This is a genomic window from Paraburkholderia sp. RL18-085-BIA-A (assembly GCF_046027075.1).
Taxonomy (GTDB): Bacteria; Pseudomonadota; Gammaproteobacteria; order Burkholderiales; family Burkholderiaceae; genus Paraburkholderia.
Genome location: NZ_JARESU010000072.1, coordinates 1 through 44,085 on the forward strand (window position 1 = coordinate 1; position 44,085 = coordinate 44,085).

The following is a 44,085-nucleotide window of genomic DNA, read 5'->3' on the forward strand; positions in this document are numbered from 1 at the left end:
ATCTATTCGCGGCTCGACGGGCGCGTCCGCGGAAACGCATGAACAGCCCAGGCATACGGAGGCCCCAGGCGAACCCGGCCCGCGGACTTGAACGATTCTTCCTGCGGGACACGAAATCGTTCATTCGGCCGACTGCATGACCGTTGCCTGAGCTGACGAATAGCTCGACGAAGCGGTGCGTGTGGACTTGCGGCGCGACCCGGGGGTCTTGCTATCTCGTCGCGGAATAAAGGCTCCTCGGATGATGTACGAAAACGCACTGGCCGAGGATCAATGGAACAATGTTCAGGCCGGGCAGGCACTCGTCGCAGGCAAGCACATATTTCAGGCGTTCAGTCCGGAACTTGAAGCAACGGCAAGAGGCGCCGGACTGTAAGCCAGAAATTCGACGAGATACCCGACTACCACTGGCACCAGGATCTGCTTCATCCCAGTCGTACGTCTGAAGCACGGCCTCTGAGGCCGTTCGTTGTTGCGATGCTGTTCACCGACATCGGCATAGCGGCGGCGATATGCTGATGCATCAGGTTTAGCTCCCGTGTTCAGAGTGGGCGTTCGCGGCGCCTGCGGTTCGTGACAGTGTCCTATGCCCGCGCCGCGTCCGCCGACTCGTCATTGAGCGACGTCGAGCCGACCATAGACGCCAGTCGTCGGTGTCGGACCGGCGGCGAAGAACAGGGTATTGAGCGGTTGATTGGCAGCGTTGTTGCCGAACGAGATGCCCCAGATACCAGGCTGCCTGAAAGTCGATCCATCGGCTTGTGTCATTGCACCAATGAACGACCCGGTATTGGGATCGAACGCGTCGATCGTGCCGTCGCCGAAATTTCCGACCAGAAGATCATTGCTAAGCGCACCGAAATTCGCCGGCGCCACCGCAAGACCCCAAGGCGAATTCAACGATCCACCCTGGGCTATGCGCTTCGTGAGGTGCCCGGCTGTATCGAACGCGTCGACGGCGCCGTTGCCTGGGCCGTTCACCTGGGTGTGTCCATCCGGACCGAGCTTCGCAAACGTCACATATACGGTCGCCCCGACCACACGTATCCCGAAAGGGGAAAAGCCGGCAGGCAAGCTGGGATCCTTGAATTGCCCGTCGAGTTGAATCTTGTTGAACGACTTGTCGAACACATCGACCTTGCCGTTATGGAAATCCGCCGCGTAGAGCAGGTTCTGACCGGCATTCGTGCCGATGGCAAGGCCTTTGTACACGGCGCCGCCGGTACCGTCGTCGTGCGCGGTGACCGCTTGGGTCGGCAACACCTTCGGTGACCAGCCGGCGATTGTGCCGGCGTCGGTGGCCCAGAGAAAGAGCGCGTTGCTCGTGAGGCCGTTTGCGCTAATCGCGAAGTCGGTGCTGGTATTGAACACGATGCCCGTCGGACCGGCAGCCTGTCCACTCGCCGCGGGCGGGATCGTCACGACGAGCGACTGCACGACGCCATTCCCGTCATAGAGCGTCGATTTTTTCGTATTGTTGTCGGACACCCACATGACGCCGGTTGGGTTGAAGGCGACTCCCCAGCCGTTCTTGAGATTGGCGTCCGTGTTCGGCGCGCTCACGCTGCCGTCGGAAACCAGGATGGTGGACTTGAAAGGGCCGGTGGCCGCGGCCGGCGGCGTGGCATTGTTGCTGCTGCCGCCACACGCGGTGAACGTTGCCGTGCAAGCGGCGAATGACCAGGCAATGACTGCCTTTTGACGCAGTTTCATTTTCGCTGATTCCTTTTGTGTTCGGAGTAGCGCCCGCCGCAATCGGCTCTCTGTTTGCGATGCACGCGAACGAACGATTCCGGAGTTCGCGCAAAGGAATGGGCTGGCAACCAGGCAACATTCATTGCGCGGATTGAATTGCCCGATCCCTTTGGCTATGAATCGTCCTTCTCCGAACGCCCCTGGTCGCGTTTTTATTCCGCGACGGCAAACAGCCTCGGGCGAAGAAGCGTTGCGCTGCTCTGGAATACCTCGCCGACGTGGGTGTTATGCAAATGACAGAACCGCCGCAAACCCCTTTGTCGCCCACTTCGAGGAAGCCATGCCTAACCACTTCAATCTGCTCGTCTATTACGATGGATCGCCCGAATCCAGATCGGCATTGCTGCGTGTGACCCGTTTGGGGTTTGCGCTGGCCGCTACAGTTCATGTGCTGTCGGTAGTGGATATTGGCTCGGCCGTGGGCAGCAGTTGCGGATACATATCTGACGTGACGTGTTTGCAGATGGAGGGCGCGGCCAAGGAGACCTTAAAGGAAGCCCTGGATCATTTGAGAGCGAGCGGAACGGTTGCACGCGGGCATGTCGCGCTAGGTAACGTGGTCGATAGCATGGCCAGGTACGCAGGCTTGCTCAACGCGGACCTGCTAGTGCTGGGTCATCGCAATCCGCGTGGACTGGCGAGATGGTTAGGCCAGCCATCCAACCACGCGGAGCTTGTGAAACGCGCCGCGGGGCGTGCTGTCGTTACCGTTCCGTTGGACTAGATGATGGCGCCATGGATGGACACGTCGTTGTCATTGGCGCGGGAAAGGGGATGGGCCGCAGCACGAGCGCCGGAATAATCCGGGGGCGTTGCCTGTTGTCAGGGTAGACCTGTCATCGACAGTCAACCGACCTTTGGAGCAAGCGCCATGTCTCGTCCCGGAACACGTCCGCAACCCATACAGACGTCGCAACTCATTACGTTGCACGAACGCCTGTTCGACTCCGCGGCAGCCCGCCCTCACGCCGTTGCGCTGATCGCAGGAGACGACACGTGGACCTACGATCGTCTGACACGGTATATCAGAAGGCTTTCACAAGGCCTGCTCGCTCACGGTCTGAGACCAGGCGATCGCGTGGCGCTGCACATGACAAACAAACCAGAAGCCGTCGCCGCCTTTTACGCGTGCATGTTGACAGGCATGGCTGCGGTGCCGCTGAACACCCGGCTCACGCGCGCGGAACTCGAGCCGCAACTGCGGCGGCTGCGGGTTTCGTTGTATCTGGGCCAGATCGATTTATACGGTGCGATCGCCGGCATGGATGCTTCGATTCTCGCGGCGGACAAGCGCTTTCTTGTCGACGGCTCGCCGCAGGACACGGGCGCCAGAGCCTGGCGCGAATTGATCGATCACCAGGTAGACGAGCCGTGGTTCGAGTCGGTGCGCGTCGATGAACCTGCGATTCTGCTGTCGACGTCCGGCACCACGGCAGAACCGAAGTTCGTCACACACACGCCGCGCACCCTGTGCGCGATGACGCAGGCTTGCCAGGCCATAGCGTCGAGGCCATACGACGTCGCGCTGATCGCCACACCCATGATGCACGCTGCAGGGCTGTTCACTGCGCTGGCGACGCTAGCTACCGACGGCACTTGTGTCCTGATGGACCGCTTCGAGCCTGGGGCCGCGCTCGACCTGATCGAACTGCACCGTTGCACGATGATGATGTGGTTGCCGTTCATGTATGCGGGGGCGATCGCCCAGCAGATTGCGCGGCCACGCAACGTCACGTCACTGGGCACTTGCCTAGTCGGAGGCGACACGACGCCGCCGAATCTGCAGGAGGAGTTTTTGCGGGTGTTCGGCGTCAGGATGCGCAACATGCTCGCGATGAGCGAAAGCGCGGGCACGTTCACCTACGGATTCGATATCGGGCCCGTGTGCCGCGCGGTCGAGATGGACCGGGTCCGTCTCGCCGACGCAGACGGCAACACCGTCAGGCGCGGCGAAGCGGGCGAACTGTTGCTGCGCGGACCGAACCTGTTCGTCGGTTATTGGCTCGGCCCCGGACGCATCGACGACGCTCGCAAGGATGGCTGGTGGGCCACCGGCGACGTGCTGCGCCAGGACGAGGCCGGCGATTTCTGGTACGTCGCCAGAAAGAAAAACCTGATCATTCGTGGCGGTTCGAACATCTCGCCGACCGAAGTTGAGCATGCGCTCACTGTCCATCGCGGCGTGCGCGAGGCAGCGATCGTCGGCGTGCCTGACTCCGTCCTCGGTCAGCGGGTGATTGGTTTCGTTGAACTGAACGAATCCGCGACGCAGGTCGAGGACGTGTTGCGCGATCTGTCCACCAGAGTGGCGAGCTACAAGATGCCCGAGCGGCTCATCGTAGTTGACCAGTTGCCGCGCAATTCGTTAGGCAAAGTGGACCGGGCCAAGCTGAAAACAATCGGTGCGGGTCTGGACGGTTGGCGCGCGGCGTGAGCGCGCAACCTATGTCCGCTACCGAAAGTCCTGATCAACGATCACGGCCGCCAATGACATGTTGAAAAGCCTCGGTTGAAAGCAATCGTCGTTCTCCAAACCTGCGAGTTTGGGAAAGCCTTTGGTCGTCGGCATCAATGAAGTTCAAGCGTGCTGGCGCATCTCGTGTCGCCGCCAGGGTCTCTGGCAATTTCGGCCGGTCTGCATGAAATAGGCGAGATGGGTCGAGTGTTCTTTCATATGCAGCGCCGCATAGCAGGCGGTCTCTTACGCAGACGTGGCCTGCTGACCCTGCCGCCTCTCTGACTGATGCAGGGGATGGCAGCAACCGATCACCAAACGGAAGGACCGTATGAATTCGTTGACGAACCCCGTCGTATCCGGAATCGAGCGTCCGCTAGGCTCGATGGAAAAATTCTTCTACCTGTTGAACCAGGACAACTCGAATCATTTCGCTATCACGGGCGAGGTGACTGGCCCAACGCGTATCGACCAATGGCAGGACGGACTGGATCTGGTGGCGCACCATTCGTCTGTGGTGTGGTCGCGCATCGAGCGCGATAGCGACGGCGTTCCCATGTTCCGTTCGTCACCACGTGGGTCGGTTCCGCTGAAGGTGGTTTCGTATGACGGGTCTCGATGGACCGATGAGGTTGCCGCGCAACTCGCGCAACCGATCGACGAAACGAAGCCGCCCCTCTTGCGCGCCACCTTGCTGCACAGTGCGGAACGATCGATTATCGTGCTGGCGGCGCACCATTCGATTAGCGACGGGATGTCATTGACGTTTCTGTTGGGCGACCTCTTGCGCGCAGTGTCCGGACAGAACCTGTTGCGTAGACAGGAAAGCGAGGCCGTTGAACGACTCGTGGAGCGCAGGTATCGCGCAACGCAGTTGGGTGCATCTGCGCACGCACCCGAGCAGGCAACCGAGCAGGCAACCGAGCAGGCAGCGCCGATCACGCGGCAGCCGAAAGCATTCCGACACCAGGATGGATCTGCGCCGTGCGTCGAGGCGCTGCGCCTGAGTTCGAACATGACGCGCACGCTACGGGAGCGGGCGCGCAGTGAGCGAACCTCGGTGCAGTCGGCACTGGTGGCGGCGCTGGTGGCAGCGAGTCATCGTTTGGCTCCCGAGGCGTGCGCGGAGCCGATGCGCGTCATATCGCCCGTTGATCTGCGACGTCGACTACTTGATCACAGCGACCATCTCGGTATGTGCGCAAGCGCGGTCGTTCTCGCCGATGACGGTATCGGCAGAACTGCTTTGTGGAGCCGGGCGCGTCATCTCGGACAGGGTTTCGCCGGCCTTGAATCATCGCCGACGCTGGCAGAAGCAGTGCTTGCAAAACATGGCGCGCTGGCCGGCGTCCAAGAGACTGCCGACGCGAAAACAATCTTTGCGAACGTGTTCGCTGGTGACGCTGCCGTAACCAATCTGGGTGTCGTCACTCTGCCGCAAGCATTCGGCTCGCTGGTCCTCGACGCAGTCTGGGGACCGGCGATCGCCGTCGGTCTGATAGGCGAGCAGGTGATTGGCGCGGCGACATTCAATGACCGGCTGCACCTCGTGCATACCAGCTATGCGCCGATCAAGGGGCTGCTAGATCAGATGAGCGCGGAATTGTTGGATGCCTTGGCCGACTTCGACTGACGGGTTCGTCCGGTCAGAACGGTGCGGGCGGTGCGGTTGGCCGGTTCGTTTCATGCCGGCCATTGTCGCCGCACTCCCGTTGCCCGCTATCTGTGACAGGCACATCGACTTCGGCAAGCCATGCTTGTGCGATGTGTGGCTGGTGGCGCAGTCCATGGCTTGCAGCGCGAAGACGCCATCATTATTCGCTGACAGCGCATTATGAGTTTCCATCTGGACGCATTGTGTCGATGATCGGCAAGAGTAATCTCGCATCAATGCGCGATGCCGTTCCAACTCCGGCCCGGCCAATACCAGACAAATCATGAGACAACTCCAGCTTGCCATTGTCGATCCGGGTCCCGGTGCCGCCGAAGCTGCCGTAACCGCTAACGTTCCCCTCTATCGCTCGCTCGGCGAACTCTTCGAAAATCCCAGCTATGACGACGAAGACCGCCACGTGATCGCCGGCGACATGGGCTCGCTGTCCGTGCCGACGATGCGCGTGAAGCGATACGCAAGCATGCAGGAGCGCTCATGGTGGAAGCCCTTTGAACCTGGCGTGGCTGGGATCGATCGCGCGGACCCGCTGAAGCGGCAACTCGAACATTTTTGCGACGTGGTCGCCGGAACCGCACAGCCGCTCGTCACCGTCTACGACGGTTTGCAGAATCTGCGCATCTCGAGGCGATTGCCGAAGCGGCCCGCACCGGCGCCGTCGTCGATACCGGGCGCCTGAGCGCCATAGTCTGAGTGAGCGCGCCAACACACGGAGACGGCATGCAGCGTATTCACGGACATCGCAGCCGTCGCTACCATCGCTACCATCGGGTAGAGTGGATTCGTTACTGACGCCGGGAAAAAATCATGCGCCGCACTATTGCAACCGTGTCGCTGAGCGGCACGCTCCCTGAGAAGCTCGAGGCCATAGCCGCCGCGCGTTTCGACGGCATCGAACTGTTCGAAAACGACTTCGTCAACTACAAGGGGTCGGCCTCGCAAGTGCGAGCGATGGCGAGCGATCTCGGCCTGAGCATCGACCTGTACCAGCCGTTCCGCGATTTCGAGGGGATGCCCGACGCGCAGTTCCGGCGCAGCCTCGAACGAGCCGAGCGCAAGTTCGATCTGATGCAGGAACTGGATGTCTCGATGGTGCTGTGTTGCTCGAACACGTCGCCGCTCACCATCGACGACCCGGAACTCGCGGCGGCGCAACTGCACGAGCTTGCCGGACGCGCGGCGGCGCGCAACCTGCGGGTCGGCTTCGAGGCGCTCGCCTGGGGGCGTGCGACGAACCTCTACGGGCAGGCCTGGGAGATCGTGCGGCGCGCCGATCATCCGCACCTCGGGCTGATCCTCGACAGCTTTCATACGCTGTCGCTGAAGGACGACCCGGCCGGCATCGCCGAAATTCCCGGGCACAAGATCTTCTTTCTGCAGATGGCGGACGCACCGCTGCTGTCGATGGACGTGCTTCAATGGGCGCGGCATTACCGCTCGTTCCCCGGCCAGGGACAGTTCGACATGGCGAACTTCCTTGAACAGGTGTTGCTGGCCGGCTATACCGGGCCGTTGTCGCTGGAGATCTTCAACGACATCTTCCGCGAAACGCCTAACCGCCGCATCGCCGTCGACGCGATGCGCTCGCTACTCTATCTGGAGAGCCAGGTGCGCGACCGGCTCGAGCATCCCGCGCCGCCCGACGGCAACCCGGACCATGCGAACTACGCGGAACAGCGCGCAATGGTGTTGCAGCGCATCGAACTGTATAGCCCGCCGCCGCTGCCGGACATCGCCGGGCTGTCGTACATCGAATTCGCCGCCGACGAGGCGTCGGCCGAACAGTTCGACACGCTCTTGCAGCAACTCGGCTTTCGCCGCGCCGGTCGACATCGGTCCAAGGCGGTGGTGCTGTACCGGCAGGGGGAGATCAATCTGATCGTCAACGCCCAGCCGAACTCGTTCGCGCGATCGCGCTTCGAAACGCATGGCCTGTCGGTATGCGCGCTTGCCGTGCGCACCGCGGACCCGGAAGGCGCGGTCGGCCGCGCGACGGCGATGCAGTCCAAGCGCTACGACGGTCCCATCGGCCCCTACGAGCAGCGCGTGCCCGCGGTCATTTCGCCGGGAGGAAGCCTCGTGAGCTTCGTATCGTCGGCGCTCGGTCCGAATGGCCTTTACGAAGCCGATTTCGTGCTCGACGACGAAGCCGATGCGGCCGCTCAAGGCGTCGGGCTGCAACAGATCGACCATGTCGCGCTCGGCCTCGCGGTCGATCAGCAGGACACGTGGATTCTGTTCTCGCGCGCGGTGCTCGGCCTGGAGCCGGGCGAGAGCCTCGAACTGGCCGATCCGTTCGGGCTCGTGCGCAGCCGCGGCGTCGCTAACGCCCAGCGCAGCATGCGCCTCGTGCTCAATGTGTCTCCGGGACCGGGAACGCGCACCGCACGAACGGTGGCGGCCGGTGGCGGCGTCACGGTTCACCACATCGCGCTGAACTGCCACGACATCTTCGCCACCGTCGCGCGAATGAGGGCTAACGGCGCGCGCTTCGTGCCCATCTCCGCGAACTACTACGACGATCTGATCACGCGTATCGACCTCGATGAAAGTCTGATGGCGCGCATGCGCGATGCCGGGATCTTGTTCGACCGGTCCCAGGCCGGCGACTATTTCCACATCTATACCGAGAGCTTTAACGACGGTCTCTTCTTCGAAGTCGTGCAACGCGTGAATGCGTATGACGGCTACGGCGCGACGAATGCGCCGGCGCGGATGGCGTCACAGGCTCAACGCGGCGCTTGAACGTTTTGCGCTGATTTTGAGGTACTCGCACCGGGGGCGCCAACCGGCGTCCCCGGTGCGTCGCGCTTGCCACGCAAGCCGCGCAAACCGCCGCGCCGAAAAGTGCGAATGCGCAACGCAAGCCCCCATCCCGTCACGCTTTGGTTATGATCCCGGCAGACCTCCGCTTTTACCACCGCGACTTTGTTCCGGTTCCAGTTCCGATCTGCCGCGATCCGCTGCGAATGCAATGAGTGACCCATGAGTGACATCACACAGCCGCCGTTTTCCATACTTTTCGTCGATGACGAGGAGATGTCGCGCAACCACTTCGCACGCGCGATCCGTGCGGACTACTTCGTGCATGTCGCGCAGAGCGCGGACGAGGCGATTGACGTGCTGCGCGAGCACGGCGCGGAGCTCGCCGTACTGGTGACGGACTACCGGATGCCGGGGCGCGATGGCGACGATCTGCTGCGCCAGGTGGCGCACGAGTATCCGCAGATCGTGCGGATACTCGTGACCGCGTATGCGGACAAGGACATGCTGTTGCAGACGGTCAATACCGGCGACGTGTTCCGTATCCTCGAAAAGCCGCTGCGCACGGAGAAGGTCCGCGAGGTCCTGCAATTGGCGATCGCGCGCTACTCGGAGCGGGAAACGCGGCAACAACGGCTATTGGCGATGGACGAGACGCTCGCTTTCCTCGCCCACGAACTCAATACGCCGTTGGCGACGATCTCGCTCTTTGCGCAATCCGTCGAGAACGACGTGATCGAGCAATACGATCCGGCGCGCCAGAAGGAGATCGGTCACGCGGCCCGATCAATGCTGAACAATGCGCAGTATTGCCTGACGCTGATCTCGTCGTTCTGGGAGACGGTGCACAAAAGCGGCGGCCAGCAGTCAGCCTCGGAGGCGGGCAGCCGCGAAGTCAAGGCGACGCGTTTGATCGCCACGCTGCTCGACACCTATCCGTTCGTCGGCTCGCAGCGCGACTGGATACAGGTCGACGTGCAGGGGGATTTCGTCGTGCGTGCAATGCCCAATTGCGTGGCGCTTGTGCTTTCCTCGCTGCTGTCCAATGCGCTGCGCGCACTCGAAGGCACGTCCGAACCTGCGCTCCACCTTGAAATAGTGGACGGCCCCGAGCCCGAGATCCGCATGCGCGACCATGGTCCCGGCATCACACCCGAGGTCAAGGCGCGCTTGCTGCTGGACCCCGTTACCACTTACGCCGGTGCGGGCGGCCACGGCATGGGCATGATTTTTTGCAACCGCATCATGCAATCGTTCGGTGGGTGCCTGCGAATCGAGTCCGAGCTGGGCGCCGGGACCACGGTCACGATGGGCTTTCCGGGTGCGAAAGGGCGAATGCTAGCCACGGGCCAATGAGCGCGCGGGTGCAATCGTCGTTCGAGCCGAGTGCGCGGCCGACATTCATGTTCACACGGCGAGCGGGCTGCTACTCGCTCAACGCGTCGCGATGAGCGCGCCGCGCCTTGGTCGATGCGTAATACGTCTGCAACGCGTCGGCTGAACGTTCGCCCAACGTGCAGATTCGTGCGAGCCAGTCGGGCTCCGTGGGCCATTCGCCGTCGATCACGCGCGGATATATTTGCCTCGCGAATTGATGCAACGCCCTTGCTCCAATGTTGCCGCTGACGCCGAGCAGAACGTGCAACGCGCTGTGCGCCGACTTGACGTCGAGAGCCGCCGTGCTGGCCGCGAGCCGCTCGACCAGCGAGCGGATCTGTTCGATGCCGTTGAGAAACGAGTCGTCGAGCAGATCGAGCGCGACCAGTTCTTCGAGGTGATCTTCATCGAGCAGACCGTCTTGTGCGATTGCCACCGGCTTCTCGATCGACGCAGCGGGCGCCGGCGACAGATCCGTTTGCGCCGAGGTGTTCAATGCGGGTTGCGGTGCAAACTGTCTCGCAAGACACGCATAAAGAGAGCCGGCCTGCACCGGTTTGATCATCACCTCGTTCATGCCGGCGGCGAGGCAAGCGTGTACGGATTCGATATCCGACTGGCTCGTCAGTGCGATGATCGGCACATTCGCATGCAGGCCGGTGCGGGCGCGAATCTGCGCCGTGGTCTCCACGCCGCTTATCCCCGGCATGTTCATATCCATCAGGATCGCGTCGATCGCGCCGTCTTCCTGCAACCGGGCCAGCACGGCCTGCCCATGCTCGGCCTCGATCACGCTCGCGCCACAACGCTCCAGATAGGTTTTGGCCACCAGTCGGCTGTAGGTGTCGTCGTCGGCCACGAGGATCGATTTGCCGGCGAAGCCGTCCGAACGCTGACCCGCATGATGCCGGCTGCCGTTTTCGAGGAGCGTCTGCAAAGCGCTGATCAAATCCTGCACGCTCGACGACTTGCTGATGATTTCATCCATCCCGGCTCTGCGGGCGTGCACGCGGACCGCGTTGCCGGGCTCCGCCGTATACGCGGCAATCAGCACGCTGCGGTTCGGACATTCGTGGTCGGCGCGAATCTTCTCGGTGGCGGCATAGCCATCCAGAACCGGCATGCTGATGTCCATCAGCACGAGGTCGTAGGGCGAGGACTGCCGCAGCGTCGTCAACGCGATCGCGCCGTTTTCCGCTTCGCTCACATGGGCGCCCGCCTGCGTCAGCGCGCGACGGGTTCGGGTCCGCTGACCGGCGTCGTCGTCGACGATCAGGATGCGCTTGCCTTCGAAAACCGGTGCGGCCCGCTCGAAAATCCGCTGCTCGTGTTCCGCGACTTCGTCGTTCGATACGGTGGGAAACCGCAGCGTGAATTCCGTGAACTTGCCGACTTCCGACTGGCATCCGATGCTTCCGCCGAACGCGTGCATCGCGCGCTGGCAGTACGCAAGCCCGAGGCCCGTGCCTGCCGAATTGCCCGCCGTGCGAAACGGCTCGAACAGATGCGGCAGGATCTCGGGCGCGATGCCGCTGCCGGTATCGCGAACGATCACTGATTGTCTGTCGACCGTGAGCGTCAGCGTCGCCGCGGGATGCGTGGCGATGTGATAGAGCGCGTTCTTGATCAGGTTGAACAGCGTGAACAGATAGACGGTCTCGTCGACTTTGAAGACGAAATCGTCTCGCACCACGAGGCTGACCTTGCCGCGCTCCTTGTCATCGTCGAAGCCGTATTCTTCCAGCGCCTTGCGTGTGGTCGCCGCCGCGTTCAGATAGGTCAGGCGATCCGAGCGGACGGATTTCGCGCTGACTTCGTCGAGGGTCATCGCGATGATGCGCAGGCCGCGCTCGATCGACAACTGTCCTTGAGCGAGATGCTCATACAGCGATGCCGCGCTGGCGGACGGCAATGCGGGCGCCCGGTTGGGTTCGGTCGTCGCCGGCAAGGCTTCTTCCACGCGGTCCAGAACGTGCCGCAACTGGCTGAGCGGGTTGCGCATTTCGTGCGCGATCGAGCCCGCGAGCGCCTGCAGCGCGCGGTTCTTTTCGACAAAGATGCGCCCCTTGCTGATTGCATGGCTGAACGCCATGCTGCACAGGACGACGACCGGTAGCAACGCGAGATTGGACTTATCGGCCTCGGCAAGGACGATCGGCGCCGGGGCGGAGATCACCGCGGCCGTCGCGCCGGAAAATACGCCAATGCCGATACAGGTGAGCAGCAAAAGCGGATTGTCGATACATAGCGCCATAATGAAAATCATCATGACCTCGGTCATCATCCACATAGTGGAGAATGAATTTCTGACCGTAAGAAATGTGCAAACGAACGGCAATACGTAGATCAGCGCGCAATGCCAGTAAATCAGCAGGAAATGGTTAAAGCGCTTTGGCCAATGCGCCTGAAAAAGCAATGGAATGCAGATGAGCGCCGCGCTCAGGCGGAGCCAAAGATTGTCGTATGGCTGCGGCAGGATATACGTCCACACGACGTAATAGATGGGGTGGCACAGGAGGCCAAGTGCGCCGCCCCATCGAATTGCAAACCTGCTTCGTTCCAGCATATCCCGCATGCTTTCGCGCGATATCGCCATCAGGCCTCCATTGTCGTTACGATCCTATCAACTCGTGCTTGCTGTGATGCTGCGTTTCCAGGGTGATCGGCGAGCCGTTTTTCCCATGGAAAGGACCGACCGAGAACCCGTACTTCTTCAGGAGACTATGAGTATACGAGACCGACCATACGGGCGGGCTGCCGATGATGAAGTCCGAAGCAATGCCTTCCTGCCAGGCCGAGTAGCCCTCCGCGAAACAGGTGTAGCAGTCGCGCGTGGACGGCAGCCTGAACGGAAAGGTCGTGTCGAGTCCGGCGGGGCCACGGGCGAAGCACTCAATATATAGCGTATGGCCGCGCGAAGCGAGTTCGGCTTCGACGCTCGCCGCGCGGGGATGGGAGTCGTCGATCCAGAACTGCGCCCGCTTGAGATCGGCGGCGGTGAGGTAGGGCACGCTGGTGCTGCTCGCGAGGATCGCGCCGTCGAATTGCGGCAGCGGCGTGTCAGGGCTGAAGGTGTGAACCGACACCCGCGATTTGCCCAGCAGGTCCGACGCCAGCAGCTCTTTCGCCTGTTCGGTAAGCAGATTCACCTTGTCCGGCAGGTCGATCAGAACCAGCTCCTTCGGCACATCCTTGTAGAGCAGATACTTGGCGACCGTCGTGCCGAGCCGCCCGGCCGCGCCGAATAGCGCGAGTTTGGTGTTGCCGAATTCGAGGTCGAGTTCGTTGCAGCAATGGACCGCCCAGTCCTTCAGCATCGCCGCGGTGGCCGCGTGGCCGGTGGTGATATGAGGCGGCTTCGTATGCCGCGGCAGCGCGCCATAATTGCACGCATACGGCGTGGAAGCGCCCATCGCCACCATGTTCAGGCCCGCTTGTCGTGCCAGTTCGAGGGCCGGAAAAAATTGCGTCTCCCTGAACCGCTTGATCCCGCGCGGGCTGCCGAGCCACATCTCGAGCGGCACCGGGCAGGCGATATTGGCGCCGATGACCTGAGAGCCCGAGTAGATCGGCGAAGCAATAAAAGGCTTGGTGTTCCACAGCTCCTCTTCAAACGCGGAGTTTCTGTGCTTGACGTTATGAAATGAAAATGAAAGCGTATCCCAGTCCGTAGCGTGAAATAGAAAACCGACGCCGCCATGGCCCGCGGGCAGGTTATCCCGGATCTCTTCCGGATGAATTGTGTGTTTGAGCGTGAGTGGTGCACTATTCAGATGCAAATGGAGACCCGCTTGCTCAACGGAGTTGGTCAACACTTCTTTGTGAAGAGAAGTTTTCATTGGTTTTCCCTTAGGTTGGAATTACGCTGGAAAATCAGCGCGATGTAGCCAGTCAGAAGCGACAGACAACCCTGCAACTCTAGAGAAATCCGTTGTGATGTGCCCGTCTGTTCATTAACACTGCATTGATCCCGCGTTGGCGTAAACCCGTTGGCGGGACTTGAAATCTATGCAATCCGCATTTCAGACGAAGCGGAATAAATGACCGGCGGGCAGGCGGACGTGCCGGCGCGGGCGCATCGGCGGGAGCCAGGTGGTGTCGGCGGCGTGAGTGCCGTTCTGCGAGCGGCGGTGGATGCGGTGCGCGGCTGAGGTCGGGCAGGGTGGTTTTCGTTGGACGGGCAACGTTGCTGGCCCATGCGGGCTGTGGCCGCGGGCCGGCGTCGCGGTGGCCGCGAGGCGCTATCAGTCCAGATTCAGACGGCGGGCGGCCGCGATGAGCGAGTGCGGATGGAGACGCCCCAGCCATTCCGCCCGGCCTATCGCGTAATGGCGTACCCGATCCGCGCAATCCACCGATGCTGGTTGTAGTCGAGAATATCTTCGCCGTAGCCGGTAAAGAAACCGACCCAGAGATAGCCGCCCCAGGAGCTGTTGATCAGCTTCGCCAACGGATAGGTGAACTGCGTGTCGATACTTCCGTAAGTGGATTTCGTCCCCTTTCTCAAGGTCGTGGCCAGTTGCCAGCCATCTGTACTGCCGTACTTGAGCAGCAGATCCACATAACCTCGATAGTCGGCGATATTCGAGTTCTCGCCTGCAATGTGAACGTAGTAATAGATCTTCGGCTCCACGGTCAGGTGATTGGCATTCAGGTCGCCGAATTCCCACTTCGGGCGCACGAAGAGAATGTCGATGCCGCGTGATTCCGGGCCGTCGCGTCCGTTCGATTCGTGACTGTAGCCCGCTGCTATGCCCATCTTGCTGAACCACGAACTCTTCCAGCCGGTGTCGTCGAGCGAATAGAACAATTGAGGCATGTAGCTCGTATCGCGGAAAGGAGCGGAGTACTCGCCGAGATCCCACAATGAGGTTTGCGTATAGCCAAAATACAGGTTGTCGACGAAGCCGCGCGAGCGCGGATCGTCCGGCACGACCAGGCGGAATTTGAAGCTCAACTGGAATTTCGCGAGGTTCTCCCCGTTCGAGCCATCGGCAAAGTACATCGGTTCATAGACGGAGAAGCGGCTCAGGAAGCTATTGAGTTCCGGTATGGGCGCATTCGCGTGAGCGGGCGTCGGGGAAACGGGGAAAGTACTCGCGGGCTGTTGCGCGACGCTAGCAGACTCGTCGTGAGTGCCTTCAGCCGAAGCCAGCGCGCTCGACTTGCCGGGTTCGGGCGGCCGCGTAAGCAGCACGAAAGAGGGCGATACATCGAGCTCCGGCACGTCGATCTTCATCGCGCCGCGCGCCCACTTGGGCCACGTGCCACTGTAGCGGACCGCTTTGAGATCGCCCGGCGCCAGCTTCAGATGGGCAGGCGCGCCGCTCTCACGCGTGAGCGTCAGCGGCTTGGGAATGACATCGGGGTTGCTGATGGAAATGTTCAACTGCGCAGGAACGTCCATCTCCGTGCCGCCCGGTTGATCGCCGGAATACACGACCGTCACTTCGAGCGGCGCGGTGGAGAGCGCCTCGCGCGGCGGACGCAGCACGGCCACGCCTGCGAAACTGGAAGCCGGATAGCTGGCGCAGAGCGCCAGTACACTTACCCCCAGAGATAACCCGCGAAAGTGTGAGTCATTGCCGCGATTGGCGGAAATGCGGTCTTTCTTTACTCGATACATCAATCGATTCCACACAGGGACTCCTATTGATCTACGAATTCAGGTCGCAGCGAAACGATAAACTCAAAGCGGAGAATTGGGGTAAAAAAAGTTCTGGCTGGCGCGAGTCATGATGCAAGCGTGACTGAGTGTCGGTGATAAGTTTTATCTGGTCGCCAGCTCTTGGGCGGTCGCCGATCTTGACCAATTTCTCCCCGCCATATTCATCAATCGCGTGCCCAGATACGTTCCTCGCAACGTGTGTTTCGTGAGCGTGCAGGAAAGAAGCCGTATTCGACCGATGGCCGTTGCAATTCTGCAACGCATGAATCGAGAGTTGCCCATTAAATATCGTCATGACAGGGCGCGTCTGCATGCGGCGTGTGAAATGTAAAGAGCGCTTCTCGCAGATTTGACGTTCGCGTCGATAAGTCCATAGGCATGCTTAGTTTGTGCGGCCGTGCAGATCACGATATGACCTGGCTGCCAGAGAAAAAGCATTCGCGCCCCCAGGCTTATCCACAGAAAACGTTCATAACGTTGTGGACAAGTCCTGGCTAACCGTGCTAACTGTTTGATCGCACGGGAAATTGTTTGCGGGTGCAACGAACGCGCGCGCCGTGCGCGACAGCGGCAAACGGCCAGCGCCAAACAGCTCGACCCCGCCGCTCACTCCACCGGCGACGCCAGCAACGACACCGGCACGCCATGACAATCCACCTTGGCCAGAATCGCCGCGCCGAGCCCGGCACTTGCTTTCGTGTGGGTGTCGAACGAACTGGGGTCTCTGTCGACCCGCAGGATGTTGAGCGGCCACGACGGCCGGAACAGTCGCTCGTGCGCGAAAGCGCCGACCCACAGCGGCGTGGCGGAGCTGCCGTTTTCCACTGCATAACCGCTCGGCCAGAAGCGCAGCACGTCGCGCTCGCCGCGCGTGTCGCCGGGACGCATGAGGACCAGCGACGAAGGCACGCCGTTGTTCAGCTTCGGCAGCACCGGCAGCGACACCGCCGCGACATCGGGCGATGCGAGCGAGAGCAGGCTGTGCGCGGACACGTCGGTGCCCTCGATCCATCCCTGGGCGCGCAGCTGTCCGCGGATCGAATCGAGGTTCGACACCCATTGCAGCGTGAGCGGCTCCTTGCGGTCGCCGCCCATGTCCGAGCGGTAGCACGGCAGCTGTTTCCACACGGAGAGAGTCCATTCCGATTGCGTGACCAGCACCGGCGGCGGGTGTTGCACGCTGCCCGACGGCGGCCCCGGCATATTGACGGCGAGCTGCGCGCCCACGCTGACCAACACGACCACCAGCACGACCAGGGGCATGAACTCGCGTTGCGGCGGCGCTTGCGGATGCCGCCACATCGCCGTCAGCGCGACGATCGCGACCCACACATACGCGAGCGCGGCGCCGCCGATCGCGTCGGACAGCCAATAGAGACCGAAGTACAGACCCGCGAGCGCGACGACGATCACCACGATCGTGCTCGCGGCCGCCACGAGCACGCCTTCCACCATGCCGACCCGCCGCGCGAGCAGGAACGCGAGGAAGCCGTACACGATGACCGTCGCGGCCACGTGATTGCTCGGAAACACGTAGTGGTCAGTCATCAGTTCATTGGGCGGCGCGCGCTGCATCGCGAACTGCAGCGCGAAGATCAGCAATTGGGAAAACACCACCGCGGCGAGCCAGTAGCCGATGGTGCGCCAGCGCCGCTCCCACAGCATCCACAGCGCGACCATCACGATCAGCGCCGTCAGCGTGATGCCGCTGCCGAGCGTTGCGAGCGCCGCGAGGACGGTGTCGCCCCACGGCGTGCGCACCGATTGCAGGAAGTGATAGACGGACATATCGACGGTCGTCAGCGGATCGCCGCTGAGTACGTCGTCGAGCACGCCGAAAAAAAGCGCGCCGGACACGAGCACGATCAGCGACGTCACGAGCAGATGGGTGGCATCCGGCGTTGCGGGGTCGAGCAGCTTGCGCGCGATCCGGCCGAGCGGACCGGGGTGCCGGTATGCCCAATCGCCGAGATGGCGGCCCGCCGCGCTCGACCACGCATTGGCGTGCGAGAGCAGGAAGCGCGCGCCGCGAAAGCTCAGCCAGACGATGCACACCAGCAGCGCGAGAATCACGACGAGCCGGAACGACACCGCGCCGGCCAGCAGCACCGACGCGCCGAACACCACGCCCGGCAGGATATGGGAGGGCGCCCACAGCAGCGCGGACAGCACGTTCATCGCGTAAAAGCGCAGCGGCGGCATGCCGAGCATGCCCGCGACGACCGGCACGATGGCCCGCAAGGGACCGATGAAGCGCGCAAGCACGACGCTCTTCGAGCCATGCTTGAGGAAGAAACGGTGACCCGCGTCGAGCAGCTCGGGATGTTTGCGGAACGGCCATAGCTGGACGATCCGTTCCTTGTAGCGGCCGCCGAGCCAGAAGCTCATGCCGTCGCCAGCGATCGCGCCGACGATCGCCCACACGAAAACCCAGCCGAGGCTTAGCGAACCGGTGCCGGTCAGCGCGCCGGCGAGGAACATCGCGGTGCTGCCGGGGATGAAGGTGCCGATCACCGCGATCGCCTCGAGGAAGGCCGCGAGGAAGACGACCGTGAGCATCCACGCCGAATGGCCGGCTAGCTGATGCAGAAGGTGGCTGTAGGCATGCTCCATCGTGCGCGATCGGCCGTTCTGGCGTGTCAGCCGATCATAACCCGCAAGGGGGCGGTGTTATTCCCTTTTGGAAATTGGCGGGCGGTGAAATGTCGGCGGGACGTATTGGAGGTGCCTGATTGATGAGTCGCTTCGCGGCCGTGGGTTTGAGCGTTGTGGTTCTTGGTCGTCCGGGTGGATGTCGTGCGCGGTATGGATGGTGGCGACGGCGCGCACAGCCGCGTGGCTGCGCGCGCGTCGGCCTTGCTGGGGCCATTTGTCGCGCTGCATGCCGGTTCGGCTCGGCTTGGCGTGGGCGTGCGCAGCGTGTGCCGCGACGTTCAGATTTCGTCGGCGAATTCGTCGACGAAACGCTGCAAACGGGCATGGCGAAGCGCGGCGAGCCGCGCCCCGGTCGCGGTCTGGAAACCGGACGCCAGCTTCAGCAGCTTCGTATGGAAATGGTCGAGCGTGTAGCGCGTGTCGTCCAGCGGACGGTGCGCGGCGTGCGGATCGGCCGGGTCGTATAGCGCGCGGCCCAAACGTCCGGCCACGTAGAAACAACGTGCCACGCCCAGCATGCCGATCGCGTCGAGCCGGTCGGCATCCTGTAGCGCTTTCGCTTCGAGCGTGGCGGGCGCGACGCCGGCTGAAAAGCTGTGCGCCTCGATCGCATGCGCGGCGGCCTGGATTTGCGCGCGCGGCCAGCCGAGCGACGCCAGCACGCGCACCGCCTTTTCGGCCGACAGCCGCGACGCCTGCGCACGAAGCGGCGAGTCCTTCTCCACGGCCACGCAGTCGTGCAGCAGCGTCGCTGCGAACAGCACCTGCGCGTCGCCGCCTTCTTCGGCGTGGATGGCCGCCGCGTTTTTCCACACGCGTTGCAGATGTGAGGTGTCGTGCGAGCCGTCGCCGTTGCCGTTGCCGTCGAAGGCGTGCTCCAGCAGGGTTCGGGCCAGTTCCTGGAAGGGGGCGAAAGCGGCTGTTGTCATCGGCGCGATCCGTGTCGAAAGCGGGCGATTATCGCGCATCATGCGACTCGCGCCGCGCTCCGGATCATTCGCAATTGACTCGCACCTGATTCGCACTTGAACGAAGCTCGCGGCGCGACGTCATACGTTTTGCGCGGTCCGCGTTGCGGGCGTCGCGCCCAAGGTAATTCAACGATGTGGTGGAGTGCATGATGAAGATTGTAAGGGGCAGTATCGTAATGTCGATGTCGGCGCTCGTGGCGGCGCTGATGCTCGGCGCGGCGGGGGCGGCTGATGCGCAGCAGCTCAACGATGCAGGCGGCGGCATGAGCGGCGCACAGCCGGGCGGCTCGACCAGCGCGGGCGCTATGGCGGGAGCGGGTGCGGGTGCGGGGCTGGGTATGGGCGCGGGGTCAGGCGCGGGTACAACGCCGGGCATGGGAACGTCGGCGGGCGCCATGGGCGGTACCAGCGCGGGCCAGCCGCTCAACAATATGCGGGCGAACGGCACGGCCCTGTATATGAATCCCGATCCCCGCGCGCCGAACGTGTCCGGCAGGGCGGCGCCGCTTCGATAGCGGATTCGCCACGCTCGCATCGAGCACGCCGATCGCGGCGTATAAAATGCATGCCCCGGCAACCGGGTCGGGTTCGACAACAAGGAGAGGGGCATGGCATACGGCGAGCACAAATACAAAGTATCGGTGCAGTGGACGGGCAATCGCGGCAGCGGCACCTCGGGATACCGTGACTACGGCCGCGATCATGTGATCACGGCGGGCAGCAAGCCGGCCATTCCGGGTTCGTCGGACGCGGCTTTTCTCGGTGACGCCAGCCGCTGGAATCCGGAAGACCTGCTGGTCGCTTCCGCTTGCGCGTGTCACAAGCTCTGGTATCTGCATCTTTGCGCGGACGCCGGCATCGTGGTGCTCGACTATCGCGATAACGCCGAAGGCACCATGCTCGATACGCCGCAGCAAGGCCGCTTTTCACAGATCGTTCTGCGCCCGCACGTCGTCATTCGGGCGGGGGGCGATGTCGAACAGGCCGCGCATCTGCATCACGTGGCGCATGAGAAGTGCTATATCGCGAGTTCGGTCAACTTTCCGATTCTCTGCGAACCGGTGATCGAAACGGATGCTGGTTGACGAGCGCGTGGCGCTTACTGTTTGCCGCCAAGCAAAACAGCGCCACAGTGGTTAGAAGCCACGATGTTTCGTTAACCGAACTATTCTTGCGAGCGGTGACCCGGCGCGCCGTGGCGGCAAAAATCGCGAACAGCGTCGCCTGCTCTGCCGCACCCACTTCGGTTGCAACAGGCGGCCATGCAAGAAGCGGCCAGCCCCGTCTCAACGATTGCCGTCGAGCAGATCGCCGAGCAATTCATCGAATGCCGCTTGTGCGTCTTCCAGTTCCTGCAATGCGGCGTCGAACGTCTGCAACGCGAACTGCGAAGGCTTGCCTTCGCCGGCGGGCGGGAATTGCGATTGCAGCGACGCAAAGGCCGACTGCACCCGCTTGGTCGCGGTCAATACGCGCTCCATCGCGGCGGTTTCTTCGGCTCGCGCCTTTTCGTGGTCCATGAAAACTCCGTGTTCGTCAGGTGGGCTCGCGCCGTGTCAAAGGGGTGACTATGCCACGTTCGCGCTCACGACAGCGGCAAGCCGCCGTTGGCCTTCACTTCGCGCAGCGACAACGCCGACTCCACCGACGTCACGCCCGGCAGACTGCGCATTTCGTCACGCATGAACGTGCCGTAGTCGTCGAGATCGCGGGCCACCACCTGCAGGATGTAATCGGCGCTGCCCGACACGTTGTGGCACGCGAGAATGCGCGGAATCGCGTGCACTTCGCGCTCGAAGCGGGTGGCCACCGCGCGGTCGTGCACCGCAAAGCGCACATAGACGAACGCGACCACGCCGAAGCCGAGCGCGGAGCGCGAGAGCACCGCGCGGTACTGGTCGATGTAGCCGTCGCTTTCGAGGCGCTTGAGGCGGCGCGCGCAAGGCGTCTCGCTGAGGCCGACCGTTTCGGCCAGCCGCGCATTCGACATGCGGCCATCGTTCTGCAGCGCGGCGAGGATCGCGCGGTCGGTTCTATCGAGGTCGGGTGTCATGGCTTCGGAGTGGTCGCCGCGGCTTGGCGGAAGTCATCGTGATAATGCGAGATTTTAGCGCATTCCTCCAAATTAGAGAGGGAAGGAACTGATATTCGCCAGAAAACCCTCCGTTACCGAGGGCAAGATAGAGCCTCGAAAACAGGAGGCTTCGATGATTTCCGCACACCTGCTGGCCGTTTATATCGCTGCATTGCTGGTGATTTATGCGGTGCCGGGCCCGGACATGGCGCTGGTGCTGCAAACGAGTATCGGACGCGGCGTACGCAGCGGCTTTGCGGCCGCCGGCGGCCTGGGTTTGGCGCGCGCCACGCATGTGACGCTCTCCGCATGCGGCGTGGCGGCGCTGTTGCGCAATGCGCCCTGGCTGTACGACGTCGTGCGCTATGGCGGCGCGGTGTATCTCGCGTGGGTGGGGATTCAGATTTTCCGCTCGCCGGTGTTTACGCTGCCCGAGGGCGGCGCCGTGGCGCTCACTTCGAATGCTGGTTCGCGTCCGCTGCGGACCGCTTTTGTCAAAGGCTTGCTGACGAATCTGCTGAACCCGAAGGCGCTGCTGTTCTGCTCGGTGCTGTTGCCGCAATTCGTGCGGCCGGAAGCCGGGCCGGTTGCGTTGCAGATGGTCGAGCTCGGTCTGGTGCTGCTTGCGATCGGCGCATGCTTCGATGCGATGTATGCGATCGGCGCCGCGCGGATTGCCGGTTGGATGCGCGCCCATCCACTTGCGCAGACTTTGCAGCGCTGGACGTTCTCGGCCGCGCTGATCGGCTTCGCGCTGCGGCTCTCGCTCGACTGACGCCGGGCCGCACGCTCACTTTTTCAGCTTGTGCTCGCGGCGCGGACGGTCTTCGACGATCTTCCGGCGATGCTTGTCCTTCATCTTCTTCCAGTTTTTGCATTCGTCGCGCGTGCGCATGCAGCCGATGCAGAAACCGGTTTCGCTATCGAACTTGCAGATGTCGATGCAGGGTGACGCGATGCTCATGACCGTTAGCCATCGGGGAACGAGTTCCGCCAACTATCGCATGCGAGATGCCCGCTGGGCCAAGTGGTTGTGTTAATAAAGCCGATAGAGAGAGCCGCGCGCAGTTCGCGGCAACACAACCACCTGCTGCCATCCGCGATGAAAACTTTCCTGCTGTATGTCGTGACCGCCGTTGCTGAAATTGTCGGCTGCTATTTGCCCTGGCGCTGGCTGAAGGAGGGCGGTTCCGTGTGGCTGCTGCTACCTGGCGCGCTGAGCCTCGCGTTGTTCGCGTGGCTGCTGACGCTACACGGCACCGCCGCAGGCCGAGTGTATGCGGCTTACGGAGGCGTGTACGTGGCGGTGGCGATTGCCTGGCTATGGGCCGTCGACGAGGTGCGGCCCACCTCGTGGGACGCGGCCGGCGTGGCCTTGACGCTGGCCGGCATGGCGGTGATCGCGTTCCAGCCGCGCGTCTAGGCCCGCGCAGACGTCTTCACTTGATGCCGCCCAGATAGTCGAGCTTGCCGAGTTCGACGCCGTTGTGACGCAAAATGTCGTAGGCAGTCGTGACGTGAAAATAAAAATTCGGCAGCACGAAACCCAGCAGATACGACAGCCCCGTGAACTCGATCGGGCCGGTGCGCATTTTCAGCGTGATCGCGCGCTCTTCCGAGCCGTCGATCTGCGCCGCATTGAATTCCTTCAGATAATCAATCGTCTTTTGAAGGCGGGCCTGCAGTTCGTCGAAGGTCTGTTCGACATCTTCGTATTTCGGCGCTTCGACGCCGGCCAGACGTGCGGCGCAACCCTTCGCGGTGTCGCTCGCGATATAGACCTGGCGCACCAGCGGCAGCATGTCCGGCGCGAGCCGGGCGTTCGTGAGCACCGAGGGTTCGATCTGCTTCGCGGCGGCATGCGCTTCGGCTTTGCCCAGGATGGCTTGCAGGTTCGTCAACCCGCGAATCAGCACGGGCAGTGAGGCTTGATACATCGAAATTGACATGGGGTTCCTCTGATTCTGAATCGTGCGCGCGGGGGCGCGCGAGGCGATGTAACGGCTGGATTGCCGCTGCAGCATCATAGCGGAGCGACGCACGGCGCGCATCGATGCGGCGCGGCGTTAGCCATTCGGATATCTGCCGCGCGCGCCGGAACTGTGGTCGAATGCCCTGGTCGGACGGTTTGACGAAGTTCTTGGAACAGCACCCTGCCGCCGTCGTTCGGGCAAACGTTCGTGCAGACGGTTGTGCAGGCGCGTGGTGTGCTCGGGCTGCAACTTGCGGCCTGGACCGTCACGCTAACAGGAGAGTCGAAACCATGGTCAACAAGCACCCGTTGCCGGGAAGCGAGCGAACCGTAGAACAAGGTTCAAAGGTGGTTGGGCAGTGCGATCCGGCGCAGCGCATCGAGGTGTTCGTGATGCTGCGCCGTCAGCAGCAGGCGCAATTCGATGCGCTGATTAGCCGGATCGAAGCCGGCGACCCGAGCGTGAAGCCGCTGTCGCGCGAGGCGCTCGCGAAAGATTACGGCGCCGCGCCGGACGACGTCACGAAGGTCAAGGCGTTCGCCGCCGCGCACGGACTGACGGTGGTCCATGAGGACCTGGCGGCGCGCTCGGTCCTGCTCAGCGGCACGATCGCGCAATTCCAGAGCGCGTTCGAGGTCAAGCTGGAGCAATTCCAGCATCACACGGCGGGGCAGTTTCGCGGGCGCACGGGCACGATCAGCGTGCCGGACGACCTGCACGGCGTGGTGGAAGCGGTGCTCGGGCTCGACAACCGGCCCCAGGCGCGGCCGCACTTCCGTATCCGGCCGCCGTTCGTGCCGGCCAGAGCGCAGCAGGCGTCGTTCACGCCGCCGCAACTCGCGGCGCTCTACAAGTTTCCGCAGGGCGACGGCGGCGGCCAGTGCGTCGGCATCATCGAACTCGGCGGCGGCTATAACACGGCCGATCTGAAGTCCTATTTCGCGAGCCTCGGCGTCCCTTCGCCCACGGTGAAGTCGATCGGCGTCGATCAAGGCGGCAATCATCCGAGCGGCGATCCGAACGGGCCGGACGGCGAGGTCACGCTCGACATCGAAATCGTCGGCGCGATCGTGCCTGGCTCGACCATCGCCGTGTACTTCACGCAGAACAGCGACGCCGGTTTCATCGACGCGGTGAGCCGCGCGGTGCACGACACGATCAACAAGCCTTCGGTGATTTCGATCAGTTGGGGCGCGCCGGAGTCGAGTTGGACCAGCCAGTCGCAGAAGGCGTTCAACAGTGTGTTGCAGAGCGCGGCGGCGCTCGGCGTAACGGTCTGCGCGGCGTCGGGCGACAGCGGTTCGAGCGACGGCGCAAGCGGCGGCGATCAGGTCGATTTCCCGGCGTCGAGTCCCTATGTGCTGGCGTGCGGCGGCACGAGCCTGACCGCGTCGGGCACGTCGATTTCGCACGAGGTGGTATGGAACGACGGCGAGCAGGGTGGCGCGAGCGGCGGCGGCGTGAGCCAGGCGTTCGCGGTGCCGGCATGGCAAAAGGGCTTGTCGGCGACCTCGTCGGGCGGCGGCAAGAAGGCGCTCGGCGGGCGCGGCGTGCCGGACGTGGCGGGCGACGCGTCGCCTGTCACCGGCTACAGCGTGCTGATCGACGGCACGCAGACGGTGGTCGGCGGCACCAGCGCGGTCGCGCCGCTGTGGGCGGCGCTGATCGCGCGGATCAACGCGGCGAAGGGGCAGCCCGCCGGCTTCGTCAACCCGAAGCTGTACAACACGCCTGGCGCGTGCAACGACATCACGCAAGGCAACAACGGCAGTTTCGCGGCCGCCGCGGGCTGGGATGCCTGCACGGGGCTCGGCAGTCCCAATGGTCAGAAGGTGGCGGCCGCACTATAGTCTGCAACACGCCCCTTCGGGCGTTCCCAGGAGGGCGCCCCGAAAGGCGTCCCTCAGGGGACGCATCGAAGGAAATCCCCTCGGGGGGCGGCCCACAAGACGTGAACGAACCCATGGAGCGATCATGACAAACACACAGTCAGCTTCCGTTAGTCCGCAGTCGCCGCACAATTCTCATACTTCGGCCGGCTCGGCTACTTCGGCTACTTCCAGGGCCGCGCACAAAGCCGGCGATCAACCGTTCTTCGATCCGGTCGCATACGGCAACGGACCGGACGACTCCGTCACCGAAGTCGACGAGACTGCCGCGGTCACGCATCATGCGGTCACCATCGGCGGGCGCAAGATCAACTACACGGCGACGGCGGGTCATCTGGTCATCGTCGACCCGAGCAGTTCGCAGCCCGAAGCCCGGATGTTCTACGTCGCGTTCACGCAGGACAGCCAGAAGGAGGAAACCCGCCCGGTGACGTTCTTCTATAACGGCGGACCGGGGTCGTCGTCCGTGTTCGTGCTGCTGGGCTCGTTCGCGCCGCGCCGCATCAAGACGTCGATGCCGGGCTTCACGCCGCCCGCGCCGTATTCGATGGAAGACAACCCGGACAGCCTGCTGGATCGCAGCGACCTGGTGTTCATCAATCCGGTCGGCACTGGCTACTCCGCGGCGGTCGCGCCGAAGAAGAACCGCGACTTCTGGGGCGTCGACCAGGATGCCGACTCGATCAAGCAATTCATCAAGCGGTTCCTGACCAAGAACAATCGCTGGAATTCACCGAAGTATCTGTTCGGCGAATCGTACGGCACGGCGCGCAGTTGCGTGCTGGCGTATCGCTTGCACGAAGATGGTGTCGATCTGAACGGCATCACGCTGCAATCGTCTATTCTCGATTACACGCAATCCGGCAACCCGGTCGGCACGCTGCCCACGGCGGCCGCGGACGCCTGGTACCACAAGAAACTCGGCATCGCGCCGCGGCCGACCGATCTCGGCGCGTTCGCCGAGGAAGTCGCACAATTCGCGCGCACCGACTATCTGGCGGCGCTGCGCAAGTTTCCGACCACCGATTCGGCGACCGTCGAAAAACTGAGCGAGTACACCGGCATCGACAAAACGAGCCTGCTCGCGTGGAGCCTGGATATCGCGGCCTACGACAGCCGCGGCAATTCGCTGTTTTTGACCACGCTGCTGAAGTCGCAGGGCCTTGCGCTCGGCGAGTATGACGGCCGGGTGACGGCGATCGACACGGGCATTGCCGGCAAGATCGACCCGAACTCCGGCGGCAACGACCCGACCATGACGGCGGTGACGGGCGTCTACACGACGATGTGGAACGTGTACCTGAACGAGCAGTTGAAATACACATCGAATTCGTCATTCACCGATCTGAACGATCAGGCGTTCAAGTACTGGGATTTCGGTCACATCGACCCGACCGGCGCGCAGAAAGGGCTCGACTCGAAGGGCAACATCATTTTGTACACCGCCGGCGATCTTGCCGCCGTGATGGCGCTCAATCCCGATCTGAAGGTGTTGTCGGCGAACGGGTTCTTCGACTACGTGACGCCGTTCTATCAGACCGTGCTCGATCTGCAGCAGATGCCGCTGCTCAGTCAGCAGGTCCGGCAGAATCTGTCCGCGCGTTTTTATCCGTCGGGGCACATGATCTATCTCGACGGCGGCTCACGCACGGCGCTGAAGGCGGACCTCGCGCAGATGTACGACTCGACGGTGTCCAACGCGCAGGCTCTCGGCCGGATTCGCGCTTTGCAGGCGCGGGTGGTGAAGTAGCGGCGGGGCGCTTGCGGTGCGACGCGGCGGGCGGCGCGTGAGCCATCGCGTCGCCCGCGCGGCGATGTCGAACGTTCGCCGTCCTATTGCCCATTCGATATCGCCCTGCGCAAACGGCCGGGCAACCGCCCGCGTCATACGCGCGAGTGCCGCTTTTGTACGTCAGGATATTGGATGTGTTTTAATTGCCTTGCGAATTGAACTATTGCGTGCCACAAGCGGCGCGCCGACGAATGAACGCAGGCATTGCAGACACGAGTCGTACCGACCTTTCCGGCGACCTAACCCGACGTATCCATGCGGTGATTCCACCCACGCTCGCGCGTGCCGGGTGCGGCGCGCCGCGTGCGGTGCTGATGGGCCTCACTGCGATCCTTGCGTTGCGCATCGGCGTCGTGCACGCGCAGGTCAGCGGCATGCTCGACGATCGCGTCACGCAGCAATCGGTGGGTGAAACGATTTGCCGTCCCGGCTATGCGGACGCGGTCGCGCCGCCTTTCGACGAACTGATGGCGCACAAGGATCACATGCTGGCCGCGCGCGGCATCGATGCCGAGGACGGCTTCGCCTTCGCGCTCGACCGGCGCGTGCCGATCGTGCTCGGCGGTTCGCCGGACGCGCCCGCCAACCTCGACCTCCTGCCATGGGCGGGTCAGCAGGGCGAGCGCCGCAAGGCGCGTGCGGCGGTCATGCTCAAGCACTGCGTCTGCGAGGGCAAACTGAGTCTCGCGCAGGCGCAAGCGGCGATCGTCGGCAACTGGTCGATGGTTTATTCGGGCTTCGGCCAGACGTCCTGCGATGTGAGCCGCCTCGACGTCGCCACTGGCGGCGACAACCAGATCGAAAGCGACGGCGATAAAGGCGACGGCGGCGATAGCGGCGCAGGCAGCGTCCACGGCACCGAGCGCGCCGGTGCGCCCTCAGGTCGCACTTCGCGTCACACATCTGCGCCGTCCTGATCGTTCATTCGCGCATATTCAGGCGGGCGGCCTAGTTGTCCGCGGCCTGCCGCCCTTCATTTTTTCGGAGAATCACCATGACCCATTCACGTGTTGCCACAGTGGCCCTCACTATCGGCAGCCTGTTCAGCAGTGCCGCCGCGCTTGCCGCCGACCCCGTACCTTGCGGCAAAGCCGACGCGTTGCAGATTCGCGGCGATGTGGCCGCCGCAATCAGCTTCGATGTGTACCGGCAACTGCGGCCGTTGAGCGCGCAACGTATTGCGTTGTTCCAGTCGGCCGGCGAGGTCAAACATTTACCGGACGGGCTGGCGGTCTGTCAGATCGCCGACGACGGCGTCGACGATCCGTCCGCGGTGCTGGTTCAGTTGCCGCAGGGCAAGAACGCGTGGTGGGTGAGCGCGGCCAACGTACAAGCGGCGGACCAGACGACGGACTGATCCCGTCGATCACCCCGGCTTTTGCACAAGCGCCCCGGGCAAGATGCCGTGACGATGCGGGCCGCGGCCCGTTTTTTGCGGGCGCCGTTGCGGTGCCCGTCTGCCGCAGACGCGTTGCCGGCGTTTGCGCCGCATTAAATGAACAGGTGTTTTGCTGTCGGCAATACCGCTTATTCGGGTACAGTGCATTAACGGCGATTTCCCGGTCTGTTTTTACGCTACCAGTGTTGCAGCGCTATTACCGAACGCGGCTATTGCTGACTATCTGAACACAGGACGAATTCGCAGAGGAGCTTCAGATGATTCCCTTCTATCTGTCATTGATCGCTTTGGGCGCTGCCGGTGTTGCAGTGATCCGCGAACTCGCCGCGAGGCAAATGAAACAACGTACCGCGCTACGCCCGGTGCGCATCCAGACCGCGGATCGACGCACGAGCCACAACGCGCGTCGAGGGTAGGCCGTATGAACCTCATCGTGCGCAACATCGCGGAGTCGTGCAGCGAGCAGCAAGTGCGAGACTTCCTCATGCATGAACTCGGGCACTACGCGAAAAACGTCGAGGTAATCGACGCAGGCAAACCCGGCGCGTACGCCACGGTCGAACTGGACGCGGACGTCCCCTATGTCGGCGACGTGATCGCGCGGCAGATTCACGGCAAGCAACTGGGCGGCCAGACGCTCGAAGCGAGCGCCGATCTGTTCACCGACGAACCACCCGCACAGTAAGCGGCTGCCCGAAATCCCGCGAATGCGGCGCGCGGCGTGAACGCGCTTCGACTAGCGGATTCGCGCCGCGCACGCTCGTCCGGTATGCATCGTTGGCGCTTCTGCGGCTTCGCTTTCCGTTTATTCTTCGCTCGCCTGCGCCGGCCAGTCAAATGGTGTGTACGGCAACGCCCGCTTGTGACGCGTCACACTGTAGAAACGCATGATGGTCTCGCGCGCGGCGTCGCTGACTGGTTTGCGTTCCAGGAAGTCGTCGATCACGTCGTACGGGATGCCGTAGGCGTCTTCATCAGGACGCAGCGGACGCAGCATTTCGAGGTCGGCGGTCGGCACCTTGTGCGCCAGCGCCTCGGGTGCGCCCAGCGCCTTCGCCACCGCGCGCACGCGGCGCTTGTTCAGGCCGGCGAGCGGCAGCACGTCGGCGCCGCCGTCGCCGAACTTGGTGAAGAAGCCCATCACCGACTCGGCCGCGTGGTCCGTGCCGATCACCACGCCGGTCCGCGCGCCGGCCACCGCATATTGCGCGATCATTCGCTGCCGCGCCTTGATATTGCCGTGCACGAAATCCTGTTGCGCTTCGTCCTTGAATAACACGCCGCTGTTATCCAGCGCGGCGAGCATCGCATCGGCGGCGGGTTTGATGTCGATGGCGAGATTTTCGTCCGCGCGAATAAAGCTTAACGCCTGCTGCGCATCGGCTTCGTCTTTCTGTTTTCCGTAAGGCAAACGTATTGCGACAAAATGCGCGTCGTAATTGTCAGCGCGTAATTTTTCGACGGCGAGTTGCGCAAGGCGCCCGGCGGTCGTCGAATCGACACCGCCGCTTATGCCAAGTACATAAGTTTTCAGGCCGCTCTCGCGCAGATAGTTCGCCAGAAACTCGACCCGGCGCACGATTTCCCGTTCGGCATCGAACTCGGCGGCGACGTGCATTTCAGCGGCGATGCTTGCCTGGCGGGCGATGGGGTCATGTTGCGTCATGATTTCTTTCTGCTCCTCGCGCGCTTACGCATTGTCAGCAATGAATGCTCGCGCGCCGATAAGATAAATAGCGAACCCGCGAGCGGGTGGGGGCGACGCAGTTTAGCCAGTATCCAAAGGTGCATCGGTCTCGGGGATTTATCATCGGAATGAACTTTAACGCTTGTAATACATTTTTTTAAAACTGTCTCGCGGATCATCAAATAATCCAGGTTTTTATGGCGGGATTCACAGATCGTCCGCAACTTGATCGACAGAATGCAAACTGCTTAGTAACATCCTCGTTCCGAGCGCCGAGTGACCCGGCGAGCAGTCAATAATAATCAGGTTTGCTCTAATACGCGAACGCGATGAACTACCCAAATCGGCCTGGCCAGCCTGTATTGGACCGCCTGACTTTCGCTTCGGTAGTTCATCCGTGCGACGAAGCGGGCTTGTGGCAATCGTGCTGCGAGTCGCGTGCGTCGCGGTTCACTCGCGTTGCTTGCGTTGCTTGCGTTGCTCGTGTTGCCCGCATCCGGGTCGCGCATGCCGTGCATGTTTTCCGTTTTCCTGCGCGCGCACTGGCCGCAGCTCTCTGCGCGATCTCGTGCGCCGCTGCGCTGGCCGCGCCGGCTCGCGGACCCGCGTTGCCGATGGCCGAGCAGGGCGCGGCGGGCCGGCCGGAGGTCGCCGTCAACGCGTCCGCGGTCGCCGCGCCCGATGCAGCCGGCGTCGTCGATCCACGCCGCGCGTTTCTGCTGCGCGATGTGTTCGCGCGAACCGTGACGCGGCAGTTGAAAGTGCCGGCGGCCGAACAGCGCGCTTACGCCGATCGTCTGGAAGCGGCGCTCAATGCGAATACGCTCGGCAACCTGTCGGGCGAGTACGTCGCGCTGGTGGATCGCAACACGAATGTGCAGGCGCTCTTCCTTTTATTTCGCGCCGCTCCGGCCGACAGCTGGCAGATGATTGGCGCGTCGCCGGTGTCGACCGGCCGGCCCGGCGAATACGACCATTTCATCACGCCGCTCGGCGTGTTCGAGCATACGCCCGGCAACATGGATTTCCGTTCCGAGGGCACGGAGAACGAGAACCACATTCGCGGCTACGGTAAGCGCGACATGCGGATCTTCGACCTAGGCTGGGCGCAGGGCGAACGCGGCTGGGGCAAGGGTGGCATGTCGCAGATGCGCTTCCAGATGCATGCGACCGACCCCGACCGGCTCGAACCGCTTCTCGGCATTCGCCACTCGAAGGGCTGTGTGCGGATTCCCGCATCGCTCAATGAGTTTCTCGACCACTACGGCATTCTCGATGCCGAATATGCGGCGCTGATCGACTCGGGGAAATCGCTGTGGGTGTTGAAAAGCGATCGGCAGATCATGCCGTGGGCGGGGCGTTACATCGTCGTGGTGGATTCACAGCGCAAGGGCAGGCCGGCGTGGGCGCCGGCGCCCGGCAGCAAGGCACGCGCGAAAGTGCCGGCCGGCGCGGATACCGCCGATTGATTGACGGCTGCCTGGCGCTTGACGAGCGGCTTGACGAGTGCCCGTATGAGCGCTTTTGCGAGCGGCTTCGCGAGCGTCTACATGAGCGTCTTCACGAGCGAGCCAGCAGCACCCCTGCCAGCGCGACGGCAAACCCCGCGATCTGCACCGGCAGCAACGTTTCGCCGAAGCCGACATAGCCTTCGAGCGCGGCGAGCGGCGGTGCGAGGAACATCAGCGCGGTGGCGCGCGCCGCGTCGCCGCGCCTGACCATCCACACCAACAAGGTGACGCTGATGCCCGAGAGCATCACGATGCCCCACGCGAGGGATGCCCACAAGGTGGCCGATGCAATCCAGCGATGCTCGCCGAGCGCGAGCACAAGCACGGCCGCGACGAGCGCGGCGCCGACATTTTGCACGGCGCTCGCGCTGCGGATATCGGCCTTCGCGAGCGAGGTCTTCTGAAACAGCGTGCCCGCCGTGATCGATGCGACCGCGACGATCGAGATGAACACGACCAGCCACGCGGGCGCGCTGCCATGCGAGGCCGGCGGCGCGGCCGCGGCGAGCTTCGGTTCGAGCACCAGCACGACGCCCGCGAGGCCCAGCGCCATGCCGGTCCAGCCGCGCCGCGACAGGCGCTCGCCGAACAGCGGCGCCGCGACGGCGGCCGTCGCGAGTGGCTGCAGCGCGCCGAGCAAGGCCATCACGCCGGCGCTCATGCCTTGGGCGACGGCCCAGTAGCCAGCGCCGAGATAGACGCCTTGCAACAGCGCGCCCGCCGCCAGGTGCTTGCCGAAGTCGCGGCCGGTCGGCCATGCCGCGCGTGCGACTATCGCGGCGAGCGCGAAAATCAGCGCGGTCCCGCCAAAGCGCGCGAGCAGGAAGAGATTGGGATCGGCGTAGGGCGTGATCGCGCGGGCAACGACGAAACCGGTCGACCACAGCACGACGAAGACAGCGGCAATGAGAGAGGCGAACATCGGAGCGGATGGGGTGAAAAGCCGCCATCTTGCCGGGATGCGCGTGGCGTGTCTTGTTTGAAGCTGCAGTTCGTCGAGAGGGAGCGGGCGGCGCTGAGGGCGAGTGGCGCGGCGCGCGTGCCGGGTGGTTTTGCCGGTGGCGGCCACCCATCACCAGATCAGCAACATCGTCCCCGCGCCCAGCAGCCCCCCACACAACGCACACGCCCACAACAAGATCCGCGTGCGCCGGTACTCGCGGCCGATGTCCGCGATCAACTGCGCGTTCTGCTGCGGCGTACGCGCGCGCTCGTGTTCATGCTGCAAATAGCGAACCGCCAGTTGCGGCACGCGCGGCAGCATATGCGCCAGATGCGGCAGCTCTCGCGAGATACGCTTGATCCAGCCGCGATGATCGACGTCGCGCCGCGCAATGTCCGCGAGCACGCCGCGCGCGATATTCCACGTATCGACGCCCGGATGCAGCGCACGCGCGAGCATCTCCGCCTGCTGGAACGAGCGCTGCGCGGCGGCGAGGCGGGCGGGCACCGCGCCGTCGAACGGATGCACGGCGTGCAGCAGATGATGAAACAGTGAACCCGCCGAGCGATCCTCCGGCACAGCCGCGAAATGCGCTTCGGCGCGCGTGCGCAACTCGGCTTCGAGCATCTCCGCGCGGATGTCGGCGGGCACGTGTCCGGCATCGCGATGCATCTCGGCGAGGCGCCCGTAGTCCTGCTCGAACAGCGCGGTCGCGCCGTGCACGAAGAATTCGCGCTCGCCGGTCGACAGCGTCGACATGATCGAAAATTCGGCCAGCACGAGGCGCCCGAGCGTGTCCTGCTCGATGCTCACGCGCACGCGGCGCGCGTCGAGCGTGGCGTGAAAGAAGCCGTGCTCGAACGCCTGCTCGGACACGACTTCGACAATATGCGCGGCGAGCGGCGCGAGCTTGACATGGTGCGCGTGCAGTCCGCCCAGGTCATTCGCGGGCAAGGTGTTGACGCGCTGCATCGTCAGCGTGTGGTTGGTGCACAGATCCCAGATCACGTCCGGCACGACGAGGCGCGCGTCGCCGTCGAAGTGATGGCCGGTCTGGCTCAGGTTGGCGGCTTCGGCGCGCAGGTCGAAGCGGCGCAGGATGTCGTCGGTGAAGGTCTGCGCGAGCGCGCGCAGTTGCAGGCGGCGCGCGGTGCCCGATAGCTTTTCCAGCCAGCGCGCGACCCAGCGCAACAGCGCGAGTTCGTCGCCGATCTGTTGCAACTGGTCCGCGCGCACCAGTTTGATCGCCACTTCGCGATGCCCTTTGACCGGCGTCAGCAGCCGCGCGAAATGCGTCTGTTCGGCAAAGCCGCCGCGCACCGGCACCAGGTCGACCGCGCTGAACAGCGTGTCGAGCGGCCGGCCGAACGCGCGCGCCAGCGCCTCTTCGGACTCGCGGGGCGGCAGCGGCTCTTCCATATGGTCGACCGCGTCGATCGCGTCGTGCAAGGTGGCGCTCGCGAGTTCAGGGCGTTGCGCGAGCGTCTGCGCGAAGCGGCTGGCAAGCGGCCCCAGCGCCGGCAACAGGCTGTGCAGATTCTGGCCGCTGCGCCCCGATGCATGCACGCGGCCGACCAGCTCGATCATCCAGTGGAGTTTGTGCCCGGTCGGCGCGGCAAGCCAGATCAGGCGCGCGCCGTAACGCAGCGCGTGGAACAGCAGCAGGAGACGGCGAAGCAGTGGCGGCATCGGGTGTTCGGTTGACGGACCAGCAGGATCGACAGGCACCGACGGGACGTCGGCGCGCGGCCAAGGGCTTAGGTTAGCAGGTAACCAGCAGATGAGCGCGCCGGCAGGAGCGTCGCCGCACCACGCGTAATACAATACCCCGGCCTTCTCCAACCGCGGCGAAACCTAAGCGTGCCGGCTTCCGGCCTTCATCAGATGCTCGCAGAACAACGTCACCAATACATCCTGGCGCAAGTCGCAAAAACGGGCGCGCTCTCGGTCGCCGAACTGGTGCGCGAACTGAACGTGTCGCGCGAGACCATCCGCCGCGATCTGAACGCGCTGGCCGGGCGTGGACTGCTGGTCACGACTCACGGCGGCGCGCTGTCGAGCGACCGGCGCGAGCCGGACCTCGATACGCGCGAAGCGGCGAACGCCGGCGCGAAGCGCGCGATCGGCGAGCGCGCGGCCGAGTTCGTGCCGGACGGCGCGTCGCTCATCATCGATTCGGGCAGCACGACGCAGGCAGTGGCGCGGGCGCTCCTCGACCGGCATCGTCTGGTGGTCCATACGAACGACTGGCGCATCGCGCTGCTGCTCGGCCGGCGCAACGACAACCGCGTGACGCTGCTCGGCGGCGAGCTGTCGGATATCGAAGACGCCACCTTCGGGCTCGACACGGTCCAGCAGCTCACGCAATACCACGCGGACTTCGCGTTCATCGGCGCCGGCGGGATCTCGCCGGACGGCTATCTGACCGACTACAGCCGTATGGCCGCCGAAGTGCGTAGCCGCATGATCGCCGCCGCCGACACGGTGGTGATCGTCGCCGACCATTCGAAGTTCGGCCGCGTGACGCCGGTGCGGATCAACGGGATCGAGTCGGCGCGTTATCTGGTGACGGAACTGGCTCCCGAGCGGGCGCTCGGCAAGGCGATTACCGCGCATGGGCCGGAAATTCTGATCGCGTAATTGCGTGACTGCCTGATCGTGGCTCGGCTGCATGGCGGGTCATGCGGAGGCGGAATTGCTCGGGCATGAGGTTGAGCGCGGGCAACGCGTTGTGCGATTCGCCCCCAGCCTCGCACGGCCTCCACGGGCCAGCCGACCCTCGGTTACCTCAGACATGTTCAGTTCCACGCAGAGCAGCGAACAAAAACGTGTTGGCCATTATTGGCGAATTGTGTAGTTTTTTGGAATTCGTGAGAATGGTCATGGCGTTGTCACGGAAACCTGTGATTCTTGCCATGCCCGTTCAGGCATGGCAAGCAGCGCGAGCGTCGTAGATGGGCTGTAAGTCTGGCTGGAGGAGAAGCAGCAAAGTTGTCGGCAATCTGCAATCCACGCCGATCCGCAGCAATCAGCGCGGAAATGCGCGCGCAGAAGGCCACGACAGCTGGCTGTGGGCAACACACAAGCGGCACGGCGCTAACGCCGTTCAATCACAACAGGTATGGGGCTATCCCGACCGTCTGGTTTTTTGCCTTTCGGAGAAAACGACATGACAAAGACGCATTCCCTTCACGCCACGGCCGGCCTCGTTCGCAAACTGCTGCCGGCGCTGGTCGCCGCGGCGGCATTCGGCGGCGCGGCAATGCAGGCTCACGCAGCCGACGCCGTGGTGCTGTACACCGCCGACGGCCTGGAAAATCTCTACAAGGACGTGCTGCCGGCATTCGAAAAGAAGGAAGGCGTGAAGGTCAACATCGTCACGGCGGGCAGCGGTGAAGTGGTGAACCGCGCGACCATCGAAAAGGATCAACCGAAGGCCGACGTGATCGTCACGCTGCCGCCGTTCATCCAGCAAGCCGATCAGGCCGGCCTGCTGCAGGCGTACCAGAGCGCCAACTACAAGAACGTGCCGGCGATCGCCAAGGCGCCGAGCGGCGCGTGGGCGACCTTCGTGAACAACTACTTCTCGTTCGCGATCAACCCGGACGTCACGAAGAACCAGCCGAAGACTTTCGCGGACCTGCTGCACCCGGACTACAGCGGCAAGGTCGCCTACTCGAACCCGGCAACCGCTGGTGACGGCATGGCGGTGATCATCCTGACCACGTCGCTGATGGGCGAGGACAAGGCGTTCGACTATCTGAAGAAGCTCGAACAGAGCGCCAAGTTCCACACCAAGGGCACGGGCTATCTCGACGTGCTGCTGTCCCGCAATGAAATCGCCGTCGCCAATGGCGACCTGCAAATGGACCTGGACGACGCGGCCAACGGCGGCCTGTCGCTCAAGCCGGTGTTTCTTGCGGCCGAGCCCGGCGGCCAGCCGACCACCTTCCAGCTGCCGTACGCGATCGGTCTGATCAAGAACGGCCCGAACCAGGCTGAAGGCAAGAAGCTGATCGACTACCTGATGTCGACGGAAGTGCAGGCCAAGGTTCCGGACATCTTCGGCATTCCGGGCCGCACCGACGTGCCGCTCGCCGGCAAGAATGGCGAGACGGTCAAGCAGGCCATCTCGGGCGTGAAGCTGATTCCGGTGGACTGGAACCACGTGATGGCGAAAAAGGCCGACTGGACCGCACGCTGGAAGAGCGAGGTGATCGGCTCGTCGGGCAAGCAGATCGAAGTGGTCAAGCCGAAGTAAACCGCGGCTCGCGGTGTAATTGACGTAACTGAGTCAGGCGGCGCCTCCGGGTATCGGCAGGCGCCGCATCAGCATTAATCTTGTTGGAGGATCCACCCGGTGAATACGGCCAGTCTCGCTAACCCCGGCGCGCTCGACGCCTCACCGGACGCGCTCGATGCCGCGCGTTCGAACGCGCCGGGCGGCGTGCAGATCGATCATCTGACGGTGCGCTTCGGCACGCGCACGGTGCTCGACGATCTGTCGCTGACCATCCAGCGCGGCGAGTTGCTCACCGTGCTCGGCCGCAGCGGTTGCGGCAAGACGACCTTGCTGCGCTTCATCGCCGGGTTCATCGAAGCGGACGGCCTGGCCGGCACGCTGATCGTGGCCGGCCACGACCTCACGCACGTGCCGCCGCATAGGCGCAATCTCGGTCTGCTGTTCCAGAGCTATGCGCTGTTCCCGCATCTGTCGGTGTTTGAAAATGTCGCGTTCGGTCTGCGCGCGCGCCGCGCGCCGTCGCGCGACATCGCACGGCGCGTCGCCGACGTGTTGAAGCTGGTGCAACTGGGCGACGCCGGCCACGTGATGCCCGCGCAGCTGTCGGGCGGCATGCAGCAGCGGGTGGCGCTGGCCCGCGCGCTCGTGATCGAGCCCGACGTGCTGCTGCTCGACGAACCGCTGTCCGCACTCGACGCCAATCTGCGCGCGTCGGTGCGTTCCGAATTGAAGGCTCTGCATGAACGTCTGCCGAATCTGACGATCGTCTGCGTGACGCACGATCAGGACGACGCGCTGGTGCTGTCCGACCGCACGCTGCTGATGCGCGACGGCCGCATCGCGCAACTCGGCACGCCGCAGCAGTTGTACGACACACCTGCCGACGGCTTCGTCGCGCGCTATCTGGGCGCGGCCAATCTGCTGCCGCCGCAGCTCGCGTTCGCCATGGACGACGTGCGCTACAACGAGCGCGAACGGGTCGCGTGTTTGCGTCCCGAGGCGCTGCGCATCGTGCCGCTCGGCGAAGGGCAGATGCATGGCGCGATCACGTCGGTCGAATGGTATGGCGCGGTGCTGTCGGTGCAGGTCACGCTCGACGCGCTGCCCAACGAGCCGGTGCTCGTCACCATGCAGCGCGGCCAAGGCATGATGCCGGTGAAGGGCGCTCGTGTTTCCCTGCGTTACGAGGCTGACGATGTCGTCCTTATCCACCCCTGATACGTCCGCCCCGGTCAGCGCGGCAGACGCCGCCGCCGAGGCGCGCCGCAGCGCCAGCGCCGCGTCGCATACGGCGGCGGTGAAGCGTCGCGAACGCGCGGCGCAATGGCATCTGCTTTTCATCGCCATGGTGGTGCTCGGGCCGCTGGTCATCTACCCGCTCGTGCGTCTGGTCATGCTGAGTCTGACCGGCTCCCATGGCCTGAGCATGCAGGCTTATTCGACCTTCTTCGGCAATCCCGAAACGCGCGGCGTGATCGGCACGACGCTGTGGATTCTGTTCGCCAGCGCGGGTCTCGCCTCGCTGCTCGGCGTGGCGCTGGCATCGATCCTGTTCTTCAAGCCGTTTCCCGGCGCGCGGATGATCACGCGCTTTCTCGAACTGTTCGTCGCGTTCCCGTCGTTTCTGGTCGCGTTCACGCTGATCTTTCTGTACGGCTCTCAAGGCTCGGTGAGCATCGGCTTGCAGCGGCTCTTCAATCTGCAGGCGCCGCCGCTGAACTTCCTGTTCGGCGTCGGCGGCGTGATTCTCGCGGAAGTGGTGTTCTACGCGCCGTTCGTCGTACGTCCGACGCTGGCCTCGTTCGCGCTGCTCGACCGGCGTCTGATCGAAGCCGCGCGCAGCCTCGGCGCGAACGGCCTGATGGTCGCGTTCAAGGTGATCCTGCCGCTAGCGTGGCCGGGCATCGCGGCGGGCACCATCCTCTGTTTCCTGCTGACGCTCAACGAGTTCGGCATTCTGCTCGTGCTCGGCAGCGCGCATCTGATCACGCTGCCGGTGGCGATCTACAGTTCCGCCACCGTCGACCTCGATCTGCCGACCGCCGCCGCCGGCGCGGTCGTGATGCTGATGATGTCTTTGTCGCTGTACGCGTTGTACCGCCGGGTCAATCGTCGCAAGGTAAAAGGAGCGGGCCATGGCCGTTGAACTCGACCCGACCGTGTTGCCGGTCATGCACAAGAAGGCGCGGCCGGTGCGCCACAGTTTGCTGGTGCGCATGCTCGGCGGGCTGTTTCTCGGCTTTGCCGGGTTGCTGTGCTTCTGGCTGTTCGTGTTGCCGGTGCTGGTCGTCGGGTTGTCGAGCGTGGCCTCGCACTGGTCCGGCACGATCCTCCCCGACGGTTTCAGCATGCGCTGGTTCGAGCGTCTCGGTTCGAGCGACTTCGACGCGCTGAGGACCAGCCTCGAAGTCGGCATGGGCGTCGCCATGCTCGGCACGATCCTCGGGCTGTGGCTCGCGCTCGCGCTCGAAGGACGCGACCGGCGTGGTCTGGGCGCGTTCGTCGACACCGTCGCGATGATGCCCAACGGCGTGCCGAGCGTGGTGCTCGGGCTCGCGGTGCTGATCGCGTATCACAAGCGGCCGGTGGATCTGTCGAGTTCGGCGGCGATCGTCGTGTTCGTGCAGCTCGCGCTGGTGTTGCCGTTCTGCTACCGGTGCGCGGCCGCCGCGTTGCGCCCGGAACTGACGGTCCTGCGCGAAGCGGCGGCCAGTCTCGGTGCGCCGCCGTCGATGGTGTTGCGCCGCGTGGTGCTGCCCCAACTGGTGCCGGCGATCCGCGCCAGTCTCGCGCTCGGTTTTGCGCTGTCGCTCGGCGAACTGGGCGCTACGCTGACCGTCTATCCGCCGGGTTTCGCGACGGTGCCGATCGTCGTCGTCGGCCAGGTGGAGCGCGGCTACTACCTGCCGGCCTCCGCGCTGTCGCTGATTCTGCTGCTGGTCTCGCTGGCCGCGCTGCTCTTGATCGCCGCGCGCGTCCCACGCCGTCGGGTCGACTGACGGCAATTCCGCAGAGTGTGTTTGCGCGCCGTGGCGGCGCGCAAACACTTTGCGATGTGGCAAAATTTGTCAAAATGACCGAATATATGCTGTCTGCTTATGTCGATCCGATCGATGTCGTGCGCAGGCATTCGCTCACGACGCTGGTGCGCGACGAGATCGAGCGGCACATCGTCGAAGGGGCGCTCGCGCCCGGCGACAAGCTCAACGAAGCCGATTGGGCCGCGCGGCTGCGGGTGTCGCGCGGGCCGGTGCGCGAGGCGTTTCGCGCGCTGGAGCAGGCCGGCCTCGTGCGTACCGAGAAGAATCGCGGCGTGTTCGTGCGGACGGTGTCGCTGGCGGAGGCGGACGAGATTTACGCGGTGCGCGCGGTGCTCGAAGAAGCGGCGTGCCGGATGCTGGCGGCGAGCATCGACGCAGCGAAGCTCGCGGTGTTGCGCGACTGGCTCGACGCGATGCGCGCCGCGGCCGACGCGCACGATCACAATGCGTACGCGCGCGCCAACGTGGCGTTTCACGACGCGCTGGTCGCCGCGTCGGGCAATCGGAAGCTGTATGAAACGTATCGACGGCTGGTGAGCGAGTTGAGCCTGTTCCGCCGTGCCGCGTTGGTGGTGCATGCTGATGCGATGGAGCGCTCGCTGGCCGAGCATCGCGCGATTCTGACGGCGCTTGCCTCGCGCGACGTCGAGCAGGCGGCGGCGCTGATGCACGCGCATGTGAACGGCGGCTTGCAGCGCGCGCATGCGGCATGCGAGACGGCGGGGCCGCTGGGCGCGGCGTCGAGGTCGCCGGCCGCGCCGGTTTCGAGCGATTGAGCGCAGAACGATCGACTGCGAAGGATTAACGACAGCACGCGTGCCACGCACGCATGGAAGGCAATGATGGCAAACTCAGGCGAACGCACAATCGAAGTCAACGGCCGCAGCTACCGGCTCCCCTCGCAATCGACCGTGGTGGTGTGCGTCGACGGCTGCGAGTTCGATTATCTCGAAGCCGCGGTCGCGGCCGGCGTCGCGCCGTTCATCGGCACGATGCTCGAAAGCGGTTCGGCCTTCAAGGGCGACTGCGTGATCCCCTCGTTCACCAACCCGAACAATCTGTCGATCGTGTGCGGCGTGCCGCCATCGGTGCACGGCATCTGCGGCAATTACTTCTGGGACCCGGACGCGAACCATGGCGCGGGCGCGGAAGTCATGATGAACGATCCCGCCTATCTGCGCGCCGGCACGTTGCTCGCCGCCGCCGCCGAGGCGGGCGCCGCGGTTGCCGTGGTCACCGCGAAGGACAAGCTGCGCAGCCTGCTCGGCTGGCAACTGAAGGGCATCTGTTTCTCGGCGGAAAAAGCCGACAAGGCGACGCGCGCGGAGAACGGTATCGACGCAGTGCTCGATCTGGTCGGCTTGCCCTTGCCCGACGTGTACAGCGCGGGGCTGTCCGAATTCGTGTTCGCCGCCGGTGTGCGGCTCGCGCAGACGCGCAAGCTCGACCTGATGTATCTGTCGACCACCGATTACATCCAGCACAAATGGGCGCCCGGCACCGAAGGCGCGAACGCGTTCTACGCGATGATGGACGGCTATCTGGCGAAGCTCGACGCGCTCGGCTGGGTGATCGGCCTGACCGCCGACCACGGGATGAACGCCAAGCACGATCCGCGCACCGGCGAGCCGAACGTGATCTATCTGCAGGATGTGCTGGACGACTGGCTCGGCGCGAAGACGGCGCGTGTGATCCTGCCGATCACCGATCCGTACGTCGTGCATCATGGCGCGCTCGGGTCGTTCGCGACGGTCTACCTGCAGCGCGATGTCGATGCCGCGCTGGTGATCGAGCGCATCGGCCGGCTGCAGGGCATCGAGGTCGTGCTCGACAACCGCACGGCGTGCCTACGCTTCGAGCTGCCGGAGGACCGCGTCGGCGATGTCGTCGTGGTCAGCACGAAGCATGTCGTGCTCGGCACGCGGCGCGACGAACATGATCTGTCGGGGTTGACCGTGCCGTTGCGTTCGCACGGGGGCATTTCCGAGCAGGAAGTGCCGCTGCTGTTCAACCGGCGCGTCGAAGCATTGCCGGACGGCAGCGGTGGCGGCGCTAACGGCAAGCGGCTGCGCAACTTCGATATCTTCGATGTCGCGCTGAATCGCGTGTCGGCATCATGAACTCCACGCTGCGGGACCATCCGGCTTTTCGGGCGGAAGCGCTGCGGCTCAAGGGCGAGCGCGCCACCCGCGCGCGCACGCTCGACGTGTGCGATCCTTATACGGGCACGCGGGTAGGCACGGTCCCGCTGGCGAGCGTCGACGACGTGCGCGCGGCCTTCGACTACGCGGCGGCTTACCGGCCGACGCTCACGCGTTACGAGCGTTCGCTGATTCTGGAGCGCGCGGCCGCCCTGCTGCGTGAGCGGACTGAAGAGGCGTCGGATTTGATCTCGCTCGAATCGGGTTTGTCGAAGCAGGACTCGCGTTACGAGATCGGCCGCGTCGCGGATGTGTTCAAGTTCGCGTCGATCGAAGCGTTGCGTGACGACGGCCAAAGCTTCTCCTGCGATCTGACGCCGCACGGCAAGAAGCGGCGTGTGTTTTCGCAGCGCGAGCCGCTGGCGGGTGTGATCGTCGCGATCACCCCGTTCAATCACCCGATGAACCAGGTCGCGCACAAGGTCGCGCCGGCGATCGCGACGAACAATCGGGTGCTGCTGAAGCCGTCGGAGAAGGTGCCGCTGTCGGCACTCTATCTGGCCGATGTCCTCTATGAGGCTGGCTTGCCCGCGCCGATGCTGCAGGTGCTGACCGGCGATCCGCGCGAAATCGCCGACGAGTTGATCACGCATGCGCTGGCGGAGCTCGTCACCTTTACGGGTGGCGTGGCGATCGGCAAATACATCGCGGCGAAGGCCGCTTACCGGCGTGTCGTGCTTGAGCTCGGCGGCAACGATCCGCTGATCGTGCTCGACGACGCCGATCTCGAACGCGCGGCGACGCTCGCCGTGCAGGGCTCGTACAAAAACTCCGGGCAGCGCTGCACCGCAGTCAAGCGGATGCTGGTGCAACAGCGTGTCGCGGCGGATTTCACCGAGCTTGTGGTGGAGAAGACGCGGGCCTGGTCGTTCGGCCATCCATTCGATGCGTCGAATCAGATGGGCACGGTGATCGACGTCGCCGCCGCGCAGCTATTCGAAGCGCGTGTGAACGAAGCGATCGCGGGCGGCGCGCGGCTGCGGATCGGCAACCGGCGCAAAGGCGCGCTGTATGCGCCGACGGTGCTCGACCGGGTCGATCCGTCGATGACGCTGGTGCGCGAGGAAACCTTCGGCCCCGTGTCTCCGATTATCGCCTTCGACACACTCGACGACGCCATTCGCATCAGCAACGGGACGCCCTTCGGATTGTCGTCGGGCGTGTGTACGAACCGGCAGGACGCGATCACGCGCTTCATCAACGAATTGCGCGTGGGGACGGTCAACGTGTGGGAAGTGCCCGGCTACCGGATCGAGCTGACGCCGTTCGGCGGTATCAAGGACTCCGGGCTTGGCTATAAGGAAGGGGTTCAGGAAGCAATGAAGAGCTTCACCAATCTGAAGACCTTTTCATTGCCTTGGGAGTAAGAGAGTGGCATTGAGTCTGAACGACATCCGTTCGCTATTTGAGCAATACGGCAATCTGGCTTATAGCGGAGAGCCGGTGACGCAACTCGAACATGCTTTGCAAAGCGGTGCGCTGGCCGAAGAAGCGGGCGCCGGCGACGAGCTGGTTGCCGCCGCGTTCTTGCACGACCTCGGTCATCTGTTGAATCTGCAAGGCGACACGCCGACCGAGCGGGGCATCGACGATCTGCATCAGTATTTTGCTCTGCCGTTCTTGCGGCACGTGTTGTCGGACGCGGTCCTTGAGCCGATCCGTTTGCACGTCGATGCCAAGCGCTGCCTATGCACCATCGACGACACGTACTTCGGACAGCTTTCCGCCGATTCGGTGCGGAGTCTGGAATTGCAGGGCGGCATCTTCAGCAGGGAAGAGGCCGAGGCGTTTTTGCGGAAGCCTTATGCGGAAGATGCATTGTGTCTGCGTAAATGGGATGACCGCGCAAAAGAGCAGCATCGTGCGACGCCGGATCTCGATCACTATATGGGTGTGGTTGAGCGCGTGATGCGTAAGCATGCGGTTGCGTGAGCCACGGGTTTGCGCTTTCCGCTTTCGTTCGATCAGTTGCTAGGGTCGTGGTCATTGCGCCCGCTTGGCACGTAAGTCAGGCAC

38 protein-coding genes and 1 pseudogene are annotated in these 44,085 nt (G+C 63.7%); 26 read left to right on the forward strand and 13 right to left on the reverse strand.

Annotated features, from left to right (window positions below; translation table 11 throughout):
• Positions 1–241 precede the first annotated feature (241 nt).
• Positions 242–376, forward strand: coding sequence for a hypothetical protein (locus P0D89_RS33480; RefSeq protein WP_408377760.1), 135 nt, complete (start codon positions 242–244; stop codon positions 374–376).
• Between the two features lie 236 nt (positions 377–612).
• Here the strand turns inward: P0D89_RS33480 and P0D89_RS33485 are convergent, their stop codons facing one another.
• The gene (locus P0D89_RS33485) at positions 613–1,713 is read right to left on the reverse strand and encodes a TIGR03118 family protein (RefSeq protein ID WP_408361316.1); all 1,101 of its coding nucleotides are present in this window, start codon (positions 1,711–1,713) and stop codon (positions 613–615) included.
• Between the two features lie 322 nt (positions 1,714–2,035).
• Between P0D89_RS33485 and P0D89_RS33490 the strand changes: the two genes are divergently transcribed.
• The 6 genes and pseudogenes from P0D89_RS33490 (at position 2,036) to P0D89_RS33515 (ending at position 10,001) form a co-directional block, all read left to right on the forward strand.
• On the forward strand, positions 2,036–2,479 hold the full coding sequence (locus P0D89_RS33490) for a universal stress protein (protein ID WP_408361317.1): 444 nt from the start codon (positions 2,036–2,038) through the stop codon (positions 2,477–2,479).
• 147 nt (positions 2,480–2,626) lie between these two features.
• Positions 2,627–4,189, forward strand: coding sequence for a class I adenylate-forming enzyme family protein (locus P0D89_RS33495; RefSeq protein ID WP_408361318.1), 1,563 nt, complete (start codon positions 2,627–2,629; stop codon positions 4,187–4,189).
• A gap of 352 nt (positions 4,190–4,541) precedes the next feature.
• Complete coding sequence (locus tag P0D89_RS33500; RefSeq protein WP_408361319.1) at positions 4,542–5,843, forward strand: phthiocerol/phthiodiolone dimycocerosyl transferase family protein; 1,302 nt, start codon at positions 4,542–4,544, stop codon at positions 5,841–5,843.
• A 415-nt stretch (positions 5,844–6,258) separates the two neighbouring features.
• A pseudogene (locus tag P0D89_RS33505) lies at positions 6,259–6,575 on the forward strand (gfo/Idh/MocA family oxidoreductase); the annotation flags it as partial.
• Between the two features lie 114 nt (positions 6,576–6,689).
• Positions 6,690–8,627 carry a bifunctional sugar phosphate isomerase/epimerase/4-hydroxyphenylpyruvate dioxygenase family protein gene (locus P0D89_RS33510; protein WP_408361320.1) on the forward strand — a complete coding sequence of 646 codons (1,938 nt, stop codon included), beginning with the start codon at positions 6,690–6,692 and terminating at the stop codon, positions 8,625–8,627.
• 240 nt (positions 8,628–8,867) lie between these two features.
• Complete coding sequence (locus tag P0D89_RS33515) at positions 8,868–10,001, forward strand: response regulator (protein WP_408361321.1); 1,134 nt, start codon at positions 8,868–8,870, stop codon at positions 9,999–10,001.
• 70 nt (positions 10,002–10,071) lie between these two features.
• Here P0D89_RS33515 and P0D89_RS33520 read toward each other — a convergent pair whose 3' ends face one another.
• The 5 genes from P0D89_RS33520 to P0D89_RS33540 all read right to left on the reverse strand — a co-directional run bounded on the left by P0D89_RS33520 (position 10,072) and on the right by P0D89_RS33540 (position 19,274).
• Complete coding sequence (locus tag P0D89_RS33520) at positions 10,072–12,618, reverse strand: ATP-binding response regulator (RefSeq protein WP_408361322.1); 2,547 nt, start codon at positions 12,616–12,618, stop codon at positions 10,072–10,074.
• 16 nt (positions 12,619–12,634) lie between these two features.
• Positions 12,635–13,861 carry a hypothetical protein gene (locus P0D89_RS33525; protein ID WP_408361323.1) on the reverse strand — a complete coding sequence of 409 codons (1,227 nt, stop codon included), beginning with the start codon at positions 13,859–13,861 and terminating at the stop codon, positions 12,635–12,637.
• 479 nt (positions 13,862–14,340) lie between these two features.
• Positions 14,341–15,648 carry a phospholipase A gene (locus P0D89_RS33530; RefSeq protein ID WP_408361324.1) on the reverse strand — a complete coding sequence of 436 codons (1,308 nt, stop codon included), beginning with the start codon at positions 15,646–15,648 and terminating at the stop codon, positions 14,341–14,343.
• Positions 15,649–16,296: 648 nt separating this feature from the next.
• Positions 16,297–18,303 carry a bifunctional DedA family/phosphatase PAP2 family protein gene (locus tag P0D89_RS33535; RefSeq protein WP_408361326.1) on the reverse strand — a complete coding sequence of 669 codons (2,007 nt, stop codon included), beginning with the start codon at positions 18,301–18,303 and terminating at the stop codon, positions 16,297–16,299.
• A 320-nt stretch (positions 18,304–18,623) separates the two neighbouring features.
• The gene (locus P0D89_RS33540; RefSeq protein WP_408361327.1) at positions 18,624–19,274 is read right to left on the reverse strand and encodes an HD domain-containing protein; all 651 of its coding nucleotides are present in this window, start codon (positions 19,272–19,274) and stop codon (positions 18,624–18,626) included.
• A 188-nt stretch (positions 19,275–19,462) separates the two neighbouring features.
• Between P0D89_RS33540 and P0D89_RS33545 the strand changes: the two genes are divergently transcribed.
• Positions 19,463–19,831, forward strand: a complete 369-nt coding sequence (locus P0D89_RS33545; protein ID WP_408377762.1) for a hypothetical protein — start codon at positions 19,463–19,465, stop codon at positions 19,829–19,831.
• Positions 19,832–19,924: 93 nt separating this feature from the next.
• Positions 19,925–20,401, forward strand: coding sequence for an OsmC family protein (locus P0D89_RS33550; protein ID WP_408361329.1), 477 nt, complete (start codon positions 19,925–19,927; stop codon positions 20,399–20,401).
• A gap of 201 nt (positions 20,402–20,602) precedes the next feature.
• On the opposite strand, the gene P0D89_RS33555 is transcribed toward P0D89_RS33550, so the two are convergent.
• Both P0D89_RS33555 and P0D89_RS33560 read right to left on the reverse strand, forming a co-directional pair.
• Positions 20,603–20,836 (reverse strand): hypothetical protein, encoded by a 234-nt coding sequence (locus tag P0D89_RS33555; RefSeq protein ID WP_408361330.1) that lies wholly within the window; start codon positions 20,834–20,836, stop codon positions 20,603–20,605.
• Positions 20,837–20,901: 65 nt separating this feature from the next.
• Entirely contained in the window at positions 20,902–21,369 is a 468-nt protein-coding gene (locus P0D89_RS33560; RefSeq protein WP_408361331.1) for an Lrp/AsnC family transcriptional regulator, read from the reverse strand.
• A gap of 154 nt (positions 21,370–21,523) precedes the next feature.
• Here P0D89_RS33560 and P0D89_RS33565 point away from each other — a divergent pair, with 154 nt between their 5' ends.
• A complete protein-coding gene (locus tag P0D89_RS33565; RefSeq protein ID WP_408361332.1) occupies positions 21,524–22,165 on the forward strand; it encodes a LysE family translocator in 642 nt (213 codons plus the stop codon).
• A gap of 15 nt (positions 22,166–22,180) precedes the next feature.
• Here P0D89_RS33565 and P0D89_RS33570 read toward each other — a convergent pair whose 3' ends face one another.
• Positions 22,181–22,354 carry a DUF1289 domain-containing protein gene (locus P0D89_RS33570; RefSeq protein WP_408361333.1) on the reverse strand — a complete coding sequence of 58 codons (174 nt, stop codon included), beginning with the start codon at positions 22,352–22,354 and terminating at the stop codon, positions 22,181–22,183.
• 138 nt (positions 22,355–22,492) lie between these two features.
• Here P0D89_RS33570 and P0D89_RS33575 point away from each other — a divergent pair, with 138 nt between their 5' ends.
• Positions 22,493–22,813: a YnfA family protein gene (locus tag P0D89_RS33575; RefSeq protein ID WP_408361334.1), complete on the forward strand. Its 321-nt coding sequence runs from the start codon at positions 22,493–22,495 to the stop codon at positions 22,811–22,813.
• 16 nt (positions 22,814–22,829) lie between these two features.
• On the opposite strand, the gene P0D89_RS33580 is transcribed toward P0D89_RS33575, so the two are convergent.
• Positions 22,830–23,339, reverse strand: coding sequence for a DUF1993 domain-containing protein (locus P0D89_RS33580; RefSeq protein WP_408361335.1), 510 nt, complete (start codon positions 23,337–23,339; stop codon positions 22,830–22,832).
• Positions 23,340–23,653: 314 nt separating this feature from the next.
• On the opposite strand from P0D89_RS33580, the gene P0D89_RS33585 reads away from it, so the two are divergent.
• From P0D89_RS33585 to P0D89_RS33605, 5 genes are all read left to right on the forward strand, one after another.
• Positions 23,654–25,213 (forward strand): S53 family peptidase, encoded by a 1,560-nt coding sequence (locus P0D89_RS33585; protein WP_408361336.1) that lies wholly within the window; start codon positions 23,654–23,656, stop codon positions 25,211–25,213.
• Between the two features lie 124 nt (positions 25,214–25,337).
• Entirely contained in the window at positions 25,338–27,002 is a 1,665-nt protein-coding gene (locus P0D89_RS33590; RefSeq protein WP_408361337.1) for a S10 family peptidase, read from the forward strand.
• A 233-nt stretch (positions 27,003–27,235) separates the two neighbouring features.
• Complete coding sequence (locus P0D89_RS33595) at positions 27,236–27,961, forward strand: hypothetical protein (protein WP_408361338.1); 726 nt, start codon at positions 27,236–27,238, stop codon at positions 27,959–27,961.
• Between the two features lie 77 nt (positions 27,962–28,038).
• A complete protein-coding gene (locus tag P0D89_RS33600; RefSeq protein ID WP_408361339.1) occupies positions 28,039–28,401 on the forward strand; it encodes a hypothetical protein in 363 nt (120 codons plus the stop codon).
• Between the two features lie 463 nt (positions 28,402–28,864).
• Positions 28,865–29,128, forward strand: a complete 264-nt coding sequence (locus P0D89_RS33605) for an RNA-binding protein (protein WP_408361340.1) — start codon at positions 28,865–28,867, stop codon at positions 29,126–29,128.
• A gap of 120 nt (positions 29,129–29,248) precedes the next feature.
• Here the strand turns inward: P0D89_RS33605 and nadE are convergent, their stop codons facing one another.
• Positions 29,249–30,109 carry an NAD(+) synthase gene (gene nadE / locus P0D89_RS33610; RefSeq protein WP_408361341.1) on the reverse strand — a complete coding sequence of 287 codons (861 nt, stop codon included), beginning with the start codon at positions 30,107–30,109 and terminating at the stop codon, positions 29,249–29,251.
• 533 nt (positions 30,110–30,642) lie between these two features.
• Between nadE and P0D89_RS33615 the strand changes: the two genes are divergently transcribed.
• Complete coding sequence (locus P0D89_RS33615) at positions 30,643–31,599, forward strand: L,D-transpeptidase (RefSeq protein ID WP_408361342.1); 957 nt, start codon at positions 30,643–30,645, stop codon at positions 31,597–31,599.
• Between the two features lie 91 nt (positions 31,600–31,690).
• Here the strand turns inward: P0D89_RS33615 and P0D89_RS33620 are convergent, their stop codons facing one another.
• Together P0D89_RS33620 and P0D89_RS33625 are read right to left on the reverse strand one after the other, a co-directional pair.
• Entirely contained in the window at positions 31,691–32,563 is an 873-nt protein-coding gene (locus tag P0D89_RS33620) for a DMT family transporter (protein ID WP_408361343.1), read from the reverse strand.
• A gap of 150 nt (positions 32,564–32,713) precedes the next feature.
• Complete coding sequence (locus tag P0D89_RS33625; protein WP_408361344.1) at positions 32,714–34,273, reverse strand: ABC1 kinase family protein; 1,560 nt, start codon at positions 34,271–34,273, stop codon at positions 32,714–32,716.
• Positions 34,274–34,468: 195 nt separating this feature from the next.
• Here P0D89_RS33625 and P0D89_RS33630 point away from each other — a divergent pair, with 195 nt between their 5' ends.
• The 9 genes from P0D89_RS33630 (at position 34,469) to P0D89_RS33670 (ending at position 44,001) form a co-directional block, all read left to right on the forward strand.
• On the forward strand, positions 34,469–35,224 hold the full coding sequence (locus tag P0D89_RS33630; protein WP_408361345.1) for a DeoR/GlpR family DNA-binding transcription regulator: 756 nt from the start codon (positions 34,469–34,471) through the stop codon (positions 35,222–35,224).
• 529 nt (positions 35,225–35,753) lie between these two features.
• Positions 35,754–36,845: a 2-aminoethylphosphonate ABC transporter substrate-binding protein gene (gene phnS, locus P0D89_RS33635; protein ID WP_408361346.1), complete on the forward strand. Its 1,092-nt coding sequence runs from the start codon at positions 35,754–35,756 to the stop codon at positions 36,843–36,845.
• Positions 36,846–36,944: 99 nt separating this feature from the next.
• Positions 36,945–38,045 carry a 2-aminoethylphosphonate ABC transport system ATP-binding subunit PhnT gene (phnT, locus tag P0D89_RS33640; protein WP_408361347.1) on the forward strand — a complete coding sequence of 367 codons (1,101 nt, stop codon included), beginning with the start codon at positions 36,945–36,947 and terminating at the stop codon, positions 38,043–38,045.
• Complete coding sequence (locus P0D89_RS33645) at positions 38,023–38,973, forward strand: 2-aminoethylphosphonate ABC transporter permease subunit (RefSeq protein ID WP_408361348.1); 951 nt, start codon at positions 38,023–38,025, stop codon at positions 38,971–38,973. Before phnT ends, P0D89_RS33645 begins: the two co-directional genes overlap by 23 nt.
• The gene (gene phnV, locus P0D89_RS33650; RefSeq protein ID WP_408361349.1) at positions 38,963–39,826 is read left to right on the forward strand and encodes a 2-aminoethylphosphonate ABC transport system, membrane component PhnV; all 864 of its coding nucleotides are present in this window, start codon (positions 38,963–38,965) and stop codon (positions 39,824–39,826) included. The genes P0D89_RS33645 and phnV overlap by 11 nt, the downstream gene beginning before the upstream one ends.
• A 74-nt stretch (positions 39,827–39,900) precedes the next feature.
• Positions 39,901–40,644, forward strand: a complete 744-nt coding sequence (locus P0D89_RS33655) for a phosphonate utilization associated transcriptional regulator (protein ID WP_408361350.1) — start codon at positions 39,901–39,903, stop codon at positions 40,642–40,644.
• Positions 40,645–40,710: 66 nt separating this feature from the next.
• Positions 40,711–41,988 carry a phosphonoacetate hydrolase gene (gene phnA / locus P0D89_RS33660; RefSeq protein WP_408361351.1) on the forward strand — a complete coding sequence of 426 codons (1,278 nt, stop codon included), beginning with the start codon at positions 40,711–40,713 and terminating at the stop codon, positions 41,986–41,988.
• Positions 41,985–43,436, forward strand: coding sequence for a phosphonoacetaldehyde dehydrogenase (gene phnY / locus P0D89_RS33665; RefSeq protein ID WP_408361352.1), 1,452 nt, complete (start codon positions 41,985–41,987; stop codon positions 43,434–43,436). Before phnA ends, phnY begins: the two co-directional genes overlap by 4 nt.
• Positions 43,437–43,440: 4 nt before the next feature.
• Positions 43,441–44,001, forward strand: coding sequence for a phosphonate degradation HD-domain oxygenase (locus tag P0D89_RS33670; RefSeq protein WP_408361353.1), 561 nt, complete (start codon positions 43,441–43,443; stop codon positions 43,999–44,001).
• Positions 44,002–44,085 lie beyond the last annotated feature (84 nt).

What these genes read in the sequence shown, in the direction of transcription:
- P0D89_RS33565 (WP_408361332.1), top strand. Translation starts at nt 21,524, where the DNA reads ATGATTTCCGCACACCTGCTGGCCGTTTATATCGCTGCATTGCTGGTG.
- P0D89_RS33625 (WP_408361344.1), bottom strand. Translation starts at nt 34,273, where the DNA reads ATGCCGCCACTGCTTCGCCGTCTCCTGCTGCTGTTCCACGCGCTGCGT.
- P0D89_RS33500 (WP_408361319.1), top strand. Translation starts at nt 4,542, where the DNA reads ATGAATTCGTTGACGAACCCCGTCGTATCCGGAATCGAGCGTCCGCTA.
- P0D89_RS33590 (WP_408361337.1), top strand. Translation starts at nt 25,338, where the DNA reads ATGACAAACACACAGTCAGCTTCCGTTAGTCCGCAGTCGCCGCACAAT.
- phnS (WP_408361346.1), top strand. Translation starts at nt 35,754, where the DNA reads ATGACAAAGACGCATTCCCTTCACGCCACGGCCGGCCTCGTTCGCAAA.
- P0D89_RS33480 (WP_408377760.1), top strand. Translation starts at nt 242, where the DNA reads ATGATGTACGAAAACGCACTGGCCGAGGATCAATGGAACAATGTTCAG.
- P0D89_RS33600 (WP_408361339.1), top strand. Translation starts at nt 28,039, where the DNA reads ATGACCCATTCACGTGTTGCCACAGTGGCCCTCACTATCGGCAGCCTG.
- phnA (WP_408361351.1), top strand. Translation starts at nt 40,711, where the DNA reads ATGGCAAACTCAGGCGAACGCACAATCGAAGTCAACGGCCGCAGCTAC.
- P0D89_RS33605 (WP_408361340.1), top strand. Translation starts at nt 28,865, where the DNA reads ATGAACCTCATCGTGCGCAACATCGCGGAGTCGTGCAGCGAGCAGCAA.
- phnY (WP_408361352.1), top strand. Translation starts at nt 41,985, where the DNA reads ATGAACTCCACGCTGCGGGACCATCCGGCTTTTCGGGCGGAAGCGCTG.
- P0D89_RS33645 (WP_408361348.1), top strand. Translation starts at nt 38,023, where the DNA reads ATGTCGTCCTTATCCACCCCTGATACGTCCGCCCCGGTCAGCGCGGCA.
- P0D89_RS33495 (WP_408361318.1), top strand. Translation starts at nt 2,627, where the DNA reads ATGTCTCGTCCCGGAACACGTCCGCAACCCATACAGACGTCGCAACTC.
- P0D89_RS33555 (WP_408361330.1), bottom strand. Translation starts at nt 20,836, where the DNA reads ATGGACCACGAAAAGGCGCGAGCCGAAGAAACCGCCGCGATGGAGCGC.
- P0D89_RS33520 (WP_408361322.1), bottom strand. Translation starts at nt 12,618, where the DNA reads ATGGCGATATCGCGCGAAAGCATGCGGGATATGCTGGAACGAAGCAGG.
- P0D89_RS33485 (WP_408361316.1), bottom strand. Translation starts at nt 1,713, where the DNA reads ATGAAACTGCGTCAAAAGGCAGTCATTGCCTGGTCATTCGCCGCTTGC.
- P0D89_RS33630 (WP_408361345.1), top strand. Translation starts at nt 34,469, where the DNA reads ATGCTCGCAGAACAACGTCACCAATACATCCTGGCGCAAGTCGCAAAA.
- P0D89_RS33585 (WP_408361336.1), top strand. Translation starts at nt 23,654, where the DNA reads ATGGTCAACAAGCACCCGTTGCCGGGAAGCGAGCGAACCGTAGAACAA.
- P0D89_RS33545 (WP_408377762.1), top strand. Translation starts at nt 19,463, where the DNA reads ATGATGAAGATTGTAAGGGGCAGTATCGTAATGTCGATGTCGGCGCTC.
- P0D89_RS33575 (WP_408361334.1), top strand. Translation starts at nt 22,493, where the DNA reads ATGAAAACTTTCCTGCTGTATGTCGTGACCGCCGTTGCTGAAATTGTC.
- phnV (WP_408361349.1), top strand. Translation starts at nt 38,963, where the DNA reads ATGGCCGTTGAACTCGACCCGACCGTGTTGCCGGTCATGCACAAGAAG.
- P0D89_RS33570 (WP_408361333.1), bottom strand. Translation starts at nt 22,354, where the DNA reads ATGAGCATCGCGTCACCCTGCATCGACATCTGCAAGTTCGATAGCGAA.
- P0D89_RS33535 (WP_408361326.1), bottom strand. Translation starts at nt 18,303, where the DNA reads ATGGAGCATGCCTACAGCCACCTTCTGCATCAGCTAGCCGGCCATTCG.
- nadE (WP_408361341.1), bottom strand. Translation starts at nt 30,109, where the DNA reads ATGACGCAACATGACCCCATCGCCCGCCAGGCAAGCATCGCCGCTGAA.
- P0D89_RS33515 (WP_408361321.1), top strand. Translation starts at nt 8,868, where the DNA reads ATGAGTGACATCACACAGCCGCCGTTTTCCATACTTTTCGTCGATGAC.
- P0D89_RS33530 (WP_408361324.1), bottom strand. Translation starts at nt 15,648, where the DNA reads ATGTATCGAGTAAAGAAAGACCGCATTTCCGCCAATCGCGGCAATGAC.
- P0D89_RS33560 (WP_408361331.1), bottom strand. Translation starts at nt 21,369, where the DNA reads ATGACACCCGACCTCGATAGAACCGACCGCGCGATCCTCGCCGCGCTG.
- P0D89_RS33580 (WP_408361335.1), bottom strand. Translation starts at nt 23,339, where the DNA reads ATGTCAATTTCGATGTATCAAGCCTCACTGCCCGTGCTGATTCGCGGG.
- P0D89_RS33620 (WP_408361343.1), bottom strand. Translation starts at nt 32,563, where the DNA reads ATGTTCGCCTCTCTCATTGCCGCTGTCTTCGTCGTGCTGTGGTCGACC.
- P0D89_RS33490 (WP_408361317.1), top strand. Translation starts at nt 2,036, where the DNA reads ATGCCTAACCACTTCAATCTGCTCGTCTATTACGATGGATCGCCCGAA.
- P0D89_RS33655 (WP_408361350.1), top strand. Translation starts at nt 39,901, where the DNA reads ATGACCGAATATATGCTGTCTGCTTATGTCGATCCGATCGATGTCGTG.
- P0D89_RS33540 (WP_408361327.1), bottom strand. Translation starts at nt 19,274, where the DNA reads ATGACAACAGCCGCTTTCGCCCCCTTCCAGGAACTGGCCCGAACCCTG.
- P0D89_RS33510 (WP_408361320.1), top strand. Translation starts at nt 6,690, where the DNA reads ATGCGCCGCACTATTGCAACCGTGTCGCTGAGCGGCACGCTCCCTGAG.
- P0D89_RS33525 (WP_408361323.1), bottom strand. Translation starts at nt 13,861, where the DNA reads ATGAAAACTTCTCTTCACAAAGAAGTGTTGACCAACTCCGTTGAGCAA.
- P0D89_RS33595 (WP_408361338.1), top strand. Translation starts at nt 27,236, where the DNA reads ATGAACGCAGGCATTGCAGACACGAGTCGTACCGACCTTTCCGGCGAC.
- P0D89_RS33550 (WP_408361329.1), top strand. Translation starts at nt 19,925, where the DNA reads ATGGCATACGGCGAGCACAAATACAAAGTATCGGTGCAGTGGACGGGC.